General features: G+C 66.3%; 52 protein-coding genes, 1 tRNA gene and 1 pseudogene (1 of these 54 only partly in view). 16 read left to right on the top strand and 38 right to left on the bottom strand.

The genetic code is table 11. The annotated features are described in order from the left end of the window. Positions 1-774, top strand: partial view of a tRNA guanosine(34) transglycosylase Tgt gene (gene tgt, locus H0T81_RS11485; protein ID WP_294013261.1) — the 3' portion only. It extends 366 nt beyond the left edge of the window; only the last 774 of its 1140 coding nucleotides appear in the window; its start codon lies beyond the left edge, outside the window; its stop codon occupies positions 772-774. On the opposite strand, the gene yghU is transcribed toward tgt, so the two are convergent. The 3 genes from yghU to H0T81_RS11470 form a co-directional block, all read right to left on the bottom strand. After that, complete coding sequence (gene yghU, locus H0T81_RS11480; protein WP_294013259.1) at positions 765-1676, bottom strand: glutathione-dependent disulfide-bond oxidoreductase; 912 nt, start codon at positions 1674-1676, stop codon at positions 765-767. The two genes, tgt and yghU, sit on opposite strands and share 10 nt — an antisense overlap. Positions 1677-1764: 88 nt before the next feature. Further along, the gene (locus H0T81_RS11475) at positions 1765-3204 is read right to left on the bottom strand and encodes a DEAD/DEAH box helicase (RefSeq protein ID WP_294013257.1); all 1440 of its coding nucleotides are present in this window, start codon (positions 3202-3204) and stop codon (positions 1765-1767) included. 120 nt (positions 3205-3324) lie between these two features. Further along, a complete protein-coding gene (locus H0T81_RS11470; protein ID WP_294013254.1) occupies positions 3325-3771 on the bottom strand; it encodes a hypothetical protein in 447 nt (148 codons plus the stop codon). Positions 3772-3986: 215 nt separating this feature from the next. On the opposite strand from H0T81_RS11470, the gene H0T81_RS11465 reads away from it, so the two are divergent. Together H0T81_RS11465 and H0T81_RS11460 are read left to right on the top strand one after the other, a co-directional pair. Then, entirely contained in the window at positions 3987-4778 is a 792-nt protein-coding gene (locus tag H0T81_RS11465) for a SapC family protein (protein WP_294013251.1), read from the top strand. A 298-nt stretch (positions 4779-5076) separates the two neighbouring features. After that, positions 5077-5919, top strand: a complete 843-nt coding sequence (locus tag H0T81_RS11460) for a phytanoyl-CoA dioxygenase family protein (RefSeq protein ID WP_294013249.1) — start codon at positions 5077-5079, stop codon at positions 5917-5919. 286 nt (positions 5920-6205) lie between these two features. On the opposite strand, the gene H0T81_RS11455 is transcribed toward H0T81_RS11460, so the two are convergent. Continuing rightward, a complete protein-coding gene (locus H0T81_RS11455) occupies positions 6206-7066 on the bottom strand; it encodes an N-formylglutamate amidohydrolase (RefSeq protein ID WP_294013246.1) in 861 nt (286 codons plus the stop codon). A 99-nt stretch (positions 7067-7165) separates the two neighbouring features. On the opposite strand from H0T81_RS11455, the gene cpdR reads away from it, so the two are divergent. Then, positions 7166-7543 carry a cell cycle two-component system response regulator CpdR gene (gene cpdR / locus H0T81_RS11450; RefSeq protein WP_294013243.1) on the top strand — a complete coding sequence of 126 codons (378 nt, stop codon included), beginning with the start codon at positions 7166-7168 and terminating at the stop codon, positions 7541-7543. 151 nt (positions 7544-7694) lie between these two features. Next, positions 7695-7769 (top strand) — tRNA-Val (locus H0T81_RS11445). A gap of 121 nt (positions 7770-7890) precedes the next feature. Here the strand turns inward: H0T81_RS11445 and H0T81_RS11440 are convergent. From H0T81_RS11440 to H0T81_RS11400, 9 genes are all read right to left on the bottom strand, one after another. Then, positions 7891-9234, bottom strand: a complete 1344-nt coding sequence (locus H0T81_RS11440; RefSeq protein ID WP_294013240.1) for a GH1 family beta-glucosidase — start codon at positions 9232-9234, stop codon at positions 7891-7893. Further along, positions 9231-11930 (bottom strand): hypothetical protein, encoded by a 2700-nt coding sequence (locus tag H0T81_RS11435; RefSeq protein WP_294013238.1) that lies wholly within the window; start codon positions 11928-11930, stop codon positions 9231-9233. The genes H0T81_RS11440 and H0T81_RS11435 overlap by 4 nt, the downstream gene beginning before the upstream one ends. A 14-nt stretch (positions 11931-11944) precedes the next feature. After that, on the bottom strand, positions 11945-12769 hold the full coding sequence (locus tag H0T81_RS11430) for a carbohydrate ABC transporter permease (RefSeq protein WP_294013235.1): 825 nt from the start codon (positions 12767-12769) through the stop codon (positions 11945-11947). Beyond that, entirely contained in the window at positions 12769-13650 is an 882-nt protein-coding gene (locus H0T81_RS11425) for a sugar ABC transporter permease (RefSeq protein ID WP_294013232.1), read from the bottom strand. The genes H0T81_RS11430 and H0T81_RS11425 overlap by 1 nt, the downstream gene beginning before the upstream one ends. After that, positions 13647-14903 (bottom strand): sugar ABC transporter substrate-binding protein, encoded by a 1257-nt coding sequence (locus H0T81_RS11420; RefSeq protein WP_294013229.1) that lies wholly within the window; start codon positions 14901-14903, stop codon positions 13647-13649. The genes H0T81_RS11425 and H0T81_RS11420 overlap by 4 nt, the downstream gene beginning before the upstream one ends. Further along, positions 14900-16303 (bottom strand): glucoamylase family protein, encoded by a 1404-nt coding sequence (locus tag H0T81_RS11415; protein WP_294013227.1) that lies wholly within the window; start codon positions 16301-16303, stop codon positions 14900-14902. The genes H0T81_RS11420 and H0T81_RS11415 overlap by 4 nt, the downstream gene beginning before the upstream one ends. A gap of 55 nt (positions 16304-16358) precedes the next feature. After that, complete coding sequence (locus H0T81_RS11410; RefSeq protein ID WP_294013226.1) at positions 16359-19361, bottom strand: TonB-dependent receptor; 3003 nt, start codon at positions 19359-19361, stop codon at positions 16359-16361. A 26-nt stretch (positions 19362-19387) separates the two neighbouring features. Further along, the gene (locus H0T81_RS11405) at positions 19388-20359 is read right to left on the bottom strand and encodes a LacI family DNA-binding transcriptional regulator (RefSeq protein ID WP_294013224.1); all 972 of its coding nucleotides are present in this window, start codon (positions 20357-20359) and stop codon (positions 19388-19390) included. Between the two features lie 190 nt (positions 20360-20549). Then, positions 20550-21659, bottom strand: a complete 1110-nt coding sequence (locus tag H0T81_RS11400) for an ABC transporter ATP-binding protein (protein ID WP_294013222.1) — start codon at positions 21657-21659, stop codon at positions 20550-20552. 552 nt (positions 21660-22211) lie between these two features. Between H0T81_RS11400 and H0T81_RS11395 the strand changes: the two genes are divergently transcribed. Both H0T81_RS11395 and H0T81_RS11390 read left to right on the top strand, forming a co-directional pair. Then, complete coding sequence (locus tag H0T81_RS11395) at positions 22212-23591, top strand: FAD-binding oxidoreductase (protein ID WP_294013219.1); 1380 nt, start codon at positions 22212-22214, stop codon at positions 23589-23591. 135 nt (positions 23592-23726) lie between these two features. Further along, a complete protein-coding gene (locus H0T81_RS11390; protein WP_294013217.1) occupies positions 23727-23960 on the top strand; it encodes a hypothetical protein in 234 nt (77 codons plus the stop codon). 123 nt (positions 23961-24083) lie between these two features. Here the strand turns inward: H0T81_RS11390 and msrB are convergent, their stop codons facing one another. The 6 genes from msrB to H0T81_RS11360 all read right to left on the bottom strand — a co-directional run bounded on the left by msrB (position 24084) and on the right by H0T81_RS11360 (position 29048). Next, a complete protein-coding gene (gene msrB / locus H0T81_RS11385) occupies positions 24084-24521 on the bottom strand; it encodes a peptide-methionine (R)-S-oxide reductase MsrB (RefSeq protein WP_294013214.1) in 438 nt (145 codons plus the stop codon). A gap of 117 nt (positions 24522-24638) precedes the next feature. Further along, the gene (locus H0T81_RS11380) at positions 24639-25355 is read right to left on the bottom strand and encodes an anti-sigma factor (protein WP_294013211.1); all 717 of its coding nucleotides are present in this window, start codon (positions 25353-25355) and stop codon (positions 24639-24641) included. 8 nt (positions 25356-25363) lie between these two features. After that, positions 25364-25936 (bottom strand): sigma-70 family RNA polymerase sigma factor, encoded by a 573-nt coding sequence (locus tag H0T81_RS11375; protein ID WP_294013208.1) that lies wholly within the window; start codon positions 25934-25936, stop codon positions 25364-25366. A 140-nt stretch (positions 25937-26076) separates the two neighbouring features. Next, a complete protein-coding gene (locus tag H0T81_RS11370) occupies positions 26077-26643 on the bottom strand; it encodes a fasciclin domain-containing protein (RefSeq protein ID WP_294013205.1) in 567 nt (188 codons plus the stop codon). An 85-nt stretch (positions 26644-26728) separates the two neighbouring features. Beyond that, positions 26729-27646, bottom strand: coding sequence for an oxygenase MpaB family protein (locus H0T81_RS11365; protein WP_294013202.1), 918 nt, complete (start codon positions 27644-27646; stop codon positions 26729-26731). 16 nt (positions 27647-27662) lie between these two features. Continuing rightward, entirely contained in the window at positions 27663-29048 is a 1386-nt protein-coding gene (locus H0T81_RS11360) for an amino acid permease (protein WP_294013199.1), read from the bottom strand. A 214-nt stretch (positions 29049-29262) separates the two neighbouring features. On the opposite strand from H0T81_RS11360, the gene H0T81_RS11355 reads away from it, so the two are divergent. Beyond that, on the top strand, positions 29263-30003 hold the full coding sequence (locus H0T81_RS11355; RefSeq protein ID WP_294013196.1) for a protein-L-isoaspartate(D-aspartate) O-methyltransferase: 741 nt from the start codon (positions 29263-29265) through the stop codon (positions 30001-30003). Positions 30004-30053: 50 nt separating this feature from the next. Here the strand turns inward: H0T81_RS11355 and H0T81_RS11350 are convergent, their stop codons facing one another. Continuing rightward, positions 30054-31460: a sugar porter family MFS transporter gene (locus H0T81_RS11350; RefSeq protein ID WP_294013193.1), complete on the bottom strand. Its 1407-nt coding sequence runs from the start codon at positions 31458-31460 to the stop codon at positions 30054-30056. A 310-nt stretch (positions 31461-31770) separates the two neighbouring features. Here H0T81_RS11350 and ygiD point away from each other — a divergent pair, with 310 nt between their 5' ends. Beyond that, positions 31771-32616: a 4,5-DOPA dioxygenase extradiol gene (ygiD, locus tag H0T81_RS11345; protein WP_294013189.1), complete on the top strand. Its 846-nt coding sequence runs from the start codon at positions 31771-31773 to the stop codon at positions 32614-32616. Positions 32617-32751: 135 nt separating this feature from the next. After that, positions 32752-33210: a DUF2267 domain-containing protein gene (locus H0T81_RS11340; protein ID WP_294013187.1), complete on the top strand. Its 459-nt coding sequence runs from the start codon at positions 32752-32754 to the stop codon at positions 33208-33210. Positions 33211-33234: 24 nt separating this feature from the next. On the opposite strand, the gene H0T81_RS11335 is transcribed toward H0T81_RS11340, so the two are convergent. From H0T81_RS11335 to H0T81_RS11300, 8 genes are all read right to left on the bottom strand, one after another. Continuing rightward, complete coding sequence (locus H0T81_RS11335) at positions 33235-34068, bottom strand: methyltransferase domain-containing protein (protein WP_294013185.1); 834 nt, start codon at positions 34066-34068, stop codon at positions 33235-33237. Between the two features lie 155 nt (positions 34069-34223). Further along, the gene (locus H0T81_RS11330; protein WP_294013182.1) at positions 34224-35759 is read right to left on the bottom strand and encodes a CpaF family protein; all 1536 of its coding nucleotides are present in this window, start codon (positions 35757-35759) and stop codon (positions 34224-34226) included. Positions 35760-35850: 91 nt separating this feature from the next. Continuing rightward, on the bottom strand, positions 35851-36108 hold the full coding sequence (locus H0T81_RS11325; protein WP_294013179.1) for an ATP synthase F1 subunit epsilon: 258 nt from the start codon (positions 36106-36108) through the stop codon (positions 35851-35853). Next, positions 36108-36293 (bottom strand): glutathione S-transferase, encoded by a 186-nt coding sequence (locus H0T81_RS11320; RefSeq protein WP_294013176.1) that lies wholly within the window; start codon positions 36291-36293, stop codon positions 36108-36110. Before H0T81_RS11320 ends, H0T81_RS11325 begins: the two co-directional genes overlap by 1 nt. Next, positions 36293-37816, bottom strand: a complete 1524-nt coding sequence (atpD, locus tag H0T81_RS11315; protein WP_294013174.1) for a F0F1 ATP synthase subunit beta — start codon at positions 37814-37816, stop codon at positions 36293-36295. The genes H0T81_RS11320 and atpD overlap by 1 nt, the downstream gene beginning before the upstream one ends. Before the next feature lie 29 nt (positions 37817-37845). Next, positions 37846-38730, bottom strand: coding sequence for a F0F1 ATP synthase subunit gamma (locus H0T81_RS11310; RefSeq protein WP_294013171.1), 885 nt, complete (start codon positions 38728-38730; stop codon positions 37846-37848). Positions 38731-38845: 115 nt separating this feature from the next. Next, positions 38846-40375 carry a F0F1 ATP synthase subunit alpha gene (atpA, locus tag H0T81_RS11305; protein ID WP_294013168.1) on the bottom strand — a complete coding sequence of 510 codons (1530 nt, stop codon included), beginning with the start codon at positions 40373-40375 and terminating at the stop codon, positions 38846-38848. 3 nt (positions 40376-40378) lie between these two features. Further along, positions 40379-40933 (bottom strand): F0F1 ATP synthase subunit delta, encoded by a 555-nt coding sequence (locus tag H0T81_RS11300; RefSeq protein ID WP_294013165.1) that lies wholly within the window; start codon positions 40931-40933, stop codon positions 40379-40381. 194 nt (positions 40934-41127) lie between these two features. Between H0T81_RS11300 and H0T81_RS11295 the strand changes: the two genes are divergently transcribed. Next, positions 41128-42192: a methylated-DNA--[protein]-cysteine S-methyltransferase gene (locus tag H0T81_RS11295; RefSeq protein ID WP_294013162.1), complete on the top strand. Its 1065-nt coding sequence runs from the start codon at positions 41128-41130 to the stop codon at positions 42190-42192. Here H0T81_RS11295 and H0T81_RS11290 read toward each other — a convergent pair. From H0T81_RS11290 to H0T81_RS11260, 7 genes are all read right to left on the bottom strand, one after another. Next, positions 42176-43537: a hypothetical protein gene (locus H0T81_RS11290; RefSeq protein WP_294013159.1), complete on the bottom strand. Its 1362-nt coding sequence runs from the start codon at positions 43535-43537 to the stop codon at positions 42176-42178. The two genes, H0T81_RS11295 and H0T81_RS11290, sit on opposite strands and share 17 nt — an antisense overlap. Before the next feature lie 223 nt (positions 43538-43760). Further along, positions 43761-45929 (bottom strand): primosomal protein N', encoded by a 2169-nt coding sequence (locus tag H0T81_RS11285; RefSeq protein ID WP_294013156.1) that lies wholly within the window; start codon positions 45927-45929, stop codon positions 43761-43763. Beyond that, the gene (locus tag H0T81_RS11280; RefSeq protein WP_366474301.1) at positions 45929-46312 is read right to left on the bottom strand and encodes a GIY-YIG nuclease family protein; all 384 of its coding nucleotides are present in this window, start codon (positions 46310-46312) and stop codon (positions 45929-45931) included. Before H0T81_RS11280 ends, H0T81_RS11285 begins: the two co-directional genes overlap by 1 nt. 32 nt (positions 46313-46344) lie before the next feature. Next, positions 46345-47124 (bottom strand): phosphoribosylaminoimidazolesuccinocarboxamide synthase, encoded by a 780-nt coding sequence (purC, locus tag H0T81_RS11275; protein WP_294013154.1) that lies wholly within the window; start codon positions 47122-47124, stop codon positions 46345-46347. Positions 47125-47249: 125 nt separating this feature from the next. Further along, a complete protein-coding gene (locus H0T81_RS11270; protein WP_294013151.1) occupies positions 47250-48206 on the bottom strand; it encodes an alpha/beta hydrolase in 957 nt (318 codons plus the stop codon). Between the two features lie 144 nt (positions 48207-48350). Beyond that, positions 48351-48530 carry a hypothetical protein gene (locus H0T81_RS11265; RefSeq protein ID WP_294013149.1) on the bottom strand — a complete coding sequence of 60 codons (180 nt, stop codon included), beginning with the start codon at positions 48528-48530 and terminating at the stop codon, positions 48351-48353. 39 nt (positions 48531-48569) lie between these two features. Next, positions 48570-48764 carry a hypothetical protein gene (locus H0T81_RS11260; RefSeq protein WP_294013146.1) on the bottom strand — a complete coding sequence of 65 codons (195 nt, stop codon included), beginning with the start codon at positions 48762-48764 and terminating at the stop codon, positions 48570-48572. A gap of 166 nt (positions 48765-48930) precedes the next feature. On the opposite strand from H0T81_RS11260, the gene H0T81_RS11255 reads away from it, so the two are divergent. Next, a complete protein-coding gene (locus H0T81_RS11255) occupies positions 48931-49854 on the top strand; it encodes a LysR substrate-binding domain-containing protein (protein WP_294013143.1) in 924 nt (307 codons plus the stop codon). Between the two features lie 71 nt (positions 49855-49925). Beyond that, positions 49926-50399 carry an AAC(3)-I family aminoglycoside N-acetyltransferase gene (locus tag H0T81_RS11250; RefSeq protein ID WP_294013140.1) on the top strand — a complete coding sequence of 158 codons (474 nt, stop codon included), beginning with the start codon at positions 49926-49928 and terminating at the stop codon, positions 50397-50399. A 64-nt stretch (positions 50400-50463) separates the two neighbouring features. Here the strand turns inward: H0T81_RS11250 and H0T81_RS11245 are convergent, their stop codons facing one another. Further along, on the bottom strand, positions 50464-51108 hold the full coding sequence (locus tag H0T81_RS11245; protein ID WP_294013138.1) for a hypothetical protein: 645 nt from the start codon (positions 51106-51108) through the stop codon (positions 50464-50466). A gap of 251 nt (positions 51109-51359) precedes the next feature. On the opposite strand from H0T81_RS11245, the gene H0T81_RS11240 reads away from it, so the two are divergent. The 3 genes from H0T81_RS11240 to H0T81_RS11230 all read left to right on the top strand — a co-directional run bounded on the left by H0T81_RS11240 (position 51360) and on the right by H0T81_RS11230 (position 55709). Then, positions 51360-51557 (top strand): hypothetical protein, encoded by a 198-nt coding sequence (locus tag H0T81_RS11240; RefSeq protein ID WP_294013136.1) that lies wholly within the window; start codon positions 51360-51362, stop codon positions 51555-51557. Positions 51558-51641: 84 nt separating this feature from the next. Next, a complete protein-coding gene (gene parC, locus H0T81_RS11235) occupies positions 51642-53861 on the top strand; it encodes a DNA topoisomerase IV subunit A (protein WP_294013133.1) in 2220 nt (739 codons plus the stop codon). A 204-nt stretch (positions 53862-54065) separates the two neighbouring features. Next, positions 54066-55709, top strand: a complete 1644-nt coding sequence (locus H0T81_RS11230; protein ID WP_294013131.1) for an EAL domain-containing protein — start codon at positions 54066-54068, stop codon at positions 55707-55709. 139 nt (positions 55710-55848) lie between these two features. Here the strand turns inward: H0T81_RS11230 and H0T81_RS11225 are convergent, their stop codons facing one another. Then, positions 55849-56142 carry a hypothetical protein gene (locus H0T81_RS11225; protein WP_294013129.1) on the bottom strand — a complete coding sequence of 98 codons (294 nt, stop codon included), beginning with the start codon at positions 56140-56142 and terminating at the stop codon, positions 55849-55851. A gap of 67 nt (positions 56143-56209) precedes the next feature. Next, positions 56210-56409 (bottom strand): annotated as a pseudogene (locus H0T81_RS11220) (CCA tRNA nucleotidyltransferase); the annotation flags it as partial.

Genomic DNA, 56409 nt, shown 5'->3' with positions numbered 1-56409 from the left:
TCGGCGCACTTGCTGACCCCGGAGCGGTCGATCGAGGTCCAGCGGCTGCTCGGGGCCGACATCGTGATGGCGTTCGACCAGCTGGTGCCGACGACTTCGGGCCGGGCCGAGCAGGTGGCGGCGATGGAGCGTTCGATGCGCTGGGCGAAGCGGTCGCGCGACGCGTTCGACGCCTTTGACGGTGCAAAAGGCGGGGAGCATGCGGGCAAGGCGGCGCTGTTCGGGATCCAGCAGGGGGGGCTCGACCAGGGCTTGCGCGAGGCGTCGGCGGACGCCCTGACGGAAATCGGCTTCGACGGTTATGCGGTCGGCGGCCTCGCGGTCGGGGAGGGGCAGGGCGCGATGCTCGGCTGCCTCGATTTCGCCGCCGGGATGCTGCCCGCCGACCGGCCGCGCTACCTGATGGGAGTCGGCAAGCCCGACGACATCATCGAGGCGGTGCGCCGCGGCATCGACATGTTCGACTGCGTGCTTCCGACGCGCTCGGGGCGGACCGGCCAGGCGTTCACCGCCGACGGCCCGTTGAACCTGCGCAACGCGCGCTTCGCCGAGGATCGCGAGCCGCTGGAGCCCGGCTGTCCGTGTCCGGCGTGCAGCCGCTTCGAGCGCGCCTACGTCCACCATCTGGTGAAATCGGGCGAAATCCTCGGCGCGATGCTGATGACCGAGCACAATCTGTGGTTCTACCAGCGGCTGATGGAGGGCCTTCGCGACGCGATTGCGGAAGGGCGGCTGCAGGCTTTCGCGGGCGAATTTCTCGGCCGCTACCGATAGATCGCGTCGTCGGCGACGCTTTCCCGCTCGTCCGCGGCTCCCAGCTTGTCCTGCGTCCGAAGCTCGAAGTCGCTGGCGTCGTGGCGCTCGTGGAGTTGCTCCCACGGCTCGCCGGTCAGCTTGTTGACGATCCGTCCCCGCCGCACGGCCGGGCGCGCGTCGATCTGCCGGGCCCATCGCACGAGATGCTCATATTCGTGCGTGGCGAGGAAGGTGTCGGCGCCCTCGTAGGTCCGGCCGAGCGTGAGGCCGCCGTACCAGGGCCAGATCGCGATGTCGGCGATCGAGTAATCGGGGCCGGCGATATATTCGCTGTCCGCGAGGCGGCGGTTGAGCACGTCGAGCTGCCGCTTCACCTCCATCGCATAGCGGTTGATCGGATATTCCTGCCTGCTCGGAGCATAAACGAAAAAGTGCCCGAAGCCGCCGCCGAGGAAGGGCGCCGATCCCATTTGCCAAAACAGCCAGGACAAGGTCTCCGCGCGCGCCGGTCCGGATGGGGCGAGGAACTCACCGAATTTCTCGGCTAGATGGAGCAGGATCGCGCCGGATTCGAAGATGCGCACCGGCTCGGGACCGCTGCGGTCGACGAGCGCCGGGATCTTGGAGTTCGGGTTGATCTCGACAAAGCCGGTCGAGAACTGGTCGCCATCGGCGATGCGGATCGGCCAGGCATCATATTCGGCGCCGGAATGGCCGCGCTCGAGCAATTCCTCGAGCATGATCGCGACCTTCTGGCCGTTCGGAGTAGCCAGCGAGTAAAGCTGGAGCGGATGCTTGCCGACCGGCAACTCCCGGTCGTGGGTCGCGCCGGCGGTGGGCCGGTTGATGCTCGCGAACTGTCCGCCGCTCGGCGCTTCCCAAGTCCAGACCTCGGGCGGGATATATTCGGAATTGCTCATTGCGGCTGATCCTTTCGCTCGGGCTAGAGAGCTAGGAAGCTCGCCCGGCGCTTTCCAGCACCATGGAGGTAACTACCCGGCGAGAAGATTAATCCGCGCGGATCGAGAGGAACGACGGCATCGGGCCGTTCCAGCCCTCGTTCGCCTCGTCGGCCTCGTCGGTTTCGTCGACCTTCGGTTCGGGCTCGCGGCGCGGCGGGCGCGGCTTGCGCTCCTCCTCGGCTGCCGGCGGCGGGGCGCTCCTGGCCTCGGTCCGCTCGGCCCGCTCGGCCCGCTCGGCACGGTCGGGCCGCTCGGCTCGGTTGGCACGGTCGGCTCGGGGCTTGCGCTCGCGGCGGCCTCGGCGCGGCTCTCGGGCCGGAGCGTCGCTTAGCTCGCGCTCCTCGCGAGCGTCGGACGGAGCCACGGTTTCCTTCACGGTTCCGGCGCGGGCGATCTTGGTGCCGGTCAGTCTCTCGATCGCCGCGACCTGCTCCGCGTCGGCCGGGGCCGCGAGCGTGATCGCGATGCCTTTCATCCCGGCGCGGCCGGTGCGGCCGATTCGGTGGATGTAATCGTCGGGTTGCCAAGGAACGTCGAAGTTGATCACGTGGCTGACGCCTTTGACGTCAAGGCCGCGCGCGGCGACGTCCGAGGCGACCAGGATGTTGATCTCGTCCTGCTTGAAGCGGTCGAACTCGGCGATCCGGTCCGACTGCTCCATGTCGCCCTGGATCTGGCCGACCGCGAAGCCCGAGCGCTTGAGGCTCGAGGCGAGTTCGCGCACCGTCGTCTTGCGGTTGCAGAACACGATCGCGTTCTTGAACTCGGTGGCTCGCAGCAACTCGCGCAGCTTGTCTTTTTTCTTGTCGGCGCGGACTTCGACCAGCCGCTGCTCGATGTTGACGTTGGCGGTCGCCGGACGGGTCGCCTCGACGCGCTTGGGGTCGCTCAGGAACTTGGCGGCGAGCTTCTGGATCGGCGGCGGCATGGTCGCCGAGAAGAGCAGGGTCTGGCGCGATTTAGGGAGCTTGGAGCAGATTTCCTCGATGTCGGGGATGAAGCCCATGTCGAGCATCCGGTCGGCCTCGTCGATGACCAGCAATTCGCAGCCGTTCAGCAGGATCTTGCCGCGCCCGAACAGGTCCATCAGCCGGCCCGGAGTGGCGATCAGCACGTCGACGCCCTTTTCCAGCGCCTTCACCTGGTCCCCCATCTGAACGCCGCCGATCAGCAGCGCCATCGAGAGCTTGTGATACTTGCCGTATTTCTCGAAATTCTCGGCGACCTGGGCGGCGAGCTCGCGGGTCGGCTCGAGGATCATCGAGCGCGGCATCCGAGCGCGGCTGCGGCCGTGATGGAGGATGTCGATCATCGGCAGAACGAAGCCGGCCGTCTTGCCGGTCCCGGTCTGGGCGATGCCGACGATGTCCTTGCCCATCAGCACCGACGGGATGACCCCCTTCTGGATCGGGGTGGGCTCGCCATAGCCGCTGTCGGCGACCGCGCGCAGCAATTCATCGGATAGGCCGAGATCGGCAAAAGACATTCAAAGGTCCGGAAAAATAAGGTGGCGAGCGCCTCGCTAGGCGGCCGCAACGGTTGTCGGGGCTAACTCCGCCGCGATGAAATTGTCAAGGAAAGCCCGATTCCCTGAACCCTGTAAAACTCAGTCCTTGAGTTTCGGCTCGAGCCGCCGGAAGCCCTCGATCCGGCAGCTTCCGCCCATCCGCGAATGGACGACGTCGCGCCGCGCGCAGACCCGCTCGTCGTCGGTCTTGAGATAAAAGCCGCCGTAGAAGTCGAGTGCCGGGCAATTGCCGTTGAACGACGCCCGGACCCGCTGGCGCTTGCCGAGCAGGAAGTCGACGTTATCGGCCCCGGACAGAAGCGCGCCGCGGATATGCCTGGTCGGGAAGCATTTGACGCGCTTGCCCTCGCTCCACTCGAACCGGGGCGCCGCCCGCTGCGGCCGGACCGGAACGCGGACGATCCACTGCTGCTCGACCACCAGCCGGCTGACGCTCGGTTGCGGCTCCTCGCCCGGGGAATCGTCCTGGGACGCAGCCAGGCCAAGCAGCAGCGGAAGCAGCACCAGGAAGCTCGATACGGTCACGTTCCTCCCACCCTCATCGGCCGCGGCTTCGCAGCAAGCTGTTGAATGGTCAATGAATTGAAGGCGCAGTGGGGCTGGCATGCGCGCGCCCGACCGTCCGGCCTTGCCTAAACAGACGGCTCGGAATAGAGGCTCGACCGCAAATCTAACCGGCTGGCTGGCGGCGCCTGGTGCCTCAACCCCGGATCCGCCCGAGACCTTGGGAGATCGATCGAATGGCGACTGCCGCGCCGAACCAGACCCTGCCGTTATTCTATAACTCGCTCGAAGCCCTGAACGTCACCCAGCACGGAAAAATGAAGATCCGGCCGGTCGACAAGCCGACGATGATCGCCAGCACCCATGCGATCCCGGCGACGGTCGACGAGTTTTCGCTCCTTCAGCGCCACTATCCGATCGTCTTCTCGATCGGCGACAACCCGGTGCCGCTGGTGCTGATGGGTTTGAGCGAGGGGATCAACGTGTTCCTCAACGAGGAAGGCAGGCTCCACGATCCGGCGATCTACGTGCCCGCTTACATGCGCCGCTATCCGTTCCTGCTGGCGCGGCTTCGCCCCGACAGCGACGAGCTGTCGTTGTGCTTCGACCCGACCGCCGGCGCGGTCGGCGAGTTCGAAGACGGGGAGCCGTTGTTCGACGGCGACCAGCCGAGCCAGGCGACCAAGGCCATCCTCGAGTTCTGCGAACAGTTCGAGACCGCCGGCCAGCGCACCGCGGTGTTCCTCGAGGAATTGAAGAAGGCGGGGCTGCTGATGGACGGCGAGGTCGCCATCCAGCCCGAGGGCGCCGAGCAACCGTTCGTCTATCGCGGCTTCCAGATGGTCGACGAGGAGAAGCTTCGCGAGATGCGCGGCGACGAACTGCGCAAGATGAACCAGAGCGGCATGCTGCCGCTGATTTACGCGCATCTGTTCTCGCTGCCGCAGATCCGCGAGGTGTTCTCGCAACAGGTGCTGCAGGGCAAGGGGCCGATCGCCGCTCCGGAGCGGCCAAAAGTCGACGCCTGAACCGAGCGCGGCGGGGCCGAGTTCAAGCGCTCCCGGGCGTCCCAATTCAATGATGCAGGCGGTCCGCGTTGTCGCCTTTCATGGGCCGCAAAACGCGCCGCTCAGCTAACCGTGTTTTGGCACTAATATATGAGACTCAGTGACTCGCTAACGTCCGCATTCGACCCATTGCGGACATTAGCGCAATAGCTGCATTCGACCCACTGCGAGCAGTCCATCGGCCACCGGCGCGTATTTCCATTTCTGTTCGCCGGCACTAGCGTAGCTCGAATGTCGCAAGCCGGGAGAGGCAAGTCACTTGCCTAGCGAAGAGGCCGACGAGTATCTGGCGAGCTATCAACGGGACGGCTACGCCGTCGTTCGCGGCCTGTTCACCGCTCGCGAGGTCGAGGCGATCGGCGCCGCCATCGATCAGGTACACGCCGAAGGTGTACGGCACGGCCGCCGCTTCCGGCACGGCAATCTGTTCGACAACGTCACCAGCCTCGCGAACGGCGAGCCGCTGGTGCGCATGGTGCAGTGGCCATCGTATCACCAGCCGGAACTCAACAAGGTGCGTCTCGACAGGCGCATGGCGGAGCTGCTCGAGCCGCTCCTCGGCCGCGACCTCAAGCAGATCATCAATCAGATCCACTGGAAGGTCCGCGGCGCGCTGGGCGACTTCGCCTGGCATCAGGACTCCCGCTTTCGCCGGCCGGCGACTGCCTACCGCAATCTTGATGCATCCTATGTGCAGACGGGGCTCGCGATCGACCCGCACACGCCTGAGTCGGGGTGCATGCGGGTCATCCCGGGGAGCCACCTCAGAGGCGATCTCGGGATCGACAGCTCCACCGAGGTGCTTGGCGCCGCGATGGCCGACGCCGTGCTCGTCGCGGCCGGCTTGTCTCCTGCCGATGCCGTCGACTTGATGCTGGATCCCGGGGATGTGGCCCTGTGGAGCCCATTCCTGGTGCATGGCTCAGGAATCAACAGCTCCGATCATCGAAGGCGCCTTTACATAAACGGCTATGTCAAGGCGGAGGATTGCGACCGCGGAGAGTGGGCCTTCCGCGACGGGCAACCCGTGCCTCTTGGGCCGGAGCCATCTCTCGTACATTACGAGGACCTGCACGAGCGGGGTGAGCCTCATTACGTGTAGCCCGTCGGGTCCTGGTCGAGGTGCTTTGTTCCTATCCTGCTCTCCGGCTGTGGCTCGACGATCGAGGGCTGCTCAGCCGGGAGAGCCGGATCGCCCGGCCGAGTGGTCTGGGTGACCGTCGACTCTTCCGTTTCCGGAGCGCCCGGCCGACGTGCGCAGCTGCGGTCTGTGCTGCTCGCCGTCCTCTAATGTCCGCTTTCCACCCAAAGCGGACATAAGAGAGGTCTCCTGAGACTCCTCGCGGGCCGTGGGCGAAGAGCTTTCGCGCCAGCTTCTTACACGTGACTTATTCCGCCGCGGTGGCGAACTGCCGGCTGAGGACCAAATCCCCGAGACCCGAGGCGAGCGCTTCGATCAGCGAGGCGATGGCGTCGAACCCGGGTCCGGGCTCGTCGAGGCGCTCGTTCAAATAGGCTCGCCGGTCGATCTCGACCTGGAGCGCGTGGATCCCGCGCTCGGGAGCTCCATGGCGCTCGACGATGTGGCCGCCGGCGAACGGATCGTTGAGATCGGCGACAAAGCCGGCCGACCGGACGATTCGAACCGCCTCGGCGCTGACCCAGGGGGCGGCGCTTCGCCCGTGGCAGTCGCCAAGCACGATCGGCGCCACCCCGCGGGCCGGCGGCGGCATCGAATGGCAATCGAGCAGGATCGCTCCGCCGTAGCGCCCGGCGAGTTCACCGAGCTGCTCGGCGAGCGCTCGATGGTAGGGGCGGTGGGCCTGGTCGAGCCGGTCCTCGAGCTGCCCGGAGCCGATCGAGCGGCGCCACAGATAGCCGTGGCTCTGGGTCCGGCCCGGGACGATCCCGAGCCCGCCGCGAGCGCGGGCGCTGACCCGCCCGCGGCGGCCGCCCTCGATCACCGACGGGTCGATGTCGTCTTCGGCCCGGTTGCAGTCTACCGCCGCCCGCGGCGCCCGGGCGATGACCGCCGCGGTGCCGTGCTGGACCGCCCGCCAAACCAGCCGGTCGACCAGCGGATCCTCGAGCGCGGCCAGCGCCCGGCGGCCGCCCGACGCCATTGCCACCAGCCAGTCGGGATAGTCGCGGCCCGAGTGCGGGACCGACAACAGCACGGGCCGACCGGCTCGCGGCGGATGGACGATCGGGGCGGGAAGGGGAGTGATGTGGGACTCGGCGAGCGTCACTGGGCCGTCTCAATCTAGGACGAATGGGCCCCGGTCAACGCCCGAGCGAGCCGAATAGCGGGTAGAAAATATTAAAAGCTGTGCGCATAAGATGGAGCGATGGCGAGAATATTGCTGGCGGAAGACGACACGTCGATGCGCGAGTATCTGCAGCGCGCCTTGCAGCGCGTCGGCTATGAGGTCGAGGCGGTCGGCTGCGGAACCGAGGCGATGCCGCTGCTCCAGGCGGGGCGGTTCGACCTGCTCCTGACCGATATCGTCATGCCGGAAATGGACGGCATCGAGCTCGCCCAGAAAGCCTCGGTGATCGATCCCGCGATCCGCGTGATGTTCATCACCGGCTTTGCCGCGGTCGCCCTCCAGGGCGGTCGGACGGCGCCCGAGGCCAAGCTGCTGTCCAAGCCGTTCCATTTGAAGGACCTCGTCGCCGAGGTCGACCGCATCTTCCAGACCGAGGACCAGCACGGGCGATTGTAGTTTCGATCAAAGTGCTACTTTGATCGAGGCGGAATTGAATCGCTCCGGCCCGGAATAAATCCGTGCCGGGCGCGATGCGTTTTCGATTGGGTTTCCAGCCAATGTGGCCGGGTTGCGCGTTTGGTCCCCGCTGCCTAAATGCGGCCCGAGTGGGCGTGTAGCTCAGTGGTAGAGCACTGTGTTGACATCGCAGGGGTCGCAAGTTCAATCCTTGCCACGCCCACCATTTTTCTCCTTATAATTCAACAGCTTAGGTGCGTGCATCGTCGATTCGGCTTTCGTCTGCGCGGCGACATTTTCCCACTTTTTTCGAGGCGCGATGCCGTTGGTTTCCGCTTTGGGGACATTCAGTCAGCCAGGGCGCCACCGTTGCTAGAGATGACGGCGGAATAGAAGCGAGCGCTGTCTTTGGGAGTCCGCTCCTGGGTTTCGAAATTCACATGAACGATGCCGAAGCGTTTGGAAAATCCCAGCGACCACTCAAGGTTGTCGAGCAGCGACCAGGCCATGTAACCGCGGACATCCGCGCCTTGCCGGATCGCCTCGTGCACCGCGCGCAAATGACGCTTCAGATAATCGATCCGCAACGGGTCCTGGACCCGCCCATTGTCCGCGACGGGCGGGTCGTAGAAGGCCGACCCGTTCTCGGTGATGTAGACAGGCGGGTTACCGTAGCGTTCCTTCACCCACAGCAGAGTCTCGGTCAGGCCTCGCTCGAAGACCTCCCAGCCGGTGTCGGTGTAGGTGCTGCCCGGCTGGCGCGCGTAGTTTGCCTTGACCGGCCAGCTCGACGGATCGTGCTTCATGACTCCGCGGGTGTAATAATTGACCCCAAGCCAATCGGTGGGCTGCGAGGCGAGCTCCAGCTCGTCCGCTGTCCACTCCCGCCAGCCGGCGCCGAAAATTTCCGCCATCGAGTCGGGGCAGCCGAGCCCGAAGGCCGGGTCGAGATACTGATGGTTCATGTAGGCGGCTGAGCGTTCGGCGGCGCTCCGGTCCGCCGATTTGTCCGAGGCTGGATATTTGGGTTCGAGATTGACGACGATCCCGATGTCGTGCGCGCCGACCTGGCGGTAGCGCTTCACCGCGGCGCCGTGGGCAAGCATCAGGTTTCGCGACGCAATCGGAGTCTCGAACAGGTTCTTGTGACCGGGCGCCAGCGCCCCGTGCAGATAGCCTCCGTCCGTGATCACCCAGGGCTCGTTGAGAGTCGCCCACTTTTTCACCCGGCCATCAAGCCGCCGGAACATCACTTCGGCATAATCGGCGAACCAGTCGGCGATCTCGCCGTTCAGCCAGCCGCCGCGGTCGTCGAGCGCGGCCGGCAAGTCCCAGTGATAGAGCGTCGCCAGCGGCTCGATGCCAGCCTCGAGCAGGGCGTCGACAAGCCGCTCGTAGAATTCCAGGCCGGCCTCGTTGACCCGTCCGGTGCCCTGCGGGAGAACTCGGCCCCAATTGATGCTGAAGCGGTAGGCATTGAGGCCCAGGGATCGCATCAGGTCAACGTCTTCGCGGTAGCGATTGTAATGGTCGCAGGCGACATCGCCGGTGTCGCCGTCATGAGTCAGCCCGGGCGTGTGCACGAACCGCTGCCAGATGCTCGCCCCGGCGCCGTCGGCGAGCGGCGATCCTTCGATCTGGGAGGCCGATGTCGCCGCGCCCCACAGGAAGCCGTCGGGAAATTCGATCATTTCGGGGTTCCTGTTCTTTGCCCGACTTCTATCCGGATGGGGTTGCCTGTCGCGGCAAGGTTGAGCGCGCCGTTGCGCCACGGCACGACCCGTCCATCGACCCGCGCCCTAGGGGGCCGGGTTCGATAGGGCCAGTGGAGAACGAAGCCTCCCGGCGGGCGTGCTCCGCCGCCGATCGTTGCCGTCAGATGCCGGTGATCGCCCCGGATTGAAAAGTCGAGTTGGCCATATGGCGTTGCCAGCCCGGCGATCCTGGAGCCCTTGCCGGCCAGCCAGTCCGCCGAGAGCCCGCCGCCGAGCACCAGCGCCGAATCATCGCGCCGCTCCCACGCGAACATGTCGAGCACGCCGCGGACGAAGTCGGACGCCACCCAGGCATGCGGCATGTCGCCGATGAAGCGGATCTCGCGCGTTTCGCGGCCGACGATCTCGGCCCACTGGTTCCACTCCGCCGGGCGGCGGCTGGCCATGAAGAAGTCGAGCAAGGGATCGATCCGGTCCCGCCATCCCAGTCGGACGAAGCTGCCGATCGTGCGGGTCTCGTAGGGCGTGTAATCCTTCCACGGCCGGGCCCCCGAAGCGCGCGTCTGGAACTCTCGCCAGTAGCGCTCGAAGGTCGCCTCCAGCATTTTCGGATCGAGCCGCGACTGCTCGTTGCCCGGGTCGAGAGCGATGGTGGTCGAGGTTGCGTCGAAGTCGCCGAGGCTGGTCGCTCCGGGGATGAAGTCGATTTTCCAGCGGTCGCGCGCGGCGAGGATCGCGGCGTGAAGATCGGCGGCGATCTGGTCGCGCGACGCGGCGATGTCCGCCGCCTCCGGCTTGCCGAGAACCCGCGCGATTTCGGCGGCGTCGCGGTACCCGCGGAGCGCCCAGAAATCGTCCCACAGGCTGTACTGGGGCTTCGCCGAATAGCCTTCATGGCTGATCGACGGCGGCATCAGCCCGTAAAGCATCCGGCGTTCCGGCGTCAGGTTCGCCGGAGTCCGCTCGCTCAACCGAAGCTGGTCCATGTAGCGCGTCGCGGCGAGCACCGAGGGCCAGTCGCGTTCGAGCGCGGGCCGGTCACCCGTGAAGCGATAGAGCTGGTTGACGAGGAAAATATATTCGCCGTGGCTGTCGTTTTCCGGCACCGGGTCGGCACCGCGAAAGTCGACGCAGCACGGGACCTTGCCGCTGCTGAACAGGTTGGGCCGGTACCAGTCGGCGAAGGCTCGGGCGACGTCGGCCCGGCCCATTCGAAGCAGCGCCTCGGACATCATCGCGCCGTCGCGGATCCACGCGCGGTCGTAGCTGCGCGTTCCAGGCTTGAGCATGGGTCCGTCGCGGCTGGTGAGAATGTGCGAGAAGGCGGTCGCCAGCGTGTCGGCGACGGCCTGCTTGGATGGCGGGACTCGCAGTGTCACTCGGCCAAGCACATCGCGCCAATGCGAACGGGTGGCGGCAAACGCCCGGTCCCAGGAGGGCGGCACGACCTTGCCGGGCATGGTCAGGACAATTTGGTCGCTTGCCCCCGGCCCGAGCTCGAATCGGTAGACGAGGTCGGCGGTGGCCATGTCCTTGCCGGGCAGCGACGCGACCGTTGCCGAGTCGGGCGGGCGGCTGGCGATCAGCACGCGCTTGAGCGGTGGGTCCCCCTCGGTCTGCGGCTGGGTAATCTCGATCCGAGTGCCGTTTCGAACGATCCTGGAGATGGGGCTCGCGCCTCCCTGCTGGGCGAGAAACTGCGCCGGCGGGTTGACCTGCCAGGGACGAATCCCGAGCCGCAGCTCGATCGTTCGCCGTCCGCCCGAAAGGTTGGTCAGCGCATAGCGGGCAAGCGCCGAGCGTCCGGCGCTGTCGGCAAGCAGCGTCGTGTCGAGTCGAAAGCCCGGCGCTGACCAGCTCACCGACGGGATCGGCAGCTTGCCGTCGGCGAGCGAGTGGCTTTGCGGGACGTTTGCCCAACTGAACCGACGGCCGCCGTCGATCACCACCGGCTCGATGGAATAGCTGCCCTTGGCGGGCTCGATCGCCGCATCCTCGCTGATCAGCGCGGCGACCTTGCCGCCGTCGCTGCCCGCCAGGGTCCAGTACGGCTGCTCGCCGATGAAGGCTCGCGGGAAGGCTCCGCGCGGGCTCGCTTTGGCAAGTGCGGCGATCCGGTCGTTGGCGGAGTTTTCCGGCGGACGAACGGACGTTCGGACGCCGGGGAGCGGGACAATTCGAAGCTCGTCGATCGCGATTCGTCCGGCCCCGCCGTCGCGATTGCGGGCGACGACGAATTCGATGCCGTCGGCGCGTCGCAGGATCTTGTCCTCGGTCGGCCCCCAGGCGAAGCCGATCTCGCCCGCCGGGACCACGACTTCCTGCCATTGTTCGGGCGGCCGGAAATTGCGCCAGACCTTCCACCAGACATTGTCGCCGTTGGTCAGCTTCATCTGGAAGTCGTTGCGGCCGCCGGTGCCCTTGACCCGGAACCGGACTTCGAAATTGTCCTCCAGCGCAATCGCCACCGGGCGGCGCATGTACGCGTAGCCCGATACTCGGCCGAAGTCGTAGGCAAGCTCCACCGCCCGCCCGTCCGAGCCGGGGACCGAGGCGCTCGAACCGGCGACGCTGTCGGATCCCTTGGCGACCCACGGCCCCGCCGCCTCCATCGCATCGGCGAAGATCGGAGCGGAAGCGGGTGCGGCGGCCAGCAGTGCGAGAGCGGGCAATGCCGCGAGGCGCGTCACCCCTTGACGCTCCCGGCGAGCAGGCCCTGCATGTAGTAGCGCTGGAGCGCCAGGAACAGCAGCAGCACCGGCAGGACGGTGAGGACCGATCCCGCCATCATCAGCTCATTGTCCTGGACATGCTCGCGGGACAATGCGGCGAGCGCGACCGGCAGGGTGTATTTGTCCTGGTCGGTGAGGATGATCAGCGGCCACATGAAGTCGTTCCAGACACCAAGGAACGTGAACAGCGCCAGGGTGACCAGGATGGGCATCAGCGCGGGGACCACGATCTGGAGGAAGATGCGGCCCTCGCTGGCGCCGTCGATGCGCGCCGCCTCGAGCAGCTCGTCAGGGATCGACAGCGCATATTGCCGAACCAGGAAAATGCCGAAGATGCTGGCTGTCACCGGCACGAGCACTCCGGCGAAGCTGTTGATGAGGCCAATCTCCTTCAACATCAGGAACAGCGGCAGCATGGCCACCTGGGCGGGGATGACCAGCGCCGCAAGAAGCAGCTGGAAGATTCGGTCGCGCCCGCGGAACTTGAGTTTCGCAAACGCGTAACCGGCGGTCGCGTTGAAGGCGAGCGACAGCAAGGTGCCGAGCGTCGCGACGATCACGCTGTTGAGGAAATAGACGCCGATTCCAGTCGTCGCGAACAGCGCCCGGTAGCCGCTCAGCCCCGGCGCGTCGGGAAGCAGCGGCGGCGGGAACTGGCTCGCTTCGCCGGGCGCCATCAGCGACACCGAAAGCATCCACAGCAACGGGAACAAAGCGAAGCCGGCGAGAATGACGAGGAGCAGGATCCGCATCGACCGGGCGAGCCGCGAGCTTCGCATCAGGCGACTCCCCGCGCCCTGGCCAGCCGGTACTGGATCGCGGTGATCACGAACATGATCACGAACAGGATGAAGGCGACCGCCGACGCGAAGCCCAGGTTCCACCATTTGAAGCCCTGCTCGTACATGAAATAGAGCACGCTGACGGTGCTTTCGACCGGGCCTCCCTGGGTCATCACATAGGGTTCGGCGAACAGCTGGAAATAGCCCGCCATGGTCAGGATCGAGACCAGCAGGAGCATCGGCCCGAGCCCGGGCAGAGTGACGTGGAGAAAGCGCTGCCAGCCGTTGGCTCCGTCGATCCGTGCCGCTTCGTAGAGATCGTTCGGGATCGTCTGGAGCCCGGCAAGCAGGATCACCATGTTGTAGCCGAAGTTCTTCCACACCGCGAAGAAGATGATCGCCGGCATCGCCCAGTTCGGGTCGCCGAGCCAGTCGACGGGATCCACCCCGAGACCCTCGAGGCCGTAATTGATCATCCCGTAGCGGGTGTGCAGCAGGTATCGCCAGATCACCGCCACCGCGACCAGGGTGGTGACCACGGGCGCGAACAAGGCCGTTCGGAAAAAGCCGACCAGCGCCGAGGCGATCCCGTTCAACAACATCGCCGCACCGAGCGACAATGCGATCGACAGCGGCACTCCGACCACCACGAAATAAAAGGTGTTGCCGAGCGCCTTCCAGAACAAGGGCGTCTGCAACAGCTCGCCATAATTCCCCAGGCCGATGAACCGCAGGTCGTCCACATCGGCCAGCGCGTAGAGGTCGAAATCGGTCAGGCTGAGGGCAAAGGCGAGCAGCACCGGGATGAAGAAGAACAGGCTGAGCATGATCAGCGCCGGGGCCGCGAAGGCCCAGCCGGCCGAGGAAAAGCGGGTCATTGCGCCGCCTCGCGCTCAAGCTTCCAGCGGCGCTTTTCGAGCATCGCGTTGGTGTCCGCATTGAGCGTCGCCCGGAATTGCGCCGGAGTGATCTGCCCGGCGACCGCGCGTTCCGAGACGATCCGCATCTGCTGGCCAATCCGCTCCCATTCCGGCACCGCCGGAGGCGCCTCGGTCCGCTCGAGCTGGTCCTTGAAGGCCTTGGCATAGCGGTCGCTGGCGAGCAGCGGGGCGGCCCACGCGCTGCGCCTCGGCGGCAGGTCGCCGGTCAGCTCGAAAAACCGCACCTGGACCTCGGGCCGCGACAGATATTCGACCAGCTTCCAGGCCGCCGCCTTGCGCTTCGAGCGCGCGAAGATCGCCAGGCTCGATCCGCCGGCGATCGACAAGCCCGGACCGGCCGGCCCCGGCAGCGGCGCGGTCATCCAGTCGTCCTGCCGCTCGGGCGGCATCCGCCGCTTGAACTCGCCGATGTTCCACGGGCCGGTGATCACGAACGTGAAATGGCCCTTGGCGAACTCATCGTGAATGTTCGAGATCTGGGTGTTGGTTGCCCGCGGCGCCAAGCCTTGATCGAACAGGCCGAAATAGAAGTTCGAGGCACGGACGAAACCGGGCGATTCGAAATTGCCGTAGCGCCCGCCGCCGCGCAGCAGCGGCTCGGGCTGCTGGAGCCCGAAGGCGAGCAGCGGCTCGTACTCGTTGATCGGCAGAAAGATCGCATAGTCGCGGGGCGCGCCGCGCTGCTTGATCGCCCGCATCGCCTTGACCCAGTCCGCCCAATTATCGGGAACCTCGGGATAGCCGGCGGCTCGCAGAAGGTCGCTTCGATAAAAGAGGATCCGGGTGTCGGCGTACCAGGGGACGCCCCAGGTGCGGCCATCGATCGCATTGCCGCCCCAGATGCCGGCAAAGAAATCGTCGGCCGGAACGCTGCTTGAAGCCGCGATCGCTTTGTCGAGCGGCTCGAGCGCTCCCAGTGCTACCAGCTCCGGCACCCAGCTCGAGCCAAGCTGGGCGATGTCCGGCGTGACCCGCCCGGCGAAGGCGGTGAGCAACTTCTCGTGCGCCGCGCTCCACGGGATCTGCTGCAGCTCGATACGGATGTTGGGGTGCAGCCGTTCGAATTCCGGAATGAGTTCGGCGACCACTTCGCCCTCGCGTCCCATCGCCCAGAATTTGACGACCTCCCGCCCGTCGTCGCGGCCGGCGCAGCCGAACAGCAGCAGCACCGCGAGCAGCCACAGCCTCATGCGAGCCAGCCGCCGGTGAAGCCGGCCCTCTGGAGCCCGCGGCGGATATGCGCATTGGATCGCATCACGTCCCAGATGAGACCGCTGCGGTGGTTCTCGATCATCGCCAGGATCGGGCCCTGATCGATGCCGAGATAATCGCCGTCGTACCAGCCGCGTCCAGGCACGTGGCGGCCGTGCTTCAGCGGCACGGTCGGTGGGACAGTGAGATTGACCGAATCGAGGAAGCCATATTGCCCGTAGAGATGGTCGCCGTGATCGGCGCGCATGGCCATGAGCGTTGGAATGCACAGGTCGGGCGCGAACGGCACGGACCCGCCGACCGCGGTCGGAGCGATCGTGCCGTCGTCGAAATCTCCTGGACCACGCGCCGAGTAGGTTCGAAAGGTGCGGGTCCGGCCTTCCACCTGGACCGTGACGTCGGCCGGCCCATCGCAAGCCGTAAGCCCCCACAAGCGCGGCCCGTAGCCTTTCCACTGCATCGGATTGCGCAACGCATAAGCGTGCTGGGCGAGAGTCGCGCGGCGGCTGTTCTCGAAATAATCGAGACCCTTCTCGCGCATGAAGGCGTCGCGGATGCCGCGAAAGTCGACCCAGATATGGCTGTACTGGTGCCCGAACAGCGGGCCGAAGCGGACCAGTTGCTGCCCCTCTTGCGTCCCCCAATGCTTGGGCAGCCCGGCCGACCATGCCTGCCAGCTTTGCGGGCCGAGCGCGTGGGTCGGCGAGCCGAGCGCGAGGAGGTAGACCAGCATCGCCTCGCTGTAGGCGATCCAGTCGTAGGGCAGGTGGCCCTTCTCTGGGCTCCAGCCGAGCGCCACCGTCGGCGGACGCGCCTGGCTCCAGCGCCAGTCGACCCGAGCGTAGATCCGGTCGGCGAGGTCGCGGATTTCCCTCTCGGCCGGCTGATCGAAGAATCCCTGCGCGAACAGGATGCCGCCAAGAAGCAGCGCGGTGTCGACCGTCGACAGCTCGGTCTGCTCGAACCGGGCGCCGCGTTCCATGTCGACGAAATGGTAGAAGAAACCCTTGTGCCCCGTCATTCCGGACGGCGCGTCACCTTGCGGAGCGTTCGCCAGGAAACGCAGCGTCGCCAGCGTCCGCTCGGCGGCGGCCGCGCGGCTGACGAACCGACGATGCACGCCGATCGGGTATGCGGTGAGCGCGAAGCCGACCGCTGCCATGCTGGCGAAGGACGGCGTCGGATAGCGGTCGCGGGCGAGGCCGTTGGCGGGGTTGGTGGTGTCCCAGAAGAACTGGAACGCGCGCCGCTGGACGTCGTCGAGGAAGGCATTGACCGCCGCCTCCGGGCGCGGCCGCGGGGTCATGCCGACGCAGCCCGTCGCAAGGCCCGAGAGGCCGAGCGCGGCGAGCTTCATCACATCGCGGCGAGTGGTCACCTGCTTCTCCGCATGGCGGAGGGGCCGCTGCGAACAGCGGCCCCCGCACCTTGGCTCAGAACCGCGTCGACACCCCGAACTGGAAGCTCCGCGGCGGCCCGGCGAGCGCGTTGGGCTTCCCGAAGTTGGGGTTCCCGTCGCAGCAGATGAAGCCTTCGGCACTCCCGAAGTTGGCCCGGTTGAACAGGTTGAACACTTCGGCCGACAGACTGACTTCGCGGTCGCCGAAGAGTCGGAAGATTTTTTGCAACCTCAAGTCCACCTGGAGGAAATCGCGAACATTTTCGAAATGCCCGAGGCGAATCCGGTCCGGCTGAAAACCGTCCCGTGCGTCGATTACGAAGAACGGCGCGCCCGACCCGTAGGTTACGAGACCCGACGCTCGGAATCCGAGCGGGAGGTCGACGATGCCGTTCAAGACCGCGCGGTGTTTCTCGTTCCCGGCGTTCGGGACGAAGGGTTGATCGGCAATGTTTGGAACGTCGAAGTTGAATTCGAAGCCCCGCCCCTTCGAACGCAGCACCCACGTATGGGCGAGCCCGACTCCCCAGCCCGACGACTTGCTGTAAGGTTTGTCCACCGACAGGAAGAGAGCGTCATACTTTGTCTGCCGTGTGTTGAATGCCGCGATCGCGTTGCTGTAGCCGTTGATCAGCGGGATGAAATCAAAGAACCCGTTCGCGTTCAAAGTTTCCGTGCGGTTGAGCGGCGCGTAACCAATCTGGTTCTTGCCGATCGTGTGATTGTAGGTGAGCGAGGTCCGGAAGATTCCAAAGCGCTGTCGAACGCCGACACTGAATTGGTCGGTGTAGGGCGTCTTGAGATCGTTCGGGATGACCCTGAGCTCGCTGGTTCCGGGCGATGTCGGGTCAGCGGCGAGGCTCGCCAGCAACGCTTCAAACCCCGCCTCGGTCAGGAATTGGTCCTGAAACTGGATCGTCGGCCGCCCATCGCGCGGCTGCCCGTTCCTGGAGAACAGCAATTCACCGGACCGAAACTGCGAAAACAAGGTTTCTTCGGCCGCACTACGGAAAAGCGCTCTGTCGTAGTAGCGGCCATAGCCTCCGAACAGGACAGTGCGCTGATCAGCGTTGATGTCATACGAGAGTCCGATGCGAGGCGCGAAATTGTCCCACTCGGCCTTCCGGTCGCCGTCCGAAATGTAATCCTCGACGTCGAAGTATGTCGGCGCGCGCGGGTCATTGCCGAGCGCGCGCAACGCTTCGGCCGCGCGATCCGGAGTTTCGAAGTCATTGTTCTTGGCGTTGGTGTCCAGGTCCCAACGCAAGCCGAGGTTAACCAAAAGGTGTTCGTTCACCTCCCAGTCGTCCTGCGCGAACAGGCCGATCTGGGTAGTGTTTGCTTTCACTTCCGGATCGCCGCCGCCGAAACGGACCACGGCAGGAAAACTGAAGTCCAAGTCATCGCTGGTATCGGGCGTTCCGAGATTGTTTCTGATAAACTCGAATTGAGGGTTGGCGTTGGGACCGCTGCCGCCGACGCCGTATTTCTGGAATGAAACTTTGGCTCCCACCTTGACCAGGTGGCTGCCTTTCCATTCGATGTCGGTAAAGCTGAGATTGTTGCGGAACGTCAGGCCTTGCTGCCTGACCTCCTGCAATTGCGGTCGGCCGCCGACACTGATGACGCCTTGGTAGATTCGGCCGAAGCCGGCTTCACCGAGGGCTCCGAACTGCAGGTCCGACTTCAGCCAATCGATGGTCGCTTCGTTGAGGAAGCCGTTACCCGAGTAATCGTAACGCAATTTGGCCGTGTAGACATTGTTATCAACGTCTTCGCCGCGCTCGCGGGATTCGGCTCCGCCGAACCCCCGCAGGTCCGTTTCTTTGCGGATGCTGGCGCTAAGCTCGACGAGCTGGTTGTCGGCCGCTTGCCAGCTCAGCTTGCCGAAGCCGAGATGCTCGCGGAACGGGCTTCTAAAGCTACCGCGGAAGTCGTCGACATCGAACGGAAGCAAGGCTTGGACTGCTTCGGTGCCGCCGGGAACGACGGTGTTGGCGCGGTCCTGCAAATTGGCTTCGTAGCTGGCGAAGAAGAACAGATTATCCTGGGAGATCGGTCCGCCGAAGCTGGCGCCATATTGCGTCCGCTTCAGCTTGGGCTCGTCGAGATCGTCACGCTTAACAAAGAAGTCGCGGGCGATCAGAGACTGGTTCTGGTACGATCCGAACGCCTCGCCCTTGAAGCGGTTGGTGCCCGACTTGGTGATCGCGGTGATGATCGCGGTTCCGGCATCCTCGAATTCGGCCTTGAAGTTCGACGTCAAGACCCGGAACTCGCGCACCGCGAGCTGCGAGAACGGATTGCCGCGGCTGACGTCCTGGCCGACGATGCCGCCCTGGTTGACGTTGCTCTTGAGGCTGACGCCGTCGATGAAGACGTTGACCTGAGGGCCGCCGAAGCTGTCGCCGTTGCGATCGGCGCCGACGCCGCCGCCGGAGAAGGTCTGCCGGAACTCGGTCTGATTGACCCGGATGCCAGGCGCCAACTGAGCGAAATTGAGGAAGTTGCGGTTGTTCTGAGGAAGGTTCTCGATCTGGTCGTCGCTGACGTTGGTGCCAACCTCGGATGTTCGGGTTTCCACCAGACGGGTGCCGGTCACGACGATCGTGTCACCCTCGGCACCAGCAACGACCGGGGCTCCCTCAGTGGTTGCGATCGCCTCGTCGACCGGCTGCGCGGTTTGGGCGCCGGTGTCGACGTCGAGCGACGCGGTCTGGCCGACCGAAACAATGACCCGGCGGGTGACCGGGGTGCCGCCGGCGGCCGTAAAGTTGATATCGTATGTTCCGGGCTGGAGGCCGGTCAGGACGTAGGAACCGTCCGGCCCGGCCGTCGCTCGCGCGGTCGATCCATTGTCGATATTTCTCGCCGTCACCACCGCTCCGGGCGCCGCGGCGGCGGAAGTCGTCACCTGGCCGCGGATGGTGGCGGTCGTGAGCTGGGCGAATGCAGGCGTCGCGGCGAGCAGGGATGTCGCGAGCAAGGCGGTGCGCATTGCGCGGGCGAGGCGTCGGCTGGTGTCTGACTTGGTCATGGGATCTCCCCTTCGGATCTATTTGGTTAGCGGTCGGTAGGTCGGCGTTGAGTTGACGAGCGGACGACGAGCTCGGGCTGAATGACGTGCCGGCGTTTGGTCTTGCGGCCGGCGATGAGCTCGACGCAGCACTCGAGCGCTCGGCGGCCGATCGCGGCGATCGGCACGGCCGCGGTGGTCAATGCCGGGCTCACGTAACGGGCGATCGGAATGTCGTCGAAGCCGGCGAGCGCGATGTCGTCCGGAATGCGAAGACCGGCCTCGCGCAGCGACTCGAGGCAGCCGATCGCCATCATGTCGTTGGCGCAAAAGATCGCATCGGGACGAGGGCCGGCGATGAATTGCGCGGCCGCGTCGCGGCCCGACTGCTCGCTGAAGTCGCCGGCGACGATCCATTCGTCCCCGCCGGCCGACGCGATCGCGGCCCGATAGCCGCGCTCGCGTTCGCGGGCTTCGCGGTTGTCCAGCGGGCCTGCGACAAAAGCGATACCGCGGCGTCCGCTGTCCAGCAGATGGCGGGTGATCGCCACCGCCCCGCCGTAATTATCGATCTCGAACGAGGGGTGATCGCGATGATCCCCGCTGCCGAGGAATACCATCGGCACGGGCCCCTTCCTGGAGTGGACGAGCAGCTCCTCGCCGGCGCTCGGAAGCATGACGATGATTGAATCGACCCGGCTTCGCATCGCCCGCAACGCGGCGGCCGCTTCGGTCGGATCGCCGTGGGAGCTGGACAGCAGGAGATGAAGGCCGTGCTGGCGAGCGGCGAGGTCGATGCCGCGGATCAGCTCGGAGAAATACTCGCCGTGGAGATCAGGGAGCAGCACGCCGATGGTTTCGGTGCGCCGAGTCGACAAGGCGCGAGCGCCGCTGTGCGGGACATAATCGAGCTCATGGACAATCTTGAGGACACGCTCGCGGGTGATCCCGGCCACCTTGTCGATTCCATTCAGGGCACGCGAAACCGTCGCCACCGAGACGTCCGCGGCTCGAGCCACGTCGCGGATGGTGGCGCCCCTCAAGGCCCCGGTCGACTGGCTGGTGTGGTGCGAGCTTGGTCCACGGGCCGCCCCCAAGAAGCTGAGCTATGTTGTCTTTGTGTAAACGGTTACATTGCAACCTATCAGGTCTTGCCGGGACTGCAAGTGCCTAAAAGTAGGTCGGTTTTAGATCAGGCCGTGGGTTTGGTCAGGCAGCCAGCGATCCCGGCTTGTCCGACGGCCGTGGAAAAGCCTGGCCGGTCCGGTCGAACAGGTGGCAGTGACGCGGCGGGGCCTTGAGTTTGACCGCCTGGCCTTCGGCGACGTCATCGTCCGGGGCCAGCTGCATGATCAACGGCTCGTCGGCAACCTCGGTGTCCAAATAGGCAAAGCGGACGTTGCCGAGCCACTCGATCAGCGCCACGGTCGCCGCGATTCCCTTGTCCGACAGCGTCAGATGCTCGGGCCGGATGCCGAGCGTCACCTCCTCGCCTTGCCTGGCGGAGGACGCATCGACGCAAGCCTCGAGCGCCTCGCCGCCGCCAAGCTTGAGCGTCGCCCCGCCTTCACCGGAACCGTCCAGCGTCGCCTCGATCAAGTTCATCTTCGGCGAGCCGATGAAGCCCGCGACGAACAGGGACGCGGGCCGCTCGTACAGATCTTCGGCGGTGCCGAGCTGCTCGACCCGGCCCTTGTCCATGATCGCGATCCGGTCGGCGAGAGTCATCGCCTCCACCTGATCGTGGGTCACGTAGATGGTGGTCGTCTTCAGGCGCTTGTGCAGCCGAGCGAACTCGTAGCGCATGCGGACGCGCAGCGCGGCGTCGAGGTTGGACAAGGGCTCGTCGAACAGGAACACCGAGGGTTGGCGGACGATGGCGCGGCCAATCGCAACCCGCTGGCGCTGACCTCCCGACAGGGTCTTGGGTCGACGATCGAGCAGATGGGTGATTCCAAGGAGGGCGGCCGCGTCCTTGACTGCGGTGTCGATCTCCGCCCGGCTTTTGCCGGACAGCTTCAGGCCGAAAGCCATGTTGTCGTAGAGCGTCATGTGCGGATAAAGCGCGTAGGATTGAAAGACCATGGCGATGCCGCGTTTGGCCGGCGCAAGATCGTTGACCCGTTTCTCGCCGATCAGCACATCGCCATGATCGACTTCGTCCAGACCTGCGATGGTGCGCAGCAGGGTCGATTTCCCGCAGCCCGACGGCCCGACAAGCACGAGAAATTCCCCGTCTTCCACGGCCAGGTCGACATTTTCGAGCACTGGCGTAGCTCCGAAGCTCTTGCTGACTTCGCGCAACTCAACTGTAGCCATGCCAGCACCTCCCGATGCCGCCACCTGACTGACACAGGTGCTTCATGGAGGGCAAGTCCGCCAACAGTGACACAACAGGTAAAGGTGCGGAACTCCCCGTTGACAAGCTCAGGGCCTCGACCGGTCCGGCTCTGCCGGCGGAGCTTGGGGGGTCGCGGGCGGCGGAGCATTATCGATGTCTGGTTGGACCGGCCGCTCCTCGTTCGGTGCTGGAACGGGCGATGCGGGCTCCGAGGTGCCTGGCTTTTCCTCGGGTATTTGCCGCGGTGCACTGGCCATCATGCGGTTCCTTCGCTGGTCAAACGCCGGCCTGGCCCGTCCGGTTGCCGTCGCGATGACCCGGTTACCGGCTTTGGGTGGGCGCGCTGATCGTCCCCGCCGGCGCCCGTGGGCCGCTACGGCCGCAATGTCGGCTTTCGGCCCAAAGCGGACGCTAGGCTCATCTTCGTTGGCTTGACCCGTACCGCCGTCGCGGTTCATCAACACGCGTCTCGAGGGCCGTCCCGCTGCCCGGCCTTCCGAAGGCGGCGCCAGTTTCAGCTGGAGGTTTCAATGGCTGAGCGGTTCACTTCATCCTCCGGCCCCCCGTCGGATGCGGAGCGGCCGCGAGAGCTGCTTCGCCGGGGAGATGCCGGCTACGACGAAGCTCGGCGCATCTGGAACGGGATGATCGATCGGCAGCCTGCGTTCATTGCCCGCTGCAGCAATGTGGACGACGTCGCCAAGGCGATCGCTTTCGCCCGGGCAAAGGGCCTGCCGATTTCGGTCCGCGGCGGCGACCACAGCGCAGCCGGAGCTGCCGTCTGCGAGGGTGGCGTGATGATCGACCTCGCTCCAATGCAGGGGCTGGAGATCGACCCTGCAAGACGCGTCGCCCGAGTGGAGCCGGGCCTGCGCTGGAAGCAGGTCGACGAGGCGACCCAGGCCCATGGCCTTGCCACCACCGGCGGAACCGTGTCCGACACCGGCGTCGCCGGGCTGACGCTGGGCGGAGGCCTCGGCTGGCTTGCAGGGCGGTACGGCCTCACCTGCGACAACCTGCTCGCTGCCGAGGTGGTCACCGCCGATGGTGCTCACCTGCGCGCGAGCGAGACCGAAAATGCCGATCTGTTCTGGGCGTTGCGGGGCGGCGGCGGCAACTTCGGGGTGGTCACCGCCTTCGAGCTCCAGCTGCACTCCGTCGGGCCCACGATCTACGGCGGAATGGTCGCGCATCCGATCGACCGGGCGGCCGAGGTGCTGCGCTTTTACCGCGACTTTTGCGCGTCGAACCCCGACGAGATGAACACGGCCTGCGCGATGATGACCACGCCCGACGGCGCCAAGATCATCGCCATCGCAGCCTGCCACTGCGGCTCGTTGGAAGATGGGGAGGAAGCGCTCCGGCCGATCAAGCAGTTCGGGTCCCCTGTGGTCGATCAGATGGGTGCGATGCCCTATCTGGCGCTGCAGACCGCGCTCGACGGCGCATTCCCCCGGGGACGGCGCTACTACTGGAAATCCGCGCTGGTCACGCAGCTGCGCGACGAGATGATTGAGCGGATGCCCGAGCAGTTCGTCACCGCGCCGTCGCCGCACACCCTCTTTCTCCTCCAGCAGATCGGCAATGCCGCGAACCGGGTTCCTGCGGATGCCACCGCCTTTGCCCATCGCGACGCCCGCTGGGACGCGCTGGTGCTTACCGGGTGGGAGGATCCTTCCGAGGATGCGCAGCAGGTCGCCTGGTCGCGGCAGGTGCATCAATCGTGGAAGCCCTTCTGCAGCGACGCCAGCTACACGAACGCCCTGTCGGGGGAGGACAGCGACGCGGATGTGCGTTCCTCCTACGGATCGGCCTATCGGCGATTGGCCGAGATCAAGGCCCGCTACGACCCCGCGAACGTCTTTCGAATGAATGCGAACATAAAGCCGGTGGGCGCCACTGCGAGCTGACGCGGATCAACGCAGCGAAGACCTGAGCCGAATGTCCGCAAGGGGTCGACAGCGGACATTTGTTGGCTTCTCACGCGCACGCGCATCCGACGAGACTTCTCCCCCGTAGCTGAAGCTACCAAGGGAGGCTGCGGCATGAGCTGGAAAAGCGATGGGATCAGGCAAGGCACAGAGGCGCCTGTCACGCTGTCTTATCTCGAGAGCAGGGTGCGGGAGGAAGCGGATGCTGCCGCCACCGCGACCTCCCTTGAGGCGACACTGATCCATTTGAGACTCGCGACGGCATACGCCAAGCGTTTCGATGATTGCGCCGGCCGCAGCAGCAACTCCAACGTCCGGTCCTGGGTGGAAGATCACCGAGTGTGGTGAAGCTGCCCCGGCGCCGGTGCGGAACCGGACGTGGCCGCGGTCGTCGGCCCTGGCTTGAAAGCGGACTGTTAAGGCATTCCCCCGACGACAACGAGCAGCACCAGCCTGCCCGCGCGCCGCCGCTCAGGCAGGCATGAAGCGCAGGGCGAGCCCGTTGGTACAGTAACGAAGACCTGTGGGTTGCGGACCATCCCTGAACAAATGGCCGAGATGCCCGCCGCAGCGCCGGCACAACGCCTCGGTTCGCCGCATGCCCAAAGTCGTGTCCGTGCGGGTGCCGACGGCGTTCGGAAGCGCCCGGAAAAAGCTTGGCCAGCCGGTGCCGCTCTCGAACTTGGAAGTGGAGGCAAACAGCGGAAGACGGCAGCCTGCGCAAACGTAGGTGCCGCGACGCCTCTCTTGGTCGAGCGGGCTTGAGCGCGGACGTTCGGTGGAGCCTTCGCGCAGCACTGCATAACGATGCGGCCCCAGCAGTCGACGCCATTCCGCCGGTGAGCGGGTGATTTCAAACCGCGCCGACGCGCGCGCGGCCAGCAGCGGTCCAGCCAGCGACGCCGCCACGAGCGCGGATCCGGCGGCGGTGATGGCACCTCGCCGACTGAGAGTGGGACTTGGCATCCGGCAACCTCTTTGCTTGGGCCTGCCCCAGATACGGCCGGTGGGCGGCAGCGGATGCGGTCAGGTCTGCTGGAGCTTGCCCGCTGCGATCACCGGGCCAGTCGGAAGACCGGTCGGCGAGCCTCCGCTCGGCTCGACCGATAGCGCAATTGTCGCCCCCTCGGCGAGCTGCCTAGCCATTGGCTCGTCGATGCGCAGGTGCATTGGATCGGCACCGGGGAGGATGCCCATCGATCTCGGAGTTCCGTCGGCGGGAATCACCCACAGTTGATGCGAATGGCCGGCGACTGGAGCAATCCCCGCAGCAGCAGCGACGACCAGGCTCTGGTCGTCCGGATCCCAGGTCGCGACCAGCCTTGCCTCGCTGCCCTCGGCTTCCATCATCGCGACCATCGGTGCGGGCGCCTGCTGGGTGGCCGGCGGCTGTTGGACCGTCTGAGGTGGCATCACCAGTACCAACGCGAGGGAAGCCGCGAGCGCGCTCGCGCCGACTGCGAAGCCGCGCCACACGTTCACCCGGCGCCGCAAGTAAAGAACGTTGTCTGCGGACCTATCCCGATTGCCAAGGCGTTGCTCGATCGCTGCCAACACTCTCGGGGGAGCGGATACGGGATCCACTTCGTCGAGCAGGGGCGCAAGCCGCCCCGACCATCCGGCGATTTCTTCAGCGAACTGCGCGTCCGCCGCAGCCAATTCGCGCGCACGCGCGAAATCATCGCCGTCGAGCACGCCAAGCGCATATTCGCCAGCAAGCTCGCTGCGCTCTTCGGGGGTCATCGGGTCGCTCATCGCTGCAGACACCCCCGGAGCCGCACAAGGCCGCGTCGGATCCAGCTCTTCATGGTGCCGAGAGGGACGCCTTCACGCCTGGCGAGCTCAGGATAAGTTGCGCCGTCGAGGAAAGCCGAGCGGATCATCGCACGCTGTTGCTCGTCGAGCTCCTCGAGGCAGCCTGCAAGCCGCTGCTGCTCCTGGGCCCGCTCAAGCACGTCGAGCGCCGACGGCCGCTCATCCTTGATTTCAGCGGCGCTATCCAGCGGTTCGGTCCGGAGCCGACGGATGCGCAATCGATCAATCGCCTTATTCCGGGCCATGACCGCAAGCCAGGTGATCGGGCTCGCCTTCACCGGATCAAAGCGGTCCGCCTTGTTCCAGACGGTGAGAAACACTTCCTGAAGCACGTCTTCCGCCTCGGCTTCGCTTCCAAGCACGCGCACGCAAATGCCGAACAGCTTGGACGACGTGCGCTCGTAGAGCTCTGCGAGGGCCCCCCGGTTGCCGGATGCGATCGAGCGCATCAGCGGATCGAGCTCGTGACTTGTGCCCGTGCTCATCACCATGGGGATCGGTGCATCCATCACTGTGCCCATGCACAAGAAGAAGGCCGAGGAAAAGGGGTGCCCGGCGAGAGGCAACACCGAAGCTGCAGGGGGCCGCTTCATCGGTTCGCTCCCGCCGGGCGGCGGCTGGGTCAGGAAGTCACCCGCCGCCTGACCCGTCAGGACATCAGCACAGTGTCGACGACGTGGATCACACCGTTTGATTGCATGACGTCGCCCTGTGTGACGTGAGACATGCCGCCCTTGCCATCGACGAGCATGATCTGATTGCCCATCATCTGCGCGGTCAGCCTTGCGCCCTGGACGGTTGCCAGACGAGCCTGTCCGCCGCCGGAGGCGATCAGGCGCATCAAGTCTGCGGCTGTGATTCGACCGGGAACGACGTGGTAGGTGAGCACGGACTGCAACGTGCCGCGGTTTTCGGGCCGCAGCAAAGTGTCGACCGTTCCCGCCGGGAGCTTCGAAAACGCTGTATTTGTCGGAGCGAAGACCGTGAAGGGCCCGGCGCCGGACAAAGTGTCCACGAGGCCCGCGGCCTTCACCGCAGCGACCAAGGTCGTGTGGTCGGGTGAGTTAACTGCATTCCCGACGATCGTCTTCGTCGGATACATGGCTGCACCGCCGACATAGGAGAGCGACGAGCTTTGCGCGGGAGCCATGGTCATGCATCCGCCAAGCGACGAAGCAGTTGCGGCGAGAGCCAGTGTGGCGAGTTTCGAAATCATGATTTTCCTCCGTTGTGAGTTGACGCTCGGAGTTACGGCGCGGCGAGGCGAGCGGATGCAAGCGGCTCACATCTGCCCAGCCGCTTCATCGGGCAGGTTGCTCTGCGGCGCCGGGACCGGCGCGGCGCTGCAGATAATCGGCTGGAAGCCCGAGCCGCTGCGCGGCCAGCGCCCATGGGCTCGTTGGAACGTGCAGAGCCCCCGCGGTCCGCGCGAGGAGCCGCACCAGAGCGCGCTCCGCAGCAGTCGCGCGCGGCTCGCTTCCGATTGCGAGGCTTTCCCGGAAGCGTTCGGGAATGATTCCGAGCGCGGCGCGCACAATCAGCCGCTGCAGCGGCCGCAGCGGCGCAGGCAGGATCGGCTCGGCGCGGACGATGTGCAGGAATTGGTGGATCACCGGTGAAGGCGTCAGCCGAGGAGCCACATCATCGAACAGCCGCTGCAGTTCCGCGTCCGACCGGGGCGGATCGGTGACGCCGTAGAGCCGAGCGCCCGCCGCCGCCTCGGCGTAGTAGCCGTTCTTCTCGCTGATCGTCAGCGGCCGCACGAAACGCGTGTAGGCGGACAGAAATGCGAAAGAAGCGGTCGCTTGAACCCAAAGCAGCAGGTCCGGGTCGTCGGCGCGATAGCGCTGTCCCTCGGGAGTCTCGCCGGCGATCTGTGCATGCACGGCGTTCACCTGAGCGGCAAGCGCTTCGAACTCGCTGCGCGCCGCGAACACCGTCACCATCGCTGCGGCACCGGTGCGGCGCATCCTCTCGCCCGGGTTGCGCCTGAAATCGCTGTTGTCCCATATGCCTGCCCGGACTCGCGGCTCCCCCAGTTCCAGAAGCACCGCGGCAATGCCGCCGACGTACAGCGACACCGGATTGCTGAACACGCGCCAGGATACGGAGTCGGCCGGGACGATCGCCGGCTCCCCCACTGGGTGACTGAAGTTGCACCCGTCAAAGGTCAGCAGGCGCGAGGCCAGCGGAGTCAGCGCGGTGGAAAGCAGTCTCATGATGCGACACAAAGCTTCATCGATCGGATGAGCTTCCTGGAACCGTGTCGGTCATCGGCGCGGGGTGAAGGAACAGCAGCAACAGGAGGCCGCTTGCGAGCACTGCCACGCCGGCGAGCGCGCCAACGCCGGTAAAGGCGAGGCTGGAATAGAGCAGATAAGCGTTCGTCAGGCAGAAGATCGCCGGCAGTACCGGAAACAGCGGCACCCGGACTGGACGAGCGGTCCCGGGGTCCTGGACTCGAAGGATGAACAGCGACAGGCCGACAAGCAGCATGAACAGCCAGAAGACGGGGGCGGTATATTCGACGACGAGCCGGAACCCGTCACGGGCGGATGCGCCGGCGATCACCAGCAGCAAAGCGACCAGGCTCTGCGCGATCACCGCATTGCCGGGGGTGTTCCGCTGCGTGTTCCAGGAACCGAGCCATCGCAGTGCCGGAAAAGTCCGGCCGAGCGCGCAGGTGGTCCGCGCCCCGCTGATCACCGTCGCGTTTGCCGACGTCAGTGCAGCGATCGCCACCAGCAGGGTGATGACCACCGCCCCGGCATTGCCCATCGCAAGGCGCATGACGTCCGCGGCGATGGCGTCGGAGGCCGCCATTCCGGCGAGCCCCATCGCGCGCAGGAACGCGAGGTTGGTGAGCAAATAGAGGATCGTGACGAGTGTCAGGCCGGCGACCATGATCCGCCCCAGCCGGCGCGGTGCGTCCTTGAGCTCGGCGGAGACATAGACCGTTTCGCTCCAGCCGCCGTAGGTGAGCAGCACGAACACCATCATCAGCCCGATCGCGCTCTCGCCGCGCGGAGGCGAGGAAACCGGCGCCGCGGGCGCGAGCAGCAGGCCGGCGACCACGATCAGCAATAGCCCGCCGACCTCGGCAAGGGTCAGCCAGCGCTGCGCCCGCACCCCGTGGCGCACGCCAAGCCAGTTGACCGTCCCGAGGAGGATCACCGCAGCGGCGGCGTAGAGCGACGAGGCATGCGGCCCGATTGGCAGAACCGCCGCCACATAGTCGCCGAAGATGTAGGCGAGGAGGGCGATCGAGCCGGTCTGGATCACCGCGAGCCGGGCCCAGGCATAGAGAAAGCCGACGCGGCGACCGTAAGCGCGGTTGATGAAATGATAGTCGCCGCCCATGCTCGGGTAGGCCGACGCCAGCTCGGCGTAACAAAGCGCGCCGATGATCGACAGCAATCCACCAGCCGTCCAGGCGAGGAGCATGGCGGTCGCGCTGCCGGCCTCCCCCGCGATCAGCGCCGGCGTGCGGAAGATGCCGGCGCCGACCACGATGCCGACCGTAATGGCGAGCACATCGCGCGCCCGGAGCGTGGGCCGTGGATCGCCCATGGGCGTGTGCGCCGCTTTTCCCGCCGCGCCGGGCGCGGAACCGCCGTTCATCGGGATTCCCGCATCGGGGTGTCTTGCTCCGGCACGCGTGGTCGTCACAGTCGCTTCGGCGCAACGGCCCCTGCGGCGATCCGTTCCGGGAGAGCATCCAGGCGCGCTGCCTCCGCCGCAGGATGGAATTCGCGCGCCGCTGCCTTTTTTGCTGCGCCGTGCGTTGGTGCCGTCGCCAATCCTTCGCGGATCCGATCAGCGCGGGAGAGCTGGGATGAACTCGATCAAGGCGCTGCTCGCCCTTGCACTGCTGCCGGTGGTGGCGAGCTGCCAGCCGGCCCCCGAGCCCGTCGAAGTCGCTGCCGATGAGCGCCGCTTTGCTGACGAGCGAAGACAGCTGGCCGCTTCGATCCGTGACTATGCCGAGCCGATCCGGGAGCCGGCCAATCCGCGCATCATCAGCGCCGTCGGTGAGCTGCCCCGCCATCTGTTCGTCCCGACATCGCAACAGCCGTTCGCCTACCGGGACGAACCGCTGCCGATCGGCGAAGACCAGACGATCTCGCAGCCGTCGCTGGTCGCGCTAATGACCCATTTGCTTCGGCCGAGCGAGACCGACGTCATGCTCGAGGTCGGGACGGGCTCCGGCTACCAGGCCGCGCTGCTGTCGAAACTGGTTCGCCACGTCTACACGATCGAGATCGTCGAGCCGCTGGCGCGGCAGGCCGCGCAGCGTCTGGCAGACCTCGGCTACGCCAATGTCACCGTTCGGCACGGCGACGGCTACGCCGGCTGGCCCCAGTATGCGCCGTTCGACGGGATCATTGTGACGGCGGGGGCGCCGCACGTACCCAAACCGCTACTGGATCAGCTCAAGCCCGGTGGTCGAATGGTGATTCCAGTGGGGCCGGCTGATTCGATCCAGCAGTTGAAGCTGATTGCGAAAGACTCGCGCGGAAGGGTCCGGGAGGAGATCATCATTCCCGTGCGCTTCGTTCCACTGACACGGCAGTAAAGACCAGACGAGCGGGGTGCCTCGCCGGGGTTCGGGTCATGCGGCGAGCATCAGCCCGGCATCTCCTCCAGCTCCTTGCCCTTGGTCTCGTGGATGAACTTCTGCACGAGGAAGAAGCTGATCACCGCAGAGACAGCATAGAAGCTGTAGCTGATCGCAAGGCCGAGGACGGCCGCCATGATCGGGAAGCTCTGAGCGATCAGATAGTTCGAGAACCACTGCGCGAAGCCGGCGACGGCGAGCGCCGAGCCCCGGATCTGGTTCGGGAACATCTCGCCCAGCATCACCCACATGACGGGGCCCCAGCTGCCATTGAAGAAAATCACGTAGAGGTTGGCGGCAATGAGGGCGAGGGTGCCAAGACCGCTCGAGAGCTGCAGATTGCCCTCGGCGTCGAGGGTGCCGTTGGCAAATGCGTAGACCATGGCGAACAGCGTCACCGCCATGCCCGCCGACCCGATCAGCAGAAGTGGCTTGCGCCCGATCTTGTCGATTACGGCGATGGTGACCAAGCAGGCCGCGATCGACACCGCGCCCGAGACGATGTTGATTTGCAGCGACTGGTCCTCGGTGAAGCCGGCGAGCTGCCAGAGGGTCGCTCCGTAATAGAAGATCACGTTGATCCCGACGAGCTGCTGGAAGACGGCGAGCAGGATTCCGGCCCAGACGATCGGCCGGATGCCGCCGCCCGGCCGCTTCAGGTCGCTGAGGCGAGGACGGTGGTCCTGGCTGAAGGTTGCGCGGATCTCCTCGAGCTTGGCTCCCGCGACGTCGGCGCCGAACAGGCTGGTGAGCACGACATGCGCTTTTTCGTCGCGGCCCTTGGAGACGAGGTAGCGCGGGCTTTCCGGGATGAAGAGCAGGGCGACGAGGAAGATCGCGGCCGGCAGCGCCTGCATCAGGTACATCCAGCGCCAGGCCTCGATGCCGAGCCAGAAGTCTTCGGTCGACGCACCTGCTCCCGCGGCGAGGAAGTAGTTGACGAGGAAGGCTGCCGTCAGGCCGGTAATGATCATGATCTGCTGAACCGTCGTCAGGCGGCCGCGAATCGCCGCCGGTGCGACTTCCGAAATGTAGGCGGGCGATAGGACACTCGCCGCGCCGACCGCCATTCCGCCCATCACTCGCGCGATGACGAAAATCGCCTGAGTTTCTGCAAAGCCCTGCAACAAGGCCCCGACGAGGAACAGCACGGCGGCGACCATCATCGTGTTGCGCCGGCCCATCAGGTCGGCCAGGCGACCGGCAAAGAAGGCGCCGATGAAGCAGCCGATCAGCAGCGAGCCGACGGTGAAGCCGAGCCCGGCATCGCCGAGGTTGAACGCGGTCCTGAGGCCCTCCTGAGTGCCGTTCACCGCACCGCTGTCGTACCCGAACAGGAACCCGCCGATCGTCGCAACCGCAACGATCGCTCCGATGAAGCCCATGTTGGCACGTCCCGGACTGGCCTCGGTCATTTGCGCCTCCCTACCAGTCGGTGAGTGCTGCCAGCGGTAACACGGCGCTCGCGGGCGGCGCAATCACCTGCGCGGCTTCGGCCTGACACTGCCATGGGCCTGCAGCGGGCGGCCTCCGAGCGCTGTGGAGGCGGCGCTCTTCGTCAGTCTTGGCTGGCATGTGCCTGCCTTGAGATCGCGGGGTCCCGAGTTTCAAATCTTGCCGCGCCCACCATCTTCACCTCTAAAATCCGTGCGTTCAGGTGGCCGGTGCCTTATCCTGGCCCGAGGGGCCGGGTTCCTCGCCCGAATGGCGCGCTTGGAGAAGCCGATGAGCAAGATGCCGGCGCTGTTCATTGGCCACGGCAATCCGATGAACACGCTCGAAGTCAACGGCTTCACACAGGCCTGGCGGGCGCTTGGCCGCGGCCTTCCGAGGCCCAGAGCGCTGCTCGTGATTTCGGCGCACTGGTTCATCGGCGCGACCGCGGTCACGGCGATGGCCAGGCCGCGCACGATCCACGACTTCTACGGCTTCCCACGGGAGCTGTTCGAGTTCGATTACCCGGCCGCCGGAGCGCCGGAGGTGGCGCAGGAAGTCGCCGATGCGGTCAGCCCGATGTGGGTCGGCCTCGACCAGGACCAATGGGGCATCGACCACGGCGCGTGGAGCGTGCTCGCGCACATGTATCCGCAGGCCGACGTGCCGGTGGTGCAGCTGTCGATCAACGCCCTGAAGCCGCTCGATTACCATCTCGAGCTCGGCCGGAAGCTCGCTTTGCTGCGCGACCGGGGCGTGTTGATCGTCGCCAGCGGCAACGTCGTGCACAATCTGGGCCGAATCCAGTGGAATCAGCCGGACCTGGCGTTCGACTGGGCCGAGCGCTTCGACGATTCGGTCGTCGAGCAGCTCGCCAATGCGCCGGCCGATGTGCTCAAGCTCACCGAGCACGGCGATTATGCGCTGGCGGTTCCGACACCGGACCATTTCATTCCGCTGCTCTACGTTGCCGGCCTCGCCGCGGACGAAGGGCCGATGGAGGCGATCGTGCGCGGCTACGCAATGGGTTCCATCTCGATGACCTGCTACGGGCTCGGGACCCGGCTAAGCTGCCTCGACGCCGAGGGCGCTGCCGCGCTGCCCGAGGGCGTTCCGCCCGACCAGACCAACATGTAGCGCCCTGCTGGGTAACACCTGCGGTCCGGGCGGGATGGTGGGTGGTTTCAGCACCGTGACGCGAGGAACGTCAGCCTTTCGGCAATCGTTACCTTGATGTCTGCGCCAATCGCATTCCCCAGAAAGGAGGCTGAGATGAGCGCCAACGGACTCGAGGTGTTCGACAAGACCCTCGAAACGACCCACATCTGGCTCAAGGAAATCATGGCCGACATCGGCCCCGACCGGCAGGTCGCGTGGAAGGTCCTGTCGGTGGTGCTCCACAAGCTCCGCGACCGACTGCCCCTGGGGCTTGCGGCGCATCTCGGAAGCCAGCTGCCGCTGCTGATCCGGGGCGTCTATTACGACCAGTTCGAGCCCGGCAAGCTGCCGACCGAATGCAACAGCCGCGAGGAGTTCGTCGCCGAGGTTGCCGAATGGCTGGCCGACACTCGGCCGGTCGATCCGGATCTGGCGGTGCGGACGGTCTTCAAGGTCCTGTCGAACCACGTGTCGGAAGGCCAGATCGCGAAGGTGCGCGAGGCGCTTCCGAAAAGCCTTCGGCAAAGCTGGATCACGGCCGACGAACGCGAGCCGGTGGACAGCGACGCCTGACGGGTGGACGCCGCCGCCGGGGCTTTAGCGTCGCGGCTTGACGAACTTGAGGGTCATCCGGTCGCTTTCGCCGATCGCCAGATATTTCTCGCGATCCTTGTCCTTGAGCTGCAGTGAGGGCGGCAGCGTCCAGACGCCGCCGGGCCAGTCGGCGCTGTCTTTCGGGTTGGCGTTGATCTCGGACGAGGCGACGAGGCGGAAGCCGGCCGCTTCGGCGAGGCGCCGCACGGTCGAGGTCTTGATGTAGCCGCTGGTCCGCTCGCGCTCCTCGCTGGCGTTTTCGGGCAGGCGGTGGTCGACGACGCCCAGAGTCCCGCCGGGCTTGAGCATCGCGTAAATCTCGCGGAACGCCTGCGCGCTATAGTCCTGCTTGTCGTCGCGACGGTAGCCCATCCGCCAGTTGTGGACGTTGCGAAAGGTGAGGACGACGTCCGCGGTGCCGGCGGGAACGCGCGTTGCAGACGCGTCGAACACAGGGAAGGTCGCAGCGGTCACGTGAGCGTAGAGGGCTGGGTGGGCGTCGCGCAGCTTGGCGACCCCGCCGAGCTGGCCGTCGAGCGTGGCAAGGATCAGCCGGCCGCCGCCGGAGGCGAGATAAGGCGCGAGGATTTCCGTGTACCAGCCGCCGCCCGGCCACAGCTCGACGACGGTGTCGCTCGGCCTGACCCCGAAGAACGCCAGCGTCTCGACCGGGTGGCGGTAGCGATCCCGGGCAACGTTGGCCGGTGTCCGGGACGGCGCTGCAACCGCCGCTTCGAGAGCTGCGTGCGTGGCCAGCGCGGGCGGCGGCGGGGCGGGAGCGCAGGCGGGCAACGCGGCGGCCGCCATCAGCAGGCCGAGCAGTGGACGAGGCGGCATGGGGGCGCTCCTTTGCAAATCGATCGTGGCCGTGTGGCAAGTCCGCGGCCACCATGCAACGGTCATCGCCCGGCGACTGGACCGCGCGTATTCGTCCGCAATGAACCTGGTCGCAGTGGCTTCTGCCCCGGGGCAAGGCGCCCGCACTCCAGTCCTTACAGGCAGGCCTCGAGATAGGGCTGGTCGAAGCCGAACTGCTTGGCTTTTTCGAGCGTGTAGGGGCGCAGGCCCATCGAGCGGTACTCGCCGATGATCTTGCCGTCGGGGCTCTCGTCGAGATACTCGAACTTGAACAGCTCCTGGGTGACGATGACGTCGCCTTCCATGCCGATCACCTCGGTGATGTTGGTCGTCCGGCGCGAGCCGTCGCGCAGGCGCTTGACCTGGACGATCAGGTCGACCGAGTCGGCGATCTGGCGGGAAATCGCCTCCTTCGGAATCTTGATGTCCGACATCATCACCATGTTCTCCATACGAGCGAGGCATTCGCGCGGGGAGTTGGAGTGGAGCGTCGCCATCGAGCCGTCGTGGCCGGTGTTCATGGCCGCAAGCAGGTCGAAGCATTCGGGACCGCGGATTTCGCCCAGGATGATCCGGTCGGGCCGCATACGCAGGGCGTTGATGACGAGGTCGCGGATGGTGATCGCACCCTGGCCCTCGAGGTTGGGCGGGCGGGTTTCGAGCGGCAGCCAGTGCGGCTGCTGAAGCCGAAGCTCGGCCGCGTCCTCGATGGTGATCACGCGCTCGCCCGGATCGATCATCTTCGACAGAGCGTTGAGCATCGTCGTCTTACCCGAGCCGGTGCCGCCCGAGATGACCACGTTCATCCGGCTGGCGCCGGCGATCTTGAGCAGGGTCGCCATCTTGTCGGACATCGAGCCGAAGCCGGTCATCATGTCCAAGGTGATCGGCTTTTCGGAGAATTTACGGATCGAGATGGCGGTGCCGCGAAGCGACAGCGGCGGGATGATGACGTTGACGCGGCTGCCGTCCTGAAGCCGGGCGTCGGCGAGCGGGGTCGTCTGGTCGACTCGGCGGCCGACCTTGTTGACGATCCGCTGGGCGATCTGGAACAGATGCTCCTCGTCGCGGAACTGGACCTGGGCGAGCTCGAGCTTGCCCTTGCGCTCGATGAAGCACTGATCGGGGCCGTTGACCATGATGTCGCTGATGGCCGGATCGGCGAGCAATTCCTCGAGCGGGCCGAGGCCGAGAAGCTCGTCGACCAGCACTTTTTCGAGGGCGAACTGCTCGCGCCGGTTGAGCGTGATCTTGAGCTCGGCGAGCACCTCGCCGATGATCGGGCGAAACTCCTCGGCCAGCTCGTCCTTGTTGAGCGTGGCCGCGGCTTCCGGGTCGACGCGCTCGAGCAGGCGCGGAAGCACCTGCTCCTTGATCCGGTGGACCGAGGCCTCGAACCCTTCGGCCTTGCTGCTGCCTTGAGCGCCGCTGGCGTTCTGACGCGCGGTCAGGCGGTCCATCGCCCCGAGCGGGTTGTTGACGTTAACCTCGCCGCTATCCTCGGGCAGCTCGTCGGTCTGCTCGGCGAGATCGTCCAGCGGCGGGAATTGCTCGCCGCCGGGCGGAATGGCCTGCGCCTTGCCGCCGGGTGATTTCATTGGACGGGCCACGCCGAAGTTGGGACGCTGCCCACCTCCGCTCATGCCGCCACGCTTGCCGAATGCGCTCATTCCCACCCCATCGCCGTGCGGATCGCCGCACAAAGTCTCGATGGTGAATAAGAGGCAAACTTTTAGAAAACGCTAACTTCGCTGCCCTTGCTCAGCCGGCGCTCTCGGCCAGGACGGTGAGGCCGCGCTCGCTGACCTCGGCGAAGCCGCCGCTGACCGCGACTTTCTCGGGAGCGGCGCCGGCCGAGCGGTAGATCGCCAGCTCGCCGTCGCGAAGCGTGCTCATGAAGGCCGCGTGGCCGGCAAGAACGCCGAATTCGCCCTCGGTGCCGGGCACGACGACCATGTGGACGTCCTCGGAAAACACGAGCTTTTCGGGAGTCACCAGCTCGAAGTGGAGGTCAGCCATCAGCGCGGTCCGTCGATCAGCGCGTCGAATGCACCGGTCGCGGCCTCGAACTTCTCGCGGCACCCGGGATTGCAGAAGCCGACGACTTTCCCGCGGTACATGGTCAGGCTGTCGGAGCTGACCGGCTTGCCCGACCAGGGGCAGGTCCGGTTGACGCACAGCACGATCCGCAGGTCGTCGGTCATCAGGCGTCCTCGGCGAGGCGCTGGGCCTTGGCGGCGGCTTCCTCGATTCCGCCGACCATGTAGAAGGCGGCCTCGGGCAGGTGGTCGTACTCGCCGTCGACCACCGCCTTGAACGAGCGGATCGTGTCCTCGAGCTGGACGAACTTGCCGGGGATGCCGGTGAACACCTCGGCGACGTGGAACGGCTGGCTGAGGAAGCGCTGGATCTTGCGCGCGCGGCTGACGACCAGCTTATCCTCTTCGCTGAGCTCGTCCATTCCGAGGATCGCGATGATGTCCTGCAGGCTCTTGTAGCGCTGCAGCGTTTCCTGAACTGACCGGGCGGTGTCGTAATGCTCCTGCCCGACGGTCCTCGGCTCGAGCACGCGCGAGGTCGAGTCGAGCGGGTCGACGGCCGGATAGATACCAAGCTCGGAGATCGCCCGCGACAGCACCGTGGTCGCGTCGAGGTGCGCGAACGAGGTGGCCGGCGCCGGGTCGGTCAGATCGTCGGCCGGGACGTAGATCGCCTGGACGGACGTGATCGAGCCCTTGTTGGTCGAGGTGATCCTCTCCTGCAGCGAGCCCATGTCGGTGGCCAGGGTGGGCTGGTAGCCGACCGCCGACGGGATCCGGCCGAGCAGCGCCGACACTTCCGAGCCCGCCTGGGTGAAGCGGAAGATGTTGTCGATGAAGAACAGCACGTCCTGCCCTTCCTGGTCGCGGAAGTATTCGGCGATGGCGAGGCCGGACAGAGCGACGCGGGCGCGCGCTCCCGGCGGCTCGTTCATCTGGCCGTAGACCAGCGCCACCTTCGAGCCCTCGGAGATCGCGTTGCCGTCCTTGTCCTTGGCGATGACGCCCGCGACGAGGAACTCGTGGTAGAGGTCGTTGCCCTCGCGGGTGCGCTCGCCGACCCCGGCGAACACGCTCGTGCCGCCGTGGCCCTTGGCGATGTTGTTGATCAGCTCCTGGATCAGCACGGTCTTGCCGACGCCGGCGCCGCCGAACAGGCCGATCTTGCCGCCGCGCGCATAGGGCGCGAGCAGGTCGATGACCTTGATCCCCGTGACCAGGATTGAGCTTTCGGTCGATTGCTCGACGAAGGCCGGCGCCTCGGCGTGGATCGGCGAGAACAGGTCGCTGCCGATCGGCCCGCGCTCGTCGATCGGCTCGCCGATGACGTTGATGATCCGGCCCAAGGTCTTGGGCCCGACCGGCACCTGGATCTGCGAGCCGGTGGTCTTGACCGACTGGCCGCGGGTGAGGCCGTCGGTCGAGTCCATGGCGATGGTCCGAACGACGTTCTCGCCCAGATGCTGAGCGACCTCGAGCACCAGGCGGTTGCCGCCATTGTCGGTCTCGAGCGCGGCGAGGATCGGCGGCAGCTCGCCTTCGAAAGCGACGTCGACGACCGCTCCGATCACCTGCGCGACCCGGCCGACCAGGTTGCTGGTGGTGGCGGCCTTCGCGGGTCCGCTGCCGGTCGCGGACGTCGCGGCGGCCTTCTTGTTGCGGGGCTTGGTCGGAGCGGCGGTGGCCATGGATTTATCCTTGCGTGCTTGAATGGGCATTAGAGCGCTTCCGCGCCGGAAATAATCTCGATGAGCTCGGTGGTGATCACCGCCTGGCGCTGGCGGTTGTACTGAATCGACAGTCGGTTGATCATGTCGCCGGCGTTGCGCGTCGCATTGTCCATCGCGGTCATTTGCGAGCCGTAGAAGCCGGCCTGATTCTCGAGCAAGGCGCGGTAGATCTGGACGGCGATGTTGCGCGGCAGCAGCGCTTCCAGGATCGCCTCCTCGTCGGGCTCATATTCGACCGCGACGTTGGATGCGCCGGCCGGCCGTGTGTCGTTGGCCGGCGCCGGCACCGGGATGATCTGCTGAACCAGCGGCTCCTGCACCAGCGTCGACTTGAACTGCGCGTAGGCCAAATGGACGACGTCGATCCCGTCGGTGGTGAAACGGTCGATGATGTCGGCGGCGATCGCCTGCGCGTCGGAATAGGCCGGCGCCTTCATCGCGGTGGTGTCGTGCTGGGCGATGATCGCCTTGGGGTAGAGGCGCTGGATCACGGGGCGGCCCTTGCGCCCGACGAGGTAGAACAGCACCTTCTTCCCGTCCTCGATCAGCTCGTCGGCCTTGCGCCGCGCGGCTCGGACGATGTTGCTGTTGAACGCCCCGGCAAGCCCGCGGTCGCCGGTCGCCAGCACGATCAGATGAGTCTCGTCCTTGCCGGTGCCGGCGAGCAGCTTGGGGCTCTGCGCGCTGACCGTGACGCCCGAGGCGATCGATGCGACGACATCGGCCATCCGGGTCGCATAGGGACGGCCGGCCTCAGCGCCCTGTTGTGCACGGCGCAGCTTGGCCGCGGCGACCATCTTCATCGCCTTGGTGATCTTCTGCGTCGACTTGACTGAGCCGATGCGGATCTTGAGGGCCTTGAGGCTAGCCATTCGTCACGTCCGGAAACCGTTCGGGCTGAGCTTGTCGAAGCCCTGCCTTTCTCCTGCACTGCAGAAGGACAGTCCTTCGACAGGCTCAGGACGAACGGGTGTGTACTTGCACATGCTACGCGAACTGCTTTCCGAATGCGGTCAGGGCGTCCTTGAGCTTCTTGGCGGTGTCGTCCTCGAGCTGCTTGCTGTCGCGGATGGTCTTGAGGATGCCCTTATGCTCGGCCCGCAGATAGCTCAGCATCGCCGCCTCGTAGCGGACGACGTCCTTGACTTCGACCGGGTCGAGGAAGCCCTGGGTGCCGGCGAAGATCGAGGCGACCTGCTCCTCAACCGGCATCGGCGAGAACTGCGGCTGCTTGAGGAGCTCGGTCAGCCGGGCGCCGCGGGCGAGCAGCCGCTGCGTCGAGGCGTCGAGGTCGGAGCCGAACTGCGCGAACGCCGCCATCTCGCGGTACTGGGCGAGCTCGAGCTTGATCGAGCCGGAGACCTTTTTCATCGCCTTGGTCTGAGCGGCCGAGCCGACCCGGCTGACCGACAGGCCGACGTTGATCGCCGGTCGGACGCCCTGGAAGAACAGATCGGTCTCGAGGAAGATCTGGCCGTCGGTGATCGAGATGACGTTGGTCGGGATGTAGGCCGAGACGTCGCCGGCCTGGGTCTCGATGATCGGCAGGGCGGTCAGCGAGCCGGCGCCATTGTCCTCGTTCATCTTGGCGGCGCGCTCGAGCAGCCGGCTGTGGAGGTAGAAGACGTCGCCGGGATAGGCTTCGCGGCCGGGCGGGCGGCGAAGCAGCAGCGACATCTGGCGATAGGCGACCGCCTGCTTGGACAGATCGTCATAGACGATTACCGCGTGCATCCCATTGTCGCGGAAATATTCGCCCATCGCGCAGCCGGTGTAGGGCGCGAGGAATTGCAGCGGCGCCGGTTCCGAGGCGGTCGCGGCGACGACGATCGAATATTCCATCGCTCCGTTTTCCTCGAGCGCCCGGACGATCTGGGCGACGGTCGAGCGCTTTTGGCCGATGGCGACGTAGATGCAGTAGAGCTTCTCGCTCTCCTTGCCCGAGGCGTTGATGTCCTTCTGGTTGATGAAGGTGTCGAGCGCGACCGCGGTCTTACCGGTCTGCCGGTCGCCGATGATCAGCTCGCGCTGGCCGCGGCCGATGGGGACCAGCGCATCGAGCGCCTTGAGGCCGGTCTGGACGGGCTCGTGAACCGATTTGCGCGGGATGATTCCGGGCGCCTTGACCTCGACCCGGCGGCGCTCGGTCGCCTCGATCGGGCCCTTGCCGTCGATCGGGTTGCCGAGCGCGTCGACCACCCGGCCGAGCAGCCCCTTGCCGATCGGCACATCGACGATGGTGCCGGTGCGCTTGACGGTCGAGCCTTCCTTGATCTCCGCGTCCGAGCCGAAGATCACGACTCCGACATTGTCGGCCTCCAGGTTGAGGGCCATGCCCTTGGTGCCGTTCTCGAACTCGACCATCTCGCCGGCCTGGACCTTGTCGAGGCCGTGGATTCGAGCGATCCCGTCGCCGACGGAAAGCGCGGTGCCGACTTCCGAGACCTCGGCGTCCGAGTCGAAATTCGCGATCTGGTCGCGGATGACGCGGGAGATTTCAGCGGCGCGGATGTCCATGAACTAGCCTTTCATCGCCTGGGCGAGCCTGTTGAGTTTGGTGCGGATCGAAGCGTCGATCATCTCGCTTCCGAGCTTGATGACGATTCCGCCAAGGATGCTTGGGTCGACCTCGGCGTCGATGGTGACGTCGCGGCCGGCGCGCTTGCCGAGCTGCGCCTTCAGGGCTTGGACCTGATCGTCCTTGAGCGGGTGCGCGCTGACGACTTCGGCGCTGATCTCGCCGCGATGCTCGGCGGCGATGCGCTTGAACGCCCGGATGATCTTCCCGAGCGCGCTCTTGCGGCCGTTGCGCGCGAGGACGCCAAGGAAATTGGTGGTGATCGGGTCGAGCCCGAGCTGCGGACCGAGCCCGGCGAACGCCTTGGCGGCATCGTCGCGGCTGACCAGCGGGCTGGCGACCAGCTCCGAAAAGTCGCTCGAATCGGCGAGCCCGGAGGCGAGCGCGTCGAGGCTCCGGCCGACCGCGTCGATCTGCCGTTCATCGCGCGCCAGGCCGAACAAAGCGGACGCATAGCGCCCCGCTAAGCTGGCTTGAATGCCGCCGGATGTCTCCACGCGCCCGAAGCTCCAGACTTGGAATGTGCCCCACACGAAAATGGGGCGCTTCCCGGCCGAAAAACCGCACGCCCCGATGGGTTGGCGCGCCCCTAGCAGGGGGGCCCAAACGATGCAAGGAGGGCTCTTGGAGTTTGACCGCAAGCCGCGGGATGCGCGGGCGCCGCGACTGGCGTATCTGAATGGCCATGCTGATGAAAACCATTGACGAGACGGACGCCTGGACGGCCTTCGTGAAGCGCGACCGGTCGTGGGACGGGCGCGTGATCGGAGCGGTCAGGACGACCGGCATCTATTGCAAGCCGAGCTGTCCGGCGCGGCGGCCGAGGCGCGAGAATGTCGACTTCTTCGCCGATTGCGAGGCAGCTCGGGCGGCCGGCTACCGCCCGTGCCTGCGCTGCAAGCCCGACGCGGTCGGACGCGACCGCGAGGCGGTGGCCCGAGCGGTCCAATTGATCGAGCAATCGGAAGAAGCGCCCAACCTTGCCGGGCTGGCGGCCGAGGTCGGCTATGCGCCGCATCACTTCCAGCGGCTGTTCACCCGCGATGTCGGCGTGTCGCCGGCGCGATATGCGCGGGCGCTCCGGGCCAAGCGCGCCCAGGCCGAGCTGACGGAGGACAAATCGGTGACCGAGGCGATCTACGATTCCGGCTATTCGGCGCCGAGCCGCTTTTACGCCGACGCCAAGGAGCGGCTCGGGATGACCCCGTCGGCGTGGCGCGACGGCGGCCGCGGCGAGACCATCCGCTGGACGGTGGTCGCCAGCGCGCTTGGGCCGATGCTGGTCGCGGCGACCGCCAAGGGCATTTGCCGGCTGACCTTCGAGGACGACGAGCGCTCGCTGCGGCGGATCTTTCCAAACGCGACCCTGGTCGAGGACGACGGGTCGATGGGCGAGCTGGTCGAGGGCGCACTGGCGGCGGTGGAGCGCCCGGCCGCCGCTCCGGACCTGCCGATCGACGTCGCCGGGACCGCGTTCCAGGAGGCGGTGTGGCGCGAGCTTCGCAAGATCCCGCCGGGCGAAACCCGCAGCTACGCCCAGATCGCAGCGGCGGTCGGCAAGCCGGGAGCGGTGCGCGCGGCCGGCTCGGCCAATGGCCCCAACCATGTCGCCGTGCTGATCCCGTGCCACCGGGTGGTGCGCAGCGACGGGAGCCTGGGCGGCTACGCGGGCGGCGTCGAGCGCAAGCGCAAGCTGCTCGAGGCGGAAGGGTGTGATGAGACAGCGAACGCGCGAGTAGCTATGAGGTTGTTTTAGCCCCGCCACTGGTGCCGCGCTGCCGTGCGAGCGCGGCTTGAAGCCTCGCCATTTGCTCGCGCGCCGCGTCGCGGCGCGGTGAATCATGCGGCGAGTTGGCGATCGGCAGAAGCCAGGCGATGGCTTCTGCATACCGCTGGTCGCCGGCAAGCTGATCAACCAGTAGCTGACGGATCGCCAGGTCTTGCGAGAGGGTCGTGACCGCCTGCATCAGCCCTTCGAGGGCAAGCGGCGTCGGCTTTTGGCCGGCGAGGCGGAAGCTTTCGAAGAAGGCGATGAGGGGCAGAGGGTCATTCGGATCAGCGCGGTTGGCCCGGACCGCGAGACGCCGCGCCGCGCTCGCCTTGGCAGCCATGTCCGTGCCCTGCAGCCTGCTGGCGGCGCGCGACAGGTTCAACGACTTGCGAGCCATCGCTCGGACATGGCCCGGCTGAAGCGCCAGCAAGCGGTCGATCGCAGCATCGGATTGCGCCAAGTTGCCGGCGGCGTTTTCCGCCTCCGCGAGCAGATACAAAGCAAATGCGTCATTGGGGTAGCGAGCCGCCTTCTCGCGGATCTTTCTAAGATTGCCTTCGCGAAGCCTTCGCTCCCGCTCGCGCCACGCCGGCTTTTTGATCAGCGAGAGATCATCGTCACGAAAGGCGATGACTTCAGGAATAAGAGCAGCCTCGCCGGCGCTTAGCCGGCGCATGTTGCGGATGACCGGGCGGGCGATCTCGACCTTGACCGGTTTGTAGTCGAAGACACCGGTGGTGACGTAGCGCCGGGCCTCCCGGTTGAGAGCGTTCAGGTCGCCAAACACCTGAGCCGCCTCCTTGAAGGATTTGCCGGCGCGCAATGCGCTCAGATACTGGCGAAGCTGTGCGGAGCGCTTGCTGTCAAAGGTGAAGAAATGGGTTAGCGCCCAGCCTTGACCGTATCGGTCCAGATCGCGAACCCGCTCTTTGACCAGCAGCTCCTGCAACGGGACCCAATAAGCGGCGATTTCATTGCCGCGATGCTTGGCCGGCATGCCGTAGCCAATGCGGCCATTGGGCAATTGTTTGCTCGACCCGACGAGCTCGGCGAACCCTTCGACATACCAGCTGGGATAAATCGCCGGAAAATATTGCAGCATGAAGTGATGCGCATATTCGTGGTTGAGCACCAGCTCGGGCGTGACATATCTGTCGTCGACGTCGGCGTTGCGCGGTGTGACCAGAAACGGACCAAAGATGTTGCTGTCGTAAAAACCGGCAATTCCGCTGTTGCCGAGGCCCAATGCATCCTGAACGAGACCCATGCCGGCGACCTCGTAGATGCGCACTTTGACCGGCGCCTTCTCCTGGGGGACGTTGGTCGCCATCCGCATAAGTTTGTCGTAGCTCTCGAGGCGCTCGGCGAGTTTCTCTATCTCGGCCCCAGAGCTTTCGCTGTAGATGATGAAGTGCTGAGTTTCCGCGGCCTGCCACTCGGCGAGTGCCGGCGCAGGAAGCATCAGCAGCGCAATGGCTGCAAGCAGTCGAACGACCATGGGATCTCCTGATCCGAAGGTACAGTGGTAGCTTAATCAAGGAGTTGGTTGCGCGCTAGAGGAAGCTGTACGGGTCGACGTCGACGCTGACCCGGACCTTGGCGCCCCAGTCGATCCCGGCGAGCCAGTCGCGGATCACGTCCTGAACGTCGAGGCTTCGAGCGGCATGGACGAGGATGCGCTGGCGGTGGCGGCCGCGGAGCATGGCCAAAGGAGCGGGCGCCGGGCCGAACACCGCCATGCCGTCGACACTGGGCGCGGCCTGGCCGATCCGGCGGGCGACGGTTTCCGCTTCCGAGCCATCTTCCGCCGAGACGACGATCGCCGCGAGGCGCCCGAACGGCGGCATCGCCGCCTCGCGCCGGGCCTCGGTCTCGGCCGCGTAGAAGCCGGGGCCGTCGCCGGAGACCAGGGCCGCGATCACCGGCGCATCCGGGTCGTGAGTCTGGACCAGCACCCGCCCGGGCTTGTCGCCTCGGCCGGCGCGGCCGGCGACCTGCTGGATCTGCTGGAAGCTGCGCTCGGCGGCACGCAGGTCGCCGCCCGACAGGCCAAGGTCGGCATCGACGACTCCGACCAGAGTGAGGTTCGGGAAATGGTAGCCCTTGGTGACCAGCTGGGTGCCGATGACGATGTCGATCCGGTTGGCTTCCATCGCCGCGACGAACTCGGCGGCGCGCGCCGGTGACCAGATGGTGTCGGAGGTGACGATCGCCGTCCGGGCGTCGGGGAACAAGGCCGCGACTTCGTCGGCGATGCGCTCGACTCCGGGGCCGATCGGCACCAGGCTGTCCTCCTCGCCGCATTCGGGGCAGGCGCGGGGCGGCGGCATCACATGGCCGCAATGGTGGCAGGCAAGGCGGTGCATCAGCCGGTGCTCGACCATCCACGCCGTGCAATTGGGGCATTGGACGCGATGCCCGCAGTGACGGCACAGGGTCAGCGGAGCAAAGCCGCGGCGGTTGAGGAACAGCAGCGACTGCTCGCCGGCCTCGAGATTGGCGCCCAGCTCGTCGACCAGGCCTGGAGCGAGCCAGCGGCCACGCGGCGGCGGGTCCTGGGTCATATCGATCGCCTTGATCGCCGGAAGGGTCGCGCCGGCGAAGCGGCGGGTCAGCGTGACTTGCCGGTAGCGGCCGATCTCGACCATGTGCCGGCTCTCGAGCGCCGGGGTGGCCGACGACAGGATCACCGGCATGTCCTCGAACTTGGCCCGCATCACCGCGACGTCGCGGGCGTGATACTGGACGCCCTCTTCCTGCTTGAAGCTCGGCTCATGGGCTTCGTCGACGACGATCAGCCCGAGATCGCGGTAGGGCAGGAACAGGGCCGATCGGGCGCCGACCGTGACCTTGGCCTCGCCCGACGCGATCGCCCGCCAGGATCGGCGGCGCTGCGACGAGCGCAGGTCGGAGTGCCAGGCGACCGGAGCGCAGCCGAAGCGCGCCTGGAACCGCTTGAGGAACGGCTCGGTGAGGGCGATCTCGGGCAGCAGCACCAGCGCCTGCCTGCCCTGGCGAAGCGCCTCGGCGACCGCCTCGAAATAGACCTCGGTCTTGCCCGAGCCGGTGACTCCGTCGAGCAGCACCGGGTCGAAACCCTTGCCGATCGCTGCCGACAGACTGGCGGCGGCGGAGCGCTGCTCGTCGCTGAGGTCGGGGGGCGCGAAGTCGGGGTCGGGGCAGTCGAGCGGACGGTCGGCCTCGACAACCACCGGCTCGAGCGCTCCGGCGTGGACCAGGCCGCGCAGAACCGCCTCGCTGACCTGGGCGTGCTGGCACAGCTCGCGGATGGTGCCCTGCCGGCCTTCGAGCGCGGCGAGCGCTTTCAGCCGCTGCGGAGTCATGCGGTCGGGCACCTGGCCGGTCGGCCGGTACTCGGTCAGCTGGCGCGAGCCTTCGAGCGCGCTCGACGACGGCAGGATCATCCGCAGCACCGAGGCCAGCGGGCTCAAATAATAATCGGCGGTCCATTCGGCGAGCCGGCGCAGCGGGGCGGCGATCGGCGGCACGTCGAGCAGGGCGGTGAGTGGCCGCAGGCGGTTGTCGCCGACTTCCTCGGTCGGCAGCCGCTCGGGCTCCCAGACGACTCCGACCAGCTGCCGCGGCCCGAGCGGAGCGACGACCACCGAGCCGGGCTCGACGTCCATGCCCGCGGGAACTCGATAATCGAGCGGCCCGAGGGCGGCGTTCAGCGTCACCACCCGGACGCGCGGAACGCCCACTATTCGTCACCCCGACCTTGAGCCGGGGCCTGCCTGTCCGCGCTCAGCGGTAATGGTTCAAATCCGAAATCCTCAGCCAGATCGCGCCAGGTCGGATTATCTTGGGCGATCAGGTCGTACTTCCATTGACGCGACCAGCGCTTGATCTGCTTCTCGCGCTTGATCGCGCTCTCCATGTCCTGATGCGCTTCAAACCAGACCAATCGTTTGATTCCCCAGCGTCGAGTGAAACCGCCGAATCCGCCGGTTCGGTGCTGGTGAATGCGTTGCACCAGGTTGGACGTCACCCCGGTGTAAAAGGTACTGTGGGACGCGCGGGCGAGGAGATAAACACAGGGTCGCGGTCCATGGTTGCAGCAAGAAGAAAGCAGGCCCCGGGTCAAGCCCGGGGTGACTTGGGTGGAATTGGCGCTAGCTAGCGCCCGCGCTTCTTGCGGTGGGTGTCGAGGTCGAGAACGCTGCTTGCGTCTTCCTCCTCGAGGAGGCCGAGCCGCCGGGCGATTTCCTGATAGGCTTCGGCCTCGCCGCCGAGGTCGAGGCGGAAGCGGTCCTTGTCGAGCTTCTCGTTCGACTTCATGTCCCACAGCCGGCAGCCGTCCGGGCTGATCTCGTCGGCGAGGATGATTCGCGGATAGTCGTTTTCCCACACGCGCCCGAACTCGAGCTTGAAGTCGATCAGGCGGATGCCGATCGCCGCGAACATGCCGCTCATGAAGTCGTTCACCCGGATCGCCATGTCGGCAATGTCGTTCATTTCTTCCTGGCTCGCCCAGCCGAAGCAGGCGATATGCTCGTCGGCGATCAACGGGTCGCCGAGCGCGTCGTCCTTGTAATAATATTCGATGATCGTTCGGGGCAGCTGGGTGCCTTCCTCGATCCCGAGGCGCTTCGACAAGGAACCGGCCGCGACGTTGCGCACCACGACCTCGATCGGAACGATCTCGACCTGGCGGATCAACTGCTCGCGCATGTTGAGGCGGCGGATGAAGTGGGTCGGGACTCCGATCCCCTTCAACGCGGTAAAGATGTGCTCGGAGATGCGGTTGTTGAACACGCCCTTGCCGCTGATGGTGCCGCGCTTCTGGGCGTTGAAGGCGGTCGCGTCGTCCTTGAAATATTGGATCAGAGTGCCGGGCTCGGGACCCTCGTAGAGGATCTTGGCCTTGCCTTCGTAGATCTGGCGGCGGCGGACCATATTTGTGACGCTTCACTCCGGCGGACGGGCGGGGAAGCGCGGGCTATAGGCGAGCCGCCGCTCCGCCGCAATTAAGCTGTGTCGGCCGGCCATCGCTGCTTCGGGAGGCGCCGCGTCCTCTGCCGTCAGCCGCGAAGTGCCGCAGCGATTGCGTGAACAGTGACGGCCCAGGCGTCGCTCCCGGGCGCGATCAGCTCGACGTGCCCCGTGCGGTCGACCCAGCGGACGGTCACCGGGTCCCCTGTAGCGCTCATCCGGCGCTCGTAGCTGGTCGCCATCTTGGTCGGGATGATGCGGTCCTGCAGGCCGTTGATCAGCACCTGACGGACGCCGAGCGGGGCAAGCCGCGGCACCGAGGTGTCGGCATAATGGCCTTTGGCGAGAATGCTGCTTGGAGCAAGGCCGCAACCGTTGTCGATGCGGCTCGCTTCCTCGAGGTCAGGCAGACCGCCGAGGCTGATGACTTCGGCAATCGGCAACGGGCGCGGTCTCCGAAGCGGGCTGTCGGCAGGAAGCCGTTTGCGGCCTGCCAGCCACAGCGCGAGATGCCCGCCGGCGGAATGCCCGACCGCAACCACCCGGCTGGTATCGAGCCGGAAGCGGGCTGCGTGCACCGCGAGGGCGTCGGCCGCGGCGGCGGCGTCGATGAAGGTTCCGGGATAGCCGCCGCCCAGGCGGTCGATGCCGCGATACTCGATGTTCCAGACGGCGATTCCGCGCCGGCGCAGGTCCTCGGCCGCCCAGTTCATCAGGTCGCGCTCGGCGATTTCGGTTTGCCAGCAGCCGCCATGCACCATCAGCACCGTTGGGTGCGGCCCCTTGCCGGAGGGCAGCCAGACGTCGACGACTTGCAGCGGATCGGCGCCGTAGCGCACAGTTGCGCTCGGTGCCGGCTTGGGCCGTTTCAACAGGTCGGCCCATCTGAGCAAGCTATCCTGGGGCGGCGTCGCCGGCTGGGAAGTGGCCGCCGGCACGGCGAGGGCGACAAGCCCGGCGAAGACGGCCACGTGGCGCATCATGGGGATGAGCTTGGTTTGCCTGTCGGCGGCCGCAGCGACGGCGGCGCGTTTGAGTTTTTTCATGAAGGTGACATCCGGGTGGGACGTCAGCCTAGTCGCTGGGAGTTGTCAGGCAAGGGCGCGCGGAAAATTCCAAGCTACTTGGAAAGCGAGGAGCGCGGTGCCTGCAAAGCCGCGCTCCTCACCGGCCGGTCGGCGCATTCGATGTCATGCGCATCCCGGATCCCTCGCCGATTTGGCGGCCCACGGGGCGCTCCACTGGATTCGGTGGAGGACGTCGAGGCTCCTGGCGAAGTTCGCGGCGACCTGGCGCAGGCCTCGGTCGATCCCGGCGTTGAGCTCGGCTCGGCCCGACTGGTAGGTGCGATCAAAATGCTCGTCCATCATGGCGATCATCCTTTTGCGTTGCTTGGGTTTCGGGGTGCGTCAGAGCGCCAGCGGATAGCCGTCGATGACGTCGTTGGCCGGCCTCAGCGCATGCTCGACCGCTGCGAGGCGGCGCTCCGGGTCGAGACCGCGCCAGGCGCGGTACACCAGGGAGGAGCGCGGACCGTGCGCTCCGGCAGCGGTCACCGCAGGGCCGTTCTCGACGAACAGCCGGGGGTTGAGTCCATAAGCCATTTTCCACCTGTCCTTTCTTGACCCGTTCGGTCGAATGGTCCGCCGGCGGGGGGCTGGGGAGGGGAAGAACCATCCGCCGACGGTGGACAGCCATCTATGCGTCGAAAGCTCGTTTCGCCAATCAAACGCTCGACAGAACCGATAAGGTGGATTTATAGGGTGAGCGATGCGACGGCTCCCTCCACTCGCCGCGGTCCGGGCTTTCGAGGCGGCCGCGCGGACCGAGAACTTCACCGCCGCGGCGGCGGAGCTCGGCCTCACCCAAGCGGCGGTGTCCTATCAGGTAAAGGCGCTCGAGGAGCGGCTGGGCGCGGCGCTGTTCGTGCGCGAGCGGGGTCGGGCGCGCTTGACCCCGCTGGGGCAGCGGCTGCTGCCGACGTTGAGCCAGGCGTTCGATTCGATCGAGGCGGCCTTCGCCAGCCACAAGGCCGACGACGAATCGCTGCTGACCGTCACCACCACCTACACCTTCGCCAACACCTGGCTGGCCTGGCGGCTGGGCGAGTTCCAGATGGAGCACACCGACCTCGCGGTGCGGATGACGACCAGCAACGAGACGATCGACCTGCGCTCGGGCGAGGCCGACGTCGCGATCCGCGCCGGCCTTGGGCAGTGGCCCGGGCTCGAAGCCCATAAGCTGATGGAGTCGGATTTCACGCCGATGGCGAGCCCCCAATGCGTCGCCAAGTTCGAGCGCGAGCTCGGCCGCAAGCTCCAGCCGGCCGATTTGCCCGGCCTGCCGCTGATCGGGCCGCAGGACGAGTGGTGGGCGCGCTGGTTCCGCGACGCCGGAGTGCCGCTCGACAGCCATCGGCCGCGCGGCGGAATCCGCCTCGACAGCCAGGCCAACGAGGGCCACGCGGCGATGGGCGGGCAGGGGTTCGCGCTGCTGACTCCGCTGCTGTGGCGCGGCGACCTCGCCGCCGGGCGGCTGGTGCAGCCGTTCGAGCTCAGCTCCACCGCCGGCTATGCCTATTGGCTTGCCTATCCGCCCGAGCGGCGGATGGTGCCCAAGGTCAAGCGGTTTCGCGAGTGGCTGCTGGACTCGTTCCGGGAGCAGGACAGCGAGCCGCGCGAAGCCTATGCCTAGGCGGGCCACGACGGTGCCGTCGCTGTGCCTAGCGACTGCCAATCGCCTGCCTCTTAATATAGGTTAAAGACGTGAAACGAACCTCGGCCAAGGCGAAGCGGCTCAGTCCCGATCTGGAATTGATGCACGCGATGCTGGCGTTGTTCGGCGAAGCGTTCGGCGAGATCGAAACCTATGGCTCGGCCCGGCCGAGCGAGGAGTATCTTCGGCGATTGCTTGGGAGCGACCGTTTCATCGCGCTTGCGGCGATCGAGGAAGGGGCGGCGGAGGATTTCGCGGTGGTCGGCGGCCTCGCCGCTTACGTGCTCGACAAGTTCGAGCAGGAGCGAAGCGAGGTCTACATCTATGATCTGGCGGTCGCGGAGCCGCACCGCCGCGCCGGGATCGCAACCGCGCTGATCGAGGCTTTAAAGCCGATCGCGGCCCAGCGCGGCGCTCATGTGATCTTCGTCCAGGCCGATCGCGTCGATGGGCCCGCGGTCGCGCTCTATTCGAAGCTCGGCAAGCGCGAGGACGTGCTGCACTTCGATATCTCGGTCGCCTAATTACGCAACAAAATACGCGCGACCGTTTCCGGCCGCGCGCATTTCCGCCCCCTGAGAGGCGGGTCTAGAAGCCGCGACGGGCGACGTTACGCCGAACGTCGAGGCTCGTCACATAGCCGCGAAAGTCGACCCGGCAGCTGAAGCGAAGGTCGGCGACCTGGGCGTTCTGGCCATAGGCGTAGGCGTTGCCGTAGCCCTGGTTCGAGTAGCCCTGGTTGGGATATCCTTGGTTCGCGTAGCCCTGGGCGCCGTAATTATAGCCCTGGTTGGGATAGGCGCCGCGATACTGGCTGCGGCCCGAGTCCATCACACCGGAAACCCTGAGGCCATTCGATCGACGCTCGACGCCGGTAATGCCGATGACCCGGGCGTGACGCATCTGATGGCCGTAAGCCTGGTTGGGATAGCCCTGATTGGCGTAGCCGTGCTGATAGTTGCCGTAGCCGCGCGCTCGCGAACTCTGGCTGACTCGAGCTTCGGCCGCACGGGCGCACTGATCAACGGCGACCCGGTCATTCCCCTGGCCCTGGGCGCCGTAGCGCCCGCCGCCGAGGATCTGGCTGATAATCGCCCCGACTCCGCCGCCACCGGTGTTGTAGCCCTGGTTGTAGCCGCCGTACGGGGCCGGCTGAGCAACCGCTGGAGCGGCAGTGACCGCCGCGATTGCGAGACCGGCCGTACTCGTCAAAATCTTTGCGAACATGGTCATAGTAATATCCTTGAAAATATCGCCGAAAACAGCCGGCATCCTTAGTAACAACGCTTCTACGGCTGTTGAGATGCATCCTATGTGAATAGAATCACGTAGATAATCCGTCGATTTATTTGGAAGACAGGGTGGCGGTACCCTGATTTTCAGTCGTCTACTTTACAGCCTCAAATAGTTGAGGCAGCCACGCGTGAATGGAGGCCCATCGGACCAGCATGCAACGCCAGTCCGCTTGAATCGTTGTAGCGCCCATGCCGAACAGGAAAATCTATCACCAGCCGAGCCTGGTGACCGCCGAGGATGGCGACGTGCTGATTCTTGGTCCCGACCAAGTGAACATCGCCCTGGACCCCGATGCCGCCGAGGAGACCTCGAACCGCCTGCTCGAGGGCTCGCTGAAGGCGCGCGGCCAGCGGCACCTCAGGAACTACCCGCACAAGGCCGAATAGCCGGCGCAATATCGGGCGAATAGCCGGCCGTTCCGACCACTCGCGGCGCTTTCGCGGCGACAGCGCGGTTGCTAGGGCTGGGCCATGCAGTCCGTCGCCGAATCCGAAATCGACGTCCCGTTCGACGCCGCTTTGTCCGAGCGCTACCTGGTCTATGCGCTGTCGACGATCACCGCGCGCTCGCTGCCCGACGTCCGCGACGGCTTGAAACCGGTCCATCGCCGGCTGCTGTGGGCGATGCGGCTGCTTCGGCTCGACCCGGCCGGAGCGTTCAAGAAAAGCGCTCGAGTCGTCGGCGACGTCATCGGCAAATATCATCCGCACGGCGACCAGAGCGTCTACGACGCCATGGTTCGGCTCGCACAGGATTTCGCGCTGCGCTACCCGCTGGTCGACGGCCAGGGCAATTTCGGTAACATCGACGGCGACAACGCGGCCGCCTATCGCTACACCGAAGCTCGGCTGACCGCGATCGCGAGCCAGCTGATGGCCGGGCTCGACGAGGGCACGGTCGATTTCCGCCCGACCTACAACGGCGAGGAAGAAGAGCCCGAGGTGTTCCCCGGGCTGTTCCCCAACCTGCTTGCCAACGGCGCCAGCGGAATCGCGGTCGGGATGGCGACTTCGATCCCGCCTCACAATGTCGGCGAGCTGATCGACGCGGCGGTCCGGCTGATCGAAAATCCCAAGACCGAGGATGCCGCGCTGATGGAGTTCGTGCGCGGCCCCGATTTCCCGACCGGCGGAGTATTGGTCGACAGCGGCGAGACGATCGCTTCGGCCTACGCCAGCGGCCGCGGCAGCTTCCGGCTGCGGGCGTCGATCTCGATCGAGCGCGAGAAGGGCGGCGGCTGGCATTTGCTGGTCAGCGAAATTCCTTACGGAGTTCAGAAAGGCCGGCTGATCGAGCAGGTCGCGGCGCTGATCGCGGACAAGAAACTGCCGATCCTCGCCGACGTGCGCGACGAAAGCGACGAGCAGGTGCGGCTGGTGCTCGAACCGCGCTCACGCACCGTCGACCCGCAGCTGCTGCTCGAGAGCCTCTATCGGCTGACCGACCTCGAAATCCGCTTTCCGCTCAACCTCAACGTGCTCGACGCCAACCGGACGCCGGGCGTCATGAGCCTCAAGCAGGCGCTGACTGCCTGGCTGGCGTTCCAGATCGAGGTCTTGCTCAACCGCTCGCGGACTCGGATCGGCAAGATCGGCGAGCGCCTCGAGCTGCTCGACGGCTTCCTGGTGGCCTTCCTCAATCTCGACCGGGTGATCGCCATCATCCGCACCGAGGATGAGCCGCGGCCGGTGCTGATGGCCGAGTTCGCCTTGAGCGAGCGCCAGGCCGAGGCGATCCTCAACATGCGGCTGCGGCAGTTGCGTCGCCTCGAGGAGGTGCAGATCGCCAAGGAGCGCGAGGCGCTCGCCAAGGAGCGCGACGAGCTGGTGAAACTGGTCGAAAGCCCGGCCCGGCAGCGCACCCGGCTGAAGAAGGATCTGGCCGCGGTCCGTGAGCGCTTCGGCGACGAGCGGCGAACGCGGATCGAGGAAGCCGGAGCGACCCGCGAGATCGACTGGTCGGCGATGATCGAGAAGGAGCCGGTCACCGTGCTGCTGTCGCAGCGCGGCTGGCTTCGGGCGATGCGCGGGCATCTTCAGCGCGACGAGCTCGACGCGCTCAAGTGGCGCGAGGGCGACGGCCCGTTCATCCACTTCCACGCCCAGACCACCGACCGGCTGGCGTTGTTCGCCGACAACGGCCGGGTCTATACGCTGGCCGGCGACAAGCTTCCCGGCGGGCGTGGCTTCGGCGAGCCGGTGCGGCTGCTGGTCGACCTCGACGCGGAGGTCGGGATCGTCGCCTTCATGGTCGCTCGGCCGACGGCCAGGCTGCTGGTCGCCTCGTCGGACGGACGCGGGTTCGTCACTCCGGGCGATGCGGTCCTGGCCGAGACCCGAAAGGGCAAGCAACTGGTCAACCTGCGGCCCGGAGCGAAGGTCGCGGTGGTCGGCGAGATTCCGCAAGGCGCGGACTCAGTCGCGACGATCGGCGAGAACCGAAAGATGCTGGTGTTCCCGTTGGCGGAACTCCCCGAGCTGGCGCGCGGGCAGGGAGTGACCCTGCAACGCTACCGCGACGGCGGCCTGTCGGACGCGGTCGCCTTCCGCTTCGCGGAGGGCCTGAGCTGGGCGCTTGGCGGCGAGACGGGCCGGGTGCGGACCGAGAGCGATCTGACTGCGTGGCGGGCGGCGCGCGGCGCGGCCGGCCGGATGCCGCCGCTCGGCTTCCCGCGGAGCAACCGCTTCTGAGGCAATCCGGCGCCGCTTAGGCGAGCGACGCTAACCCTCATCCATCCACTCATTCCGGCGCTGGATTATACTCCGAATTAACCTCGCGTCCTTAGGCCGTCGGGAATGCAGGCTGCAGCCAAACGTCTGCCGGGAGCCGGGAGGCACCGGCGGAGGGCGACCCCCGGTGCCCAACCGCCGATTGCGACGGCGGACGATGCGGCATTGCTCGGAGCGCTGCCGATTGCAGCGGCGGTCATCACCCAGCACGTCGACGGCGGCATCCATGTCCTGGCGCACAACGGGCGCTTTCGCGACACCGTCGACCGGTCGACCTGCGACGCGCTCGAGTGGAACCATGCCGAGTGCATCAAGGCGGGCCCGATCGCCGAGCTCCTGACCAATCATTTCGCCGGCACCGATCCCGTCGGCGAGCTCGATTTCCGCGACGGCGACGGAGTCGCCGCCCGCTATTTCCGGATCAAGCTGGCGCCGCTGCCGCGCGCCAAAGGCGCGGCTCCGCGCTGCCTGCTGAGCGTCGTCGACCGCACCGTCGAGGTGCAGGCCGAACGCACCTTGCGCGCCGAGATGCTGCGCGACAGCCTGACCGGACTTCCCAACCGGCTCGCCTTCACCGAGGCGATCGAGAAAGCCGGCGACAAGGTCGCCCGCGACCTCGAGCATGCGGTGCTGGTGGTCGACATGCTGCGCTTCAGCCGGATCAATGAGTCGATGGGCAGCCTGGCGGGCGACGAGCTGCTGATCACCTTCGCCAGGCGGCTGATCCTTGCGCTGCGGGGCGGCGACGTGCTCGCCCGGACCGGCGGCAACGAGTTCGGAGTGCTGGTGTCGCTGCGGCGCGGAGTCGAGGACGCGCTCAAGGCCGCCGAGCGCATCCAGGAGGTGATGGCGACTCCGTTCAAGCTGTCCGACCTCGAAATCCGGATCGAATGCGCGATCGGGGTCGCCTTGATGGACGCCCGCCAGGATCCCGAGGAGCTGTTCCGCAACGCCCAGTTCGCGGTCAAGCAGGCCAAGCAGGCCGGCAAGCCGCAAGTCTATGAGCCCAAGGAAGCGAGCCTCGCCCGGCGTCGCTTCTCGATCGAGACCGAGCTTCGCCGGGCTCTGGAAAAGGACCAGCTGAAGCTGTTCTACCAGCCGCTGATCAACCTGAAGTCGGGCGAGGTCGCGGGGTTCGAGGCGCTGGCGCGCTGGACCCACGAGGAACGCGGCGAGATCAGCCCGACCGAATTCATCCCGGTCGCCGAGGAAAGCGGGCTGATCCTGACGCTCGGCCGCTGGGCGATGGACCGGGCGACTCAAACGCTGGCGGGCTGGGACGCCGCGGCCGGGCAGAAGCTGCCCTGCTACGTGGCGGTCAATCTGTCGGCGATCCAGGTCGCGCGGGACGACATCGCCGCTCTGGTGGAGAGCGCATTGCGGTCGAGCGGGCTGACGGGCGACCGGCTGACTCTCGAGCTGACCGAAAGCTCGATCGTCCAGGACCCGGCCCGGGCGACGCGCGTGTTCGAGGCGTTGAAGTCGCTCGATACGACGGTGGCGATGGACGATTTCGGCACCGGCTATTCGAGTCTCGCCTACCTGCAGCGACTGCCGATCGACGTCCTCAAGATCGACCGCAGCTTCGTTTCGGGAATGATGATCGACCCCGACAGCGCGGCGATCGTCCGGGCGGTGCTGAGCCTTGCCGAAGCGCTCGGCATGTCGACCATCGCGGAAGGGATCGAGACCGTCGAGCTGGCAACCACGCTCGCCGCGCTCGGCTGCTCGAGCGGGCAGGGCTATTATTTCTCCAAGCCGCTCGAGCCCGAAGCGGCGATGGAATATTGGCGCTCGCGGCGGCGGTAGCGTCGCACGTCTTGTTGATCGCGCGGCGTGAACCCGCGAGGCGCCCGCGAGTTAGCCACTGTCATGGCGTGAGATCGAGCGAGCATCTCAACGGCACCCAGAGGTCCATCCGGTCGCGTCTGGAGCGGCGCGTGAGCCGCTAATTGCCCCGGACTTGGTCGGCCTCCTCCTCGAGCGCGTCGGCTTCCTTGTCGGCCGCGGCGCGCTTCTCGTCGGCGGCCGCCTCGAGCGACTTGGCTTCGGCCTCCTTGGCTTCCTCGGCGCGTTTGTCGGCGGTATCCTGGGCCTCCCCGAGCCGCTCGGCCGGCCCCTGACGCAGCGTGTCGGGGCTGTTGACGACGCCGGCCTCGAAGTCGGCGTTCTCGCCGGCATTCTCGCGCGGGCCGTCGCAGGCGGCGAGCGCGATCAGCGCGGCGAGGGCAAGAATGCGCATGGTCGGTTCCTCCAGTCGATCGAACAACGGTCCAGGGGCCGCCAATGTTGCGCCTGAGAACGGCGACCTAGCGCGAGACCTCGGACTCGAGCGCCTCGGCGACAATGGCTTCGAACCGATCGCCGTGGGGGAAGCCCGACTCGACCCACCGGTCCTCGATCCGGCGCAAGGTCCGGGCGACCGCCGGGCCTTCGGGAACGCCGCGGGCGATCAGCTTGCCGCCGCCGATCGGCAGCCGCGGCGAGCGCCAGCCGACCAGCGCCGCCG

Origin of the sequence: Sphingomonas sp. (assembly GCF_013812825.1) — a bacterium.
Lineage (GTDB): Bacteria > Pseudomonadota > Alphaproteobacteria > Sphingomonadales > Sphingomonadaceae > Sphingomicrobium.
The sequence above is the reverse complement of the archived record's forward strand: the minus strand, read 5'-3'. Positions and strand labels throughout refer to the sequence as shown.

Bases quoted from the DNA above. Each gene is read 5' to 3' on its own strand.
- yghU (WP_294013259.1), bottom strand. From the start codon at position 1,676: ATGAGCAATTCCGAATATATCCCGCCCGAGGTCTGGACTTGGGAAGCG.
- H0T81_RS11475 (WP_294013257.1), bottom strand. From the start codon at position 3,204: ATGTCTTTTGCCGATCTCGGCCTATCCGATGAATTGCTGCGCGCGGTC.
- H0T81_RS11465 (WP_294013251.1), top strand. From the start codon at position 3,987: ATGGCGACTGCCGCGCCGAACCAGACCCTGCCGTTATTCTATAACTCG.
- cpdR (WP_294013243.1), top strand. From the start codon at position 7,166: ATGGCGAGAATATTGCTGGCGGAAGACGACACGTCGATGCGCGAGTAT.
- H0T81_RS11440 (WP_294013240.1), bottom strand. From the start codon at position 9,234: ATGATCGAATTTCCCGACGGCTTCCTGTGGGGCGCGGCGACATCGGCC.
- H0T81_RS11430 (WP_294013235.1), bottom strand. From the start codon at position 12,769: ATGCGAAGCTCGCGGCTCGCCCGGTCGATGCGGATCCTGCTCCTCGTC.
- H0T81_RS11425 (WP_294013232.1), bottom strand. From the start codon at position 13,650: ATGACCCGCTTTTCCTCGGCCGGCTGGGCCTTCGCGGCCCCGGCGCTG.
- H0T81_RS11420 (WP_294013229.1), bottom strand. From the start codon at position 14,903: ATGAGGCTGTGGCTGCTCGCGGTGCTGCTGCTGTTCGGCTGCGCCGGC.
- H0T81_RS11410 (WP_294013226.1), bottom strand. From the start codon at position 19,361: ATGACCAAGTCAGACACCAGCCGACGCCTCGCCCGCGCAATGCGCACC.
- H0T81_RS11400 (WP_294013222.1), bottom strand. From the start codon at position 21,659: ATGGCTACAGTTGAGTTGCGCGAAGTCAGCAAGAGCTTCGGAGCTACG.
- H0T81_RS11395 (WP_294013219.1), top strand. From the start codon at position 22,212: ATGGCTGAGCGGTTCACTTCATCCTCCGGCCCCCCGTCGGATGCGGAG.
- H0T81_RS11390 (WP_294013217.1), top strand. From the start codon at position 23,727: ATGAGCTGGAAAAGCGATGGGATCAGGCAAGGCACAGAGGCGCCTGTC.
- H0T81_RS11380 (WP_294013211.1), bottom strand. From the start codon at position 25,355: ATGACCCCCGAAGAGCGCAGCGAGCTTGCTGGCGAATATGCGCTTGGC.
- H0T81_RS11375 (WP_294013208.1), bottom strand. From the start codon at position 25,936: ATGGATGCACCGATCCCCATGGTGATGAGCACGGGCACAAGTCACGAG.
- H0T81_RS11370 (WP_294013205.1), bottom strand. From the start codon at position 26,643: ATGATTTCGAAACTCGCCACACTGGCTCTCGCCGCAACTGCTTCGTCG.
- H0T81_RS11365 (WP_294013202.1), bottom strand. From the start codon at position 27,646: ATGAGACTGCTTTCCACCGCGCTGACTCCGCTGGCCTCGCGCCTGCTG.
- H0T81_RS11360 (WP_294013199.1), bottom strand. From the start codon at position 29,048: ATGAACGGCGGTTCCGCGCCCGGCGCGGCGGGAAAAGCGGCGCACACG.
- H0T81_RS11355 (WP_294013196.1), top strand. From the start codon at position 29,263: ATGAACTCGATCAAGGCGCTGCTCGCCCTTGCACTGCTGCCGGTGGTG.
- H0T81_RS11350 (WP_294013193.1), bottom strand. From the start codon at position 31,460: ATGACCGAGGCCAGTCCGGGACGTGCCAACATGGGCTTCATCGGAGCG.
- ygiD (WP_294013189.1), top strand. From the start codon at position 31,771: ATGAGCAAGATGCCGGCGCTGTTCATTGGCCACGGCAATCCGATGAAC.
- H0T81_RS11340 (WP_294013187.1), top strand. From the start codon at position 32,752: ATGAGCGCCAACGGACTCGAGGTGTTCGACAAGACCCTCGAAACGACC.
- H0T81_RS11335 (WP_294013185.1), bottom strand. From the start codon at position 34,068: ATGCCGCCTCGTCCACTGCTCGGCCTGCTGATGGCGGCCGCCGCGTTG.
- H0T81_RS11330 (WP_294013182.1), bottom strand. From the start codon at position 35,759: ATGAGCGCATTCGGCAAGCGTGGCGGCATGAGCGGAGGTGGGCAGCGT.
- H0T81_RS11325 (WP_294013179.1), bottom strand. From the start codon at position 36,108: ATGGCTGACCTCCACTTCGAGCTGGTGACTCCCGAAAAGCTCGTGTTT.
- H0T81_RS11320 (WP_294013176.1), bottom strand. From the start codon at position 36,293: ATGACCGACGACCTGCGGATCGTGCTGTGCGTCAACCGGACCTGCCCC.
- atpD (WP_294013174.1), bottom strand. From the start codon at position 37,816: ATGGCCACCGCCGCTCCGACCAAGCCCCGCAACAAGAAGGCCGCCGCG.
- H0T81_RS11310 (WP_294013171.1), bottom strand. From the start codon at position 38,730: ATGGCTAGCCTCAAGGCCCTCAAGATCCGCATCGGCTCAGTCAAGTCG.
- atpA (WP_294013168.1), bottom strand. From the start codon at position 40,375: ATGGACATCCGCGCCGCTGAAATCTCCCGCGTCATCCGCGACCAGATC.
- H0T81_RS11295 (WP_294013162.1), top strand. From the start codon at position 41,128: ATGAAAACCATTGACGAGACGGACGCCTGGACGGCCTTCGTGAAGCGC.
- H0T81_RS11290 (WP_294013159.1), bottom strand. From the start codon at position 43,537: ATGGCGACCAACGTCCCCCAGGAGAAGGCGCCGGTCAAAGTGCGCATC.
- purC (WP_294013154.1), bottom strand. From the start codon at position 47,124: ATGGTCCGCCGCCGCCAGATCTACGAAGGCAAGGCCAAGATCCTCTAC.
- H0T81_RS11270 (WP_294013151.1), bottom strand. From the start codon at position 48,206: ATGAAAAAACTCAAACGCGCCGCCGTCGCTGCGGCCGCCGACAGGCAA.
- H0T81_RS11265 (WP_294013149.1), bottom strand. From the start codon at position 48,530: ATGATGGACGAGCATTTTGATCGCACCTACCAGTCGGGCCGAGCCGAG.
- H0T81_RS11260 (WP_294013146.1), bottom strand. From the start codon at position 48,764: ATGGCTTATGGACTCAACCCCCGGCTGTTCGTCGAGAACGGCCCTGCG.
- H0T81_RS11255 (WP_294013143.1), top strand. From the start codon at position 48,931: ATGCGACGGCTCCCTCCACTCGCCGCGGTCCGGGCTTTCGAGGCGGCC.
- H0T81_RS11245 (WP_294013138.1), bottom strand. From the start codon at position 51,108: ATGACCATGTTCGCAAAGATTTTGACGAGTACGGCCGGTCTCGCAATC.
- H0T81_RS11240 (WP_294013136.1), top strand. From the start codon at position 51,360: ATGCCGAACAGGAAAATCTATCACCAGCCGAGCCTGGTGACCGCCGAG.
- parC (WP_294013133.1), top strand. From the start codon at position 51,642: ATGCAGTCCGTCGCCGAATCCGAAATCGACGTCCCGTTCGACGCCGCT.
- H0T81_RS11225 (WP_294013129.1), bottom strand. From the start codon at position 56,142: ATGCGCATTCTTGCCCTCGCCGCGCTGATCGCGCTCGCCGCCTGCGAC.